The 57,671-nt window shown below is 57.2% G+C and carries 50 protein-coding genes, 1 other RNA gene and 1 riboswitch (2 of these 52 cut by a window edge); of the genes, 20 read left to right on the top strand and 31 right to left on the bottom strand.

Annotated features, from left to right (window positions below):
• Positions 1-409, top strand: partial view of a methyl-accepting chemotaxis protein gene (locus tag OUO13_RS16485; protein WP_283174986.1) — the end only. It extends 1,574 nt beyond the left edge of the window; 409 of the gene's 1,983 nt are visible here — the last part of the coding sequence; its start codon lies beyond the left edge, outside the window; its stop codon occupies positions 407-409.
• 252 nt (positions 410-661) lie between these two features.
• Positions 662-2,917, top strand: coding sequence for a DUF6351 family protein (locus OUO13_RS16480; protein ID WP_283174985.1), 2,256 nt, complete (start codon positions 662-664; stop codon positions 2,915-2,917).
• Between the two features lie 456 nt (positions 2,918-3,373).
• Here the strand turns inward: OUO13_RS16480 and atzF are convergent, their stop codons facing one another.
• The 4 genes from atzF to OUO13_RS16460 form a co-directional block, all read right to left on the bottom strand.
• The gene (gene atzF, locus OUO13_RS16475) at positions 3,374-5,203 is read right to left on the bottom strand and encodes an allophanate hydrolase (protein ID WP_283174984.1); all 1,830 of its coding nucleotides are present in this window, start codon (positions 5,201-5,203) and stop codon (positions 3,374-3,376) included.
• 5 nt (positions 5,204-5,208) lie between these two features.
• On the bottom strand, positions 5,209-8,883 hold the full coding sequence (gene uca / locus OUO13_RS16470; protein WP_283174983.1) for an urea carboxylase: 3,675 nt from the start codon (positions 8,881-8,883) through the stop codon (positions 5,209-5,211).
• Between the two features lie 117 nt (positions 8,884-9,000).
• Positions 9,001-9,639 carry an urea amidolyase associated protein UAAP2 gene (locus OUO13_RS16465; protein WP_283174982.1) on the bottom strand — a complete coding sequence of 213 codons (639 nt, stop codon included), beginning with the start codon at positions 9,637-9,639 and terminating at the stop codon, positions 9,001-9,003.
• Between the two features lie 6 nt (positions 9,640-9,645).
• Positions 9,646-10,425 (bottom strand): urea amidolyase associated protein UAAP1, encoded by a 780-nt coding sequence (locus OUO13_RS16460; RefSeq protein WP_283175047.1) that lies wholly within the window; start codon positions 10,423-10,425, stop codon positions 9,646-9,648.
• Positions 10,426-10,481: 56 nt separating this feature from the next.
• Positions 10,482-10,610, bottom strand: a riboswitch (guanidine-I (ykkC/yxkD leader).
• 643 nt (positions 10,611-11,253) lie between these two features.
• Between OUO13_RS16460 and OUO13_RS16455 the strand changes: the two genes are divergently transcribed.
• The 6 genes from OUO13_RS16455 to nikR all read left to right on the top strand — a co-directional run bounded on the left by OUO13_RS16455 (position 11,254) and on the right by nikR (position 17,111).
• Positions 11,254-12,225, top strand: coding sequence for an ABC transporter substrate-binding protein (locus OUO13_RS16455; protein ID WP_283174981.1), 972 nt, complete (start codon positions 11,254-11,256; stop codon positions 12,223-12,225).
• A gap of 158 nt (positions 12,226-12,383) precedes the next feature.
• Positions 12,384-13,334: an ABC transporter permease gene (locus OUO13_RS16450; RefSeq protein WP_283174980.1), complete on the top strand. Its 951-nt coding sequence runs from the start codon at positions 12,384-12,386 to the stop codon at positions 13,332-13,334.
• A 14-nt stretch (positions 13,335-13,348) separates the two neighbouring features.
• A complete protein-coding gene (locus tag OUO13_RS16445) occupies positions 13,349-14,263 on the top strand; it encodes an ABC transporter ATP-binding protein (protein WP_346429366.1) in 915 nt (304 codons plus the stop codon).
• Positions 14,263-15,036 carry a creatininase family protein gene (locus tag OUO13_RS16440; protein ID WP_283174979.1) on the top strand — a complete coding sequence of 258 codons (774 nt, stop codon included), beginning with the start codon at positions 14,263-14,265 and terminating at the stop codon, positions 15,034-15,036. Before OUO13_RS16445 ends, OUO13_RS16440 begins: the two co-directional genes overlap by 1 nt.
• A gap of 138 nt (positions 15,037-15,174) precedes the next feature.
• A complete protein-coding gene (gene glnT, locus OUO13_RS16435) occupies positions 15,175-16,545 on the top strand; it encodes a type III glutamate--ammonia ligase (RefSeq protein ID WP_283174978.1) in 1,371 nt (456 codons plus the stop codon).
• A 116-nt stretch (positions 16,546-16,661) separates the two neighbouring features.
• Entirely contained in the window at positions 16,662-17,111 is a 450-nt protein-coding gene (gene nikR, locus OUO13_RS16430) for a nickel-responsive transcriptional regulator NikR (RefSeq protein WP_283174977.1), read from the top strand.
• 19 nt (positions 17,112-17,130) lie between these two features.
• On the opposite strand, the gene OUO13_RS16425 is transcribed toward nikR, so the two are convergent.
• Positions 17,131-17,604, bottom strand: a complete 474-nt coding sequence (locus tag OUO13_RS16425) for a DUF4124 domain-containing protein (protein WP_283174976.1) — start codon at positions 17,602-17,604, stop codon at positions 17,131-17,133.
• Between the two features lie 279 nt (positions 17,605-17,883).
• Here OUO13_RS16425 and OUO13_RS16420 point away from each other — a divergent pair, with 279 nt between their 5' ends.
• Positions 17,884-18,054 (top strand): DUF3012 domain-containing protein, encoded by a 171-nt coding sequence (locus OUO13_RS16420; RefSeq protein ID WP_283174975.1) that lies wholly within the window; start codon positions 17,884-17,886, stop codon positions 18,052-18,054.
• 149 nt (positions 18,055-18,203) lie between these two features.
• Here the strand turns inward: OUO13_RS16420 and OUO13_RS16415 are convergent, their stop codons facing one another.
• Positions 18,204-18,521 carry a hypothetical protein gene (locus tag OUO13_RS16415; protein ID WP_283174974.1) on the bottom strand — a complete coding sequence of 106 codons (318 nt, stop codon included), beginning with the start codon at positions 18,519-18,521 and terminating at the stop codon, positions 18,204-18,206.
• 95 nt (positions 18,522-18,616) lie between these two features.
• On the opposite strand from OUO13_RS16415, the gene OUO13_RS16410 reads away from it, so the two are divergent.
• A complete protein-coding gene (locus OUO13_RS16410; RefSeq protein ID WP_283174973.1) occupies positions 18,617-18,796 on the top strand; it encodes an oxidoreductase-like domain-containing protein in 180 nt (59 codons plus the stop codon).
• 206 nt (positions 18,797-19,002) lie between these two features.
• Here the strand turns inward: OUO13_RS16410 and OUO13_RS16405 are convergent, their stop codons facing one another.
• Positions 19,003-19,836 carry a PhzF family phenazine biosynthesis protein gene (locus OUO13_RS16405; protein WP_283174972.1) on the bottom strand — a complete coding sequence of 278 codons (834 nt, stop codon included), beginning with the start codon at positions 19,834-19,836 and terminating at the stop codon, positions 19,003-19,005.
• Positions 19,837-20,058: 222 nt separating this feature from the next.
• Between OUO13_RS16405 and OUO13_RS16400 the strand changes: the two genes are divergently transcribed.
• Positions 20,059-21,501, top strand: coding sequence for an aminotransferase-like domain-containing protein (locus OUO13_RS16400; RefSeq protein WP_283174971.1), 1,443 nt, complete (start codon positions 20,059-20,061; stop codon positions 21,499-21,501).
• 136 nt (positions 21,502-21,637) lie between these two features.
• On the opposite strand, the gene OUO13_RS16395 is transcribed toward OUO13_RS16400, so the two are convergent.
• Positions 21,638-22,060, bottom strand: coding sequence for an HIT family protein (locus tag OUO13_RS16395; RefSeq protein WP_283174970.1), 423 nt, complete (start codon positions 22,058-22,060; stop codon positions 21,638-21,640).
• A 248-nt stretch (positions 22,061-22,308) separates the two neighbouring features.
• Between OUO13_RS16395 and OUO13_RS16390 the strand changes: the two genes are divergently transcribed.
• The 3 genes from OUO13_RS16390 (at position 22,309) to OUO13_RS16380 (ending at position 24,525) form a co-directional block, all read left to right on the top strand.
• A complete protein-coding gene (locus OUO13_RS16390; protein ID WP_283174969.1) occupies positions 22,309-22,797 on the top strand; it encodes a gamma-glutamylcyclotransferase family protein in 489 nt (162 codons plus the stop codon).
• Positions 22,798-22,801: 4 nt separating this feature from the next.
• The gene (locus OUO13_RS16385; protein ID WP_283174968.1) at positions 22,802-23,527 is read left to right on the top strand and encodes an AraC family transcriptional regulator; all 726 of its coding nucleotides are present in this window, start codon (positions 22,802-22,804) and stop codon (positions 23,525-23,527) included.
• A gap of 137 nt (positions 23,528-23,664) precedes the next feature.
• Complete coding sequence (locus OUO13_RS16380) at positions 23,665-24,525, top strand: DMT family transporter (protein ID WP_283174967.1); 861 nt, start codon at positions 23,665-23,667, stop codon at positions 24,523-24,525.
• 717 nt (positions 24,526-25,242) lie between these two features.
• On the opposite strand, the gene OUO13_RS16375 is transcribed toward OUO13_RS16380, so the two are convergent.
• From OUO13_RS16375 to ybfE, 14 genes are all read right to left on the bottom strand, one after another.
• A complete protein-coding gene (locus OUO13_RS16375) occupies positions 25,243-26,421 on the bottom strand; it encodes a vWA domain-containing protein (RefSeq protein ID WP_283174966.1) in 1,179 nt (392 codons plus the stop codon).
• 32 nt (positions 26,422-26,453) lie between these two features.
• Positions 26,454-27,296, bottom strand: coding sequence for an AAA family ATPase (locus OUO13_RS16370; RefSeq protein WP_283175046.1), 843 nt, complete (start codon positions 27,294-27,296; stop codon positions 26,454-26,456).
• A gap of 101 nt (positions 27,297-27,397) precedes the next feature.
• Positions 27,398-27,808 carry a GFA family protein gene (locus OUO13_RS16365; protein ID WP_283174965.1) on the bottom strand — a complete coding sequence of 137 codons (411 nt, stop codon included), beginning with the start codon at positions 27,806-27,808 and terminating at the stop codon, positions 27,398-27,400.
• Between the two features lie 167 nt (positions 27,809-27,975).
• A complete protein-coding gene (locus OUO13_RS16360) occupies positions 27,976-28,659 on the bottom strand; it encodes a leucine-rich repeat domain-containing protein (RefSeq protein ID WP_283174964.1) in 684 nt (227 codons plus the stop codon).
• Positions 28,660-28,829: 170 nt separating this feature from the next.
• A complete protein-coding gene (locus tag OUO13_RS16355; RefSeq protein ID WP_283174963.1) occupies positions 28,830-31,025 on the bottom strand; it encodes a VWA domain-containing protein in 2,196 nt (731 codons plus the stop codon).
• Between the two features lie 1,391 nt (positions 31,026-32,416).
• Positions 32,417-32,866 (bottom strand): hypothetical protein, encoded by a 450-nt coding sequence (locus OUO13_RS16350; RefSeq protein WP_283174962.1) that lies wholly within the window; start codon positions 32,864-32,866, stop codon positions 32,417-32,419.
• A gap of 52 nt (positions 32,867-32,918) precedes the next feature.
• Positions 32,919-33,359, bottom strand: coding sequence for a YcgN family cysteine cluster protein (locus OUO13_RS16345; RefSeq protein WP_283174961.1), 441 nt, complete (start codon positions 33,357-33,359; stop codon positions 32,919-32,921).
• The gene (locus OUO13_RS16340) at positions 33,356-33,640 is read right to left on the bottom strand and encodes a YcgL domain-containing protein (RefSeq protein ID WP_283174960.1); all 285 of its coding nucleotides are present in this window, start codon (positions 33,638-33,640) and stop codon (positions 33,356-33,358) included. Before OUO13_RS16340 ends, OUO13_RS16345 begins: the two co-directional genes overlap by 4 nt.
• Entirely contained in the window at positions 33,637-34,797 is a 1,161-nt protein-coding gene (gene rnd, locus OUO13_RS16335) for a ribonuclease D (RefSeq protein WP_283174959.1), read from the bottom strand. The genes OUO13_RS16340 and rnd overlap by 4 nt, the downstream gene beginning before the upstream one ends.
• Complete coding sequence (locus OUO13_RS16330) at positions 34,794-35,375, bottom strand: toprim domain-containing protein (protein ID WP_283174958.1); 582 nt, start codon at positions 35,373-35,375, stop codon at positions 34,794-34,796. The genes rnd and OUO13_RS16330 overlap by 4 nt, the downstream gene beginning before the upstream one ends.
• A gap of 22 nt (positions 35,376-35,397) precedes the next feature.
• A complete protein-coding gene (locus OUO13_RS16325) occupies positions 35,398-35,724 on the bottom strand; it encodes a YbaB/EbfC family nucleoid-associated protein (protein ID WP_283174957.1) in 327 nt (108 codons plus the stop codon).
• A gap of 46 nt (positions 35,725-35,770) precedes the next feature.
• Complete coding sequence (gene dnaX / locus OUO13_RS16320) at positions 35,771-37,999, bottom strand: DNA polymerase III subunit gamma/tau (RefSeq protein WP_283174956.1); 2,229 nt, start codon at positions 37,997-37,999, stop codon at positions 35,771-35,773.
• 76 nt (positions 38,000-38,075) lie between these two features.
• Positions 38,076-38,172, bottom strand: an RNA gene (gene ffs, locus OUO13_RS16315) — signal recognition particle sRNA small type.
• Between the two features lie 108 nt (positions 38,173-38,280).
• Positions 38,281-38,550 (bottom strand): LexA regulated protein, encoded by a 270-nt coding sequence (ybfE, locus tag OUO13_RS16310; protein ID WP_283174955.1) that lies wholly within the window; start codon positions 38,548-38,550, stop codon positions 38,281-38,283.
• Between the two features lie 166 nt (positions 38,551-38,716).
• Between ybfE and OUO13_RS16305 the strand changes: the two genes are divergently transcribed.
• Positions 38,717-41,098: a Lon protease family protein gene (locus tag OUO13_RS16305; protein ID WP_283174954.1), complete on the top strand. Its 2,382-nt coding sequence runs from the start codon at positions 38,717-38,719 to the stop codon at positions 41,096-41,098.
• A gap of 176 nt (positions 41,099-41,274) precedes the next feature.
• Here OUO13_RS16305 and OUO13_RS16300 read toward each other — a convergent pair whose 3' ends face one another.
• The gene (locus tag OUO13_RS16300) at positions 41,275-41,739 is read right to left on the bottom strand and encodes a DMP19 family protein (RefSeq protein WP_283174953.1); all 465 of its coding nucleotides are present in this window, start codon (positions 41,737-41,739) and stop codon (positions 41,275-41,277) included.
• A 103-nt stretch (positions 41,740-41,842) separates the two neighbouring features.
• Entirely contained in the window at positions 41,843-42,709 is an 867-nt protein-coding gene (locus tag OUO13_RS16295; protein WP_283174952.1) for an alpha/beta fold hydrolase, read from the bottom strand.
• 592 nt (positions 42,710-43,301) lie between these two features.
• Here OUO13_RS16295 and OUO13_RS16290 point away from each other — a divergent pair.
• Entirely contained in the window at positions 43,302-43,481 is a 180-nt protein-coding gene (locus OUO13_RS16290) for a hypothetical protein (RefSeq protein ID WP_283174951.1), read from the top strand.
• Between the two features lie 5 nt (positions 43,482-43,486).
• On the opposite strand, the gene OUO13_RS16285 is transcribed toward OUO13_RS16290, so the two are convergent.
• From OUO13_RS16285 to xni, 3 genes are all read right to left on the bottom strand, one after another.
• On the bottom strand, positions 43,487-44,113 hold the full coding sequence (locus OUO13_RS16285; protein ID WP_283174950.1) for a MiaE family protein: 627 nt from the start codon (positions 44,111-44,113) through the stop codon (positions 43,487-43,489).
• The gene (locus OUO13_RS16280; RefSeq protein ID WP_283174949.1) at positions 44,110-44,526 is read right to left on the bottom strand and encodes an acyl-CoA thioesterase; all 417 of its coding nucleotides are present in this window, start codon (positions 44,524-44,526) and stop codon (positions 44,110-44,112) included. The genes OUO13_RS16285 and OUO13_RS16280 overlap by 4 nt, the downstream gene beginning before the upstream one ends.
• Before the next feature lie 66 nt (positions 44,527-44,592).
• Entirely contained in the window at positions 44,593-45,384 is a 792-nt protein-coding gene (xni, locus tag OUO13_RS16275) for a flap endonuclease Xni (RefSeq protein WP_283174948.1), read from the bottom strand.
• A gap of 268 nt (positions 45,385-45,652) precedes the next feature.
• Here xni and OUO13_RS16270 point away from each other — a divergent pair, with 268 nt between their 5' ends.
• The 4 genes from OUO13_RS16270 to OUO13_RS16255 all read left to right on the top strand — a co-directional run bounded on the left by OUO13_RS16270 (position 45,653) and on the right by OUO13_RS16255 (position 50,092).
• Positions 45,653-47,263, top strand: a complete 1,611-nt coding sequence (locus OUO13_RS16270) for a methyl-accepting chemotaxis protein (RefSeq protein WP_283174947.1) — start codon at positions 45,653-45,655, stop codon at positions 47,261-47,263.
• 91 nt (positions 47,264-47,354) lie between these two features.
• The gene (locus OUO13_RS16265; protein WP_283174946.1) at positions 47,355-48,458 is read left to right on the top strand and encodes a DUF2817 domain-containing protein; all 1,104 of its coding nucleotides are present in this window, start codon (positions 47,355-47,357) and stop codon (positions 48,456-48,458) included.
• Between the two features lie 127 nt (positions 48,459-48,585).
• Positions 48,586-49,299, top strand: a complete 714-nt coding sequence (locus OUO13_RS16260; RefSeq protein WP_283174945.1) for a TorF family putative porin — start codon at positions 48,586-48,588, stop codon at positions 49,297-49,299.
• The gene (locus OUO13_RS16255) at positions 49,247-50,092 is read left to right on the top strand and encodes an alpha/beta fold hydrolase (protein ID WP_283174944.1); all 846 of its coding nucleotides are present in this window, start codon (positions 49,247-49,249) and stop codon (positions 50,090-50,092) included. The genes OUO13_RS16260 and OUO13_RS16255 overlap by 53 nt, the downstream gene beginning before the upstream one ends.
• 289 nt (positions 50,093-50,381) lie before the next feature.
• Here OUO13_RS16255 and hrpA read toward each other — a convergent pair whose 3' ends face one another.
• From hrpA to OUO13_RS16235, 4 genes are all read right to left on the bottom strand, one after another.
• A complete protein-coding gene (hrpA, locus tag OUO13_RS16250; protein ID WP_283174943.1) occupies positions 50,382-54,314 on the bottom strand; it encodes an ATP-dependent RNA helicase HrpA in 3,933 nt (1,310 codons plus the stop codon).
• Between the two features lie 197 nt (positions 54,315-54,511).
• Positions 54,512-55,843, bottom strand: coding sequence for a DUF5610 domain-containing protein (locus OUO13_RS16245; protein WP_283174942.1), 1,332 nt, complete (start codon positions 55,841-55,843; stop codon positions 54,512-54,514).
• Positions 55,844-56,046: 203 nt separating this feature from the next.
• Positions 56,047-56,943: a hypothetical protein gene (locus OUO13_RS16240; protein WP_283174941.1), complete on the bottom strand. Its 897-nt coding sequence runs from the start codon at positions 56,941-56,943 to the stop codon at positions 56,047-56,049.
• On the bottom strand, positions 56,940-57,671 hold the final stretch of the coding sequence (locus OUO13_RS16235) for a S8 family peptidase (RefSeq protein ID WP_283174940.1). It continues 2,244 nt past the right edge of the window; only the last 732 of its 2,976 coding nucleotides appear in the window; the start codon falls outside the window, past its right edge — the gene reads right to left on this strand; the stop codon is at positions 56,940-56,942. Before OUO13_RS16235 ends, OUO13_RS16240 begins: the two co-directional genes overlap by 4 nt.

Below are 57,671 nucleotides of genomic sequence, written 5' to 3'. Positions count from 1 at the left end.
TGCCGTAGTAGCCGACGAGGTCCGTTCACTGGCCAGCCGCACCAAACAGTCCACTGCCGAAATCCAGAACACCATCGAGCTTATGCAGAAACTCATCACCGCCGTGGTGAATGTGATGGCGGAAAGCTCGCGGATGAGTGAAAGCAGTATTTCGGTTGCTGGTGATGCCGAACGCGGACTGGGCAATATCAGCCAGTCGATTGGCGAGATCGTGAGCATGAATATCCAGATCGCCAGCGCCACGGAACAGCAAAGCCACACGGCTCGTGAAATCAGCCAGAGCGTTGTCGCCATCGCCAACGCTGCCGACAAAAATGCCGCAGGCGCCCAGCAAACCGCTCGTATTGGCGAAGAGCTACAACAACTGGCCAACAGCCAGAAACAACTGCTGCAGAAGTTCCGGGTGTAAAGCCCGGAAACCACACCCTCGCTTTTTCACATTTCTCTATTTCACAGCTGTCTCTTTCACAGCTTCGAGAACCACGTTTCCAGCCCACGTTTCCACGCTTCGGTGTGGAAACAACTTTCACTTCAAATCATTACCGATACCGGCATCACAGGACACCGGCAAACCCCATCATCCGGGTCTAGACTTCAGTAATAAAAGACAGGAAAGCCAAAATCGACCACCACCTGGCTGACTATCCTGCACGGGAGCCTCATGAAACCCTATCTGCTGTTTGCCGCGCTGATCGGAGCCGCTGTCAGTGGCGCTGGTTACACCACCTACCTGAACCTGCGCCATCAGGCCGGACTCGACTCCCCCTATCCAAACGTGGTTGGTATGCCACCCGATGCCCGCCGTTCCCTGGTGCCCGCTTACGCAGGGCCGCATCCACACCAGCTCAAACGCCCGGCTGAAACCTTTGAGTTTCCGATTGAATATGGCGCTACCGGGCCGGTCGAAAACCTGTTTGCAGGTCCACCACAATACCCGTTCCTGTGCCAGAGCCTCGAAGGTGGGCTGGGCCAGCCGCTGATCGACAATACCCAGGGTTGGGGGGTGCCGGTGTACGCCGAAGACCAACACGGCCATCGCTCCGGGCAGATTATTGGTTACAGCAAGGACTGCAGCCTGCCAACGCGGCTGCATTACATCTACTACGCGCCGGGCAGCAAGGAGCTGGTCGGCAAACGGGTCGACGACGATATTGGCAAAGTGCCCGACAACACCAGCCTGCTGGTGCGGGTCGAAACCGGCACCATCAACCGCTACATCTACACCATCATGATGCCGACCACCCACAACGATCAGCTGCAGGACCCGGACACCACGGTCTGGAACGGCAAGCTGATCTATTACTTTCGCGGCGGTATCAGCATTGGCTTCCAGCAAGGCAAGGTACGCATCGAACGTCTGGTGCGGGATGTAAAAGAAGCCCTGCAAATGGGCTACGCCGTGGTGTATTCCAGCGCCAATGAAACCGACAACACCTATAACATCTCGTTGCAGGAAGACACCGCGCTGCGGGTGAAACACCAGTTTGCGGCCCGTTACGGCACGCCCAAATTCACCATGGGCATCGGCGGCTCTGGCGGCGGTTTGCAGCAGTACCTGTTATCACAGAACCGTCCCGGCATTATCGACGGTGGTGTAGCACTGATCAGTTACCCGGATATGGTGACCCAGGTGCACTACGCCCTCGATTGTGAGTTGCTCGAATACTATTTCGATCACCTGAGTGCCGACCGCAAGTTCTGGGCCGACCCGTTCCACCGCGAAGCCGTAATGGGCCTGAGCGTCGCGGGTGCCCCCGCACCGGGCAAGGAACCCCGACTGCAATGGCTGCAGGACGCCGCCAGCCTGTTGCGGTACGAATGGCCGAGCAGCACACCTCCCGGTTCTGAATGTAATGCAGGCTGGCGCGGCTCAACGCCACTGGTGAACAACCCGACCTTTCACAGTGACTGGCAGCGCTTCAGCCCCAGCGTGTTTAACCGCACCTACTGGACCCACTGGCAAGACAACCGCGACATGTACGGCACCAATCGCCGTGGCCGCGCTCCGTCCCCGTGGAGCAACCTCGGCGTACAATACGGCCTGCAGGCCATGCGTAATCATGTGATTAACATCGACCAGTTTATCGACCTCAATCGCCGGATCGGTTCCTGGAAAAACGGTGAAAACATGACACCGGAGCATCTGTGGCACCTGAGCGGCGACTCCCGCCTGTATCGCCTGACGCCATATGGCGAACACAACATGACTCACAATGGTCAGGTGATGGACGTTGCACCGCGCTTCCACGGCAGCCTGCGCGCCGCCAGCGCCGCCTACTGGTCTGGCAACGTGTACCTGGGCCAGCTCGATATTCCGATTATGGATGTGCGCATGTATCTGGATGGCGAACAGAACATTCACCACACATGGGCCGCACTCTCTACGCGCGAACGTATTCGCAAAGCCGGTGGCGACAACAGCCTGAATCCACTGTGGATCACCACCAAACCGTACAACCCCATGTGGGACGCCATCAATACACTCGACCACTGGCTGACCCGTGAACGCGAACTGGCCGACGACCCCGACTTCCACGGCAACCAGCAACAACGCTGGGCCGCCGCCCGACCACTGGAAGCGGAAGACACCTGTTTTGGCAGCGAAGGTCAGGTCATCGCCCATGGCAACGACGTCTGGAATGGCGCCTGGAATGGCCAGGAAGACGGTCCTTGCACTCGCCTGATGCCATTCCACGAAAGCTCACGTCAGGTCGCTGGCGATGCCATCACCGGCTACACCTTCCAGTGCGCCCTGATTCCGGTGGAGCAAGCCATCAAAGCCGGGTTCTATGGTGACATCAACGTCAGCACCAAACTGGATGAATTACGGGAAATATTCCCGTACGGCGTATGCGACTACCGTCAGCAAGACCTCGCCCGCCCCGCCGCCCTGCCACTCTACAAACCGTTTGGGTAAACCTTTGTTGAAATCCAGATGAGATAGGGAGTCAATTGGAGCTCGCAGGAGCAGCTCAGCCAATAAATTCGCGCTCACAACCAGAGCCATAACATTCAGGGGACATCTATTTAATCCTGCACAGCTCTGCGCGAGTGTTGCCGGTTCTCAGAGCAAGACGGAGAACGCAGCGAAATGACGAGTCCTTTTCAAGTTCTCTAACGCAGCTATGTGAAGCGGCAACCCGCGCCCTTCGGGGGCTGCTGGATGATTCCGACTCTGTGTCGCCAGTTTTTGACTTGACCCGTCAGGCCTGCAAACTGGCTTCGTGATTCGTAACCATCCGGAAGCCCAGAGCGGGCACCGGATTAAATAGATGTCCCCTTCAGTTTATCCAGACCGTTTTGCCCATAACAAAGACCAGGCCCGGCAAAGCAAGCGGTTTTGCTGACATATCGAGACCGATAAGAGATCTCCTCACCGGCTGGCCAGCCAGGCTTTCCAGCTGCCGTGGTGGGTAATATCTTCCGCGCCAATTTGCCCTGAGGGCTCACAAATAAACCCGGTGACCATCGAACCATCGGCGATCTGCACTTTACCAATACCCAGTGGCCCCGGTATGGCGGCCACAAAGGTGCCGAACTGATCAGCTGGCATACTCCAGATTTCCACATCAATCGCCGCGCCATTGGATTCGTCACGAATCAGGCCGGGGCGTAACAGCGGGCCACCGGCGAGTGCGTACATGCGATACACCGCGGCGGTGGTGGTGACGGTTTTGAGGGTGGCGCCGCGTTCGGTCAGCTGCCAGTTGAGCGGCAAGCCGGTCAGGTGCGCACCACACACCAGTACGTCGATGCGTTTCTGGGAAGTTACCGGGTTTTGGGCACGGGCGGGTTGCGGCTGGCCAGTAGCACCTTGTGGCAGTTCAAAGATGCCTTGCAGGCGATTGGCAATCGACAGCAGCCAGCGGTCGGACATACAAGGCCCCACCAGAGTGATACCAAACGGCATGGTTTTGCCGTTGGCAGCACTGAACAGTCGGGTTGGCACGGCGACCGAGGCCATATCGAGCAGGTTCATGAAGTTGGTGTAATAACCGAGCTGGCTGTTGGCCTTGATGGGTTCGGCCAGCATCTCGGCGATGGTGAAATGACGTCCGGCGGTGGGCGTCAGCAGGGCGTCCACCGAGGCCAGAATGGCATCGCAGGTGCGCTTGAGTTCTCGCAGGCGATATTGGGCTTTGAACAGATCGGTAGCCGCTGGGTATTTGCCCTGCTCCACAATCGCCCGTACCACCGGGAAGATGGCATCGGGGTTGGTGTCGATTAACGGCTGGGTCGCCATATAACGTTCCGTGACCCACGGGCCTTCGTACAGCAAACGGGCGGCTTCCAGGAAGGGCTCAAAGTCGATTTCGGTGAGGGTAAAACCGGCCGCTTGCAGCTCACTCAGGGTATCGGCATATGCACTGGCATAACCTTCATCGCCGAAAAATTGCAGCTGTGATGGCGGAATCACCCCCAGACTCAGGTTACTGGCCGCCAGTCCGTAATGACGTTTGAGGTTCAGATACGGGTTATGGCGGCTGAAACCATCGGCCTCGTCGTATTGCGCAGCAACTTCCAGCACCTCGTTGGCGTCGTCGCTGTTGGTGGCAAAAATGCTGATGCAATCGAGGCTGCGGCAGGCATACACCAGCCCGCTGCCCGACAACAAGCCGATACTCGGTTTAAGGCCAATCAGGTTGTTAAAACAGGCCGGTACACGGCCGGAACCGGCGGTGTCGGTGCCGAGGCTGAAACTGGCCAGCCCGAGCGCCACCGATACCGCTGAGCCGGAGCTGGAACCGCCACTGACATAATCAAAATCGAAGCTGTTATGGCAGGCTCCAAACGGTGAACGGGTGCCGTTCAGGCCGGTGGCAAACTGATCGAGGTTGGCCTTGCCGACCGGAATGGCACCAGCATCCACCAGCTGCTGCACCACAAAGGCGTGTTGGCCTGGGGTATAGGCAAACTGCGGGCAACCGGCGGTGGTTGGCACACCGGCGAGGTCGATGTTGTCCTTGATCACAAACGGAATCCCCCACAGCGGGCTGCTGTCGGGGTTCTTGCTGGCAAGTCCGTCGATATAGGGCTGAATCCAGTCCAGCGCTGGGGCGGTGATCCAGATGTTGTGGTCGGTAAAACCGGCCGCCCGTTCGATAATCTGCTCAACCAGTTGTTGAGGGCTCAACTCACCACTGCGGTAAGCCTGTTTGAGGGCGGCAAAACTCAGGTTCAGGGTTTTGTTCGGAACAGTCATTGGGCTTACTCCACAGAGGACATCAGAATCAGGGCCTGGCCAGGGTTCACCCGGCCGCCTTCTTTCAGAACAATCTGGTCAACCACGCCATCACACGGGGCGTGGACGGTAATTTCCATCTTCATCGATTCCAGAATCATCAACACCTGACCGGCCTTGACGCTGGCGCCCACCTCGGTGCTGATTTGCCACACCGAGCCGGATACCGGGCTGTCGACCAGAATGGCGTCTTCCGGCCAGCAGATATCGGTGCTGTCGGCCTCAACTTCCTCAACGGAATAGTTGAACTGGCCATCACGGTGCCAGCGCTCCAGTTCGGCGGCAAAGGCCTGGTTACGCTGTTCGGTGAAGGCGCCAATGCTGGCGGCTTCGTCGCTGAGGAACTGCTGGTACTCGCCGAGGCTGAAATGACCTTGCTCGATCGTCAGCGGGTAACGCCCTTGCGGGAAATCACGGCGGATTTGCATCAGTTCGTTTTGGCTGACTTCGTAGAAACGGATCTGGTCAAAAAAGCGCAGCAGGTAAGGTTGGCTGAACTCATGGGTGCGGCGATAGCGGTTCCACATCTGCAGGGTACGGCCAACAAACTGGTAACCACCCGGCCCTTCCATGCCATACACACAAAGATAGGAACCACCAATCCCCACCGAGTTTTCAGCAGTCCAGGTACGCGCCGGGTTGTATTTGGTGGTCACCAGACGGTGGCGCGGATCAACCGGTGTGGCCACTGGCGCGCCCAGATAGACGTCGCCCAGCCCCATCACCAGATAAGACGCGTCGAAGACGATTTTCTTGACCGCATCAATGCTGTCGAGACCGTTAATACGGCGGATAAATTCGAGATTGCTGGGTGCCCACGGCGCATTTTTGCGCACCGACTGATCGTACTTCTGGATCGCCAGACGGCAGGCTTCGTCATCCCACGACAGTGGAATATGCACAATCCGCGATGGCACCGACAGTTCGTCCAGCTGGTTGGACAACGTGCGTTCGGCCTGTTGCAGATAGGCAATCAGTTGCTGCACTGGCAGCTGCTGGGAGTTGTAATGCACCTGCAGCGAACGGATACCCGGTGTCAGTTCGCGGATACCGGCCAATGGATGCTGCTGTAACCATTGCATCAAGGCGTGAGCACGGAAGCGCAGGCGCAGGTCGAGTTCCATGGCACCGTATTCCACCAGCAGGAAGTGGTCACCAGCGGCACGATAGACTACGTCATCGCCCATTTCGGCGGCACTGAGGCTAGCCAGAATCGGGGTTAACGGCTCTATCGCTTCGATGTTCACGGCCACGGCTTGCAGGGATTCAATCGATTGCTGGTTGGCGGCTTCCAGCGCCACGGCGGTTTCGAGGCTGACCGGCACAAAACGCACCTTGTCGCCCGCGCGCAGCTGACCCAGCTTCCACAGATCCGCCGTGATCACGGTTGCCGGGCACACAAAACCACCCAGCGATGGGCCATCTGGCCCCAGAATCACCGGCATGTCGCCGGTAAAGTCCACCGAGCCAAAGGCATAGGCGTTGTCATGCAGGTTGGACGGATGCAAACCGGCCTCACCACCATCGGCTCGCGCCCATTCGGGTTTGGGGCCAATCAGGCGCACCCCGGTGCGACTGGAGTTGTAGTGCACTTCCCAGGCGGTAGCAAAAAAGGTGTCGATATCCGGATGGGTGAAAAAATCCGGTGCACCGTGTGGGCCGTAAATCACATGCAGCAGCCAGGCATCACCGGCATCCGGCGTATCCAGTGAACAGATCGCCGGTTGCAGCTCGGTCGGCAATTCGGTCAGCGTTGGTTGTGGCAACAGGGCGCTGCCATCCAGATGCAGGACGTCACCGGCGCGAATGCCACGACCGTTGTGGCCACCAAACTGGCCGAGAGTAAAGGTCGATTTGGAACCCAGATAATCCGGGCATTGGATACCACCGGCCACCGCCAGATAGGCACGGGCACCAGCGGTTTTGGCAACCCGACCAAGGCTCAGGATCTGCCCGGCTTCAATGGTAATCACCTGCCAGTTGCGCACAGGAATACGTTCACCCTGCCCCGCTGTTTGCAGGCTGGCATCCATATCGGCACCACCAATCACCACCTGAGTGGTACGGCTGAACTGCAGAGTTGGGCCCTGAATGGTGATTTCCAGCCCGGCGGCGTTTTCCGGGTTCCCCAACAAACGGTTGGCCAAGCGGAACGAGTGGCTGTCGAACGGACCCGACGGCGGTACACCCACATCCCAATAACCACTGCGGCCCGGCACATCCTGAATGGTGGTCTGGGTGCCACCACTGATCACGTCGATACGGGCAGGCAAATAAGCAAAGTCGTTGAGGTAACGGGTGGTGATTTCACCGTCCAGCAGGCGCTGGTCACGGGTTAACACCCGCAGGTAATCGAGGTTGGTTTCGCAGCCATACAGTTGTGACTGATCGAGGGTTTTCTGCATCAGCGCCAGCGCGTCGTCACGGTTCTGGGCGTGCACAATCAGCTTGGCGATCATAGGGTCGAAATAGGGCGGAATCTCGATACCGGTTTCGACCCAGGTATCCACCCGTACCCGCTCCTGCTCGGCAGGCTGGTAAAATGCTACCTGACTGAGCAATCCGGCCGCTGGCTGGAAGTTGAGATATGGGTCTTCGGCGTAAATCCGCACCTGAATGGCATGCCCAGACGGCTTCAGTTGCTGGCGAATACTGTCGAGATCCGAGGTATTACCGGCCGCCAGACTCACCATCCACTGCACCAGATCAACGCCATACACTTCTTCGGTAACACCGTGCTCGACCTGCAGACGGGTGTTCACTTCCAGAAAGTAGAACGCGCCGGTGTCGGCATCGAGAATAAATTCCACCGTACCGGCATTGCGATACGCCACACTGGCCAGCAGGCGTTCAGCGGTGGCATACAACTGCTGACGAATGTCGTCTGACAGATTCGGTGCCGGGCACTCCTCCACCACTTTCTGGTTGCGGCGCTGGCTGGAGCAGTCACGCTCACCAATCGCCAGTGCCTTGCCCTGACCATCGCCAAACACCTGCACTTCAATATGGCGGGCGCGGGCGATGAATTTTTCGAGGAACACGCCGTCGTTGGCGAAGTTGTTGGCACCCAGACGTTTGACCGAGGCAAAGGCGTTATCCAGTTCGGTATCGTTGTGGCACAGCGACATACCAATGCCACCACCACCAGCGGTCGACTTTAACATCACCGGATATCCGATCCGCGCCGCTTCGGCCTTGGCCGCCGCCAGGTCGGTTAACAGGTCGGAACCCGGCAGCAATGGCACCTGGCTGTTTAACGCCAGTTCACGCGCCTGATGCTTGAGGCCAAAGGTGGTGATCTGCTCGGGCGTCGGGCCAATAAATTGCAGACCTTCGGCTTCACAGCGTGCCACAAAATCGGCGTTTTCACTGAGGAATCCGTAACCAGGGTGAATGGCGTGGGCACCGGTTTCGCGGGCGATTTGCAGAATGCGCTCAACGTTCAGGTAGGTATACGCCGCCTGGTTCTGCTCCGGGGTATCCGGGTTCAGGCACACGGCCTCATCGGCCAGCCGCACATGCAGGCTGTCGGCGTCGCAGTCGGCGTAAATCGCCACCGAGGCAATGCCCATCTGGTTGAGGGTGCGGATGATGCGGGTGGCAATGGCGCCCCGGTTCGCAATCAGTACTTTGCCAATCATCGGATACAGACTCCGTGTTTGTACTGCAGGTCGTCCTGCGAAAATTCAGTCACCCGGCCGGGTCGTCCCGGTGGGTCATGGTCGGGCGTTGAATGGCCAACGCCTGACCGGCGGCCGTCAGTTCCAGACCAGCACTTCAATCGGAGTCGGGTTGTAACCGTTGCACGGGTTGTTCAGCTGCGGGCAGTTGGAGATCAGGATCACCACGTCCATCAGGGCTTTTAACTCAACGTATTTGCCCGGTGCTGAAATGCCGTCTTCGAAGGTCAGGCCACCGGCTTCGGTGATGGGCACGTTCATAAAGAAGTTGATGTTGTGGGCGATATCGCGCTTGTTGAGGCGGTATTCCGGGTGTTCGTTGATGGCCAGCATCCAGCTGTCACGACAGGCATGCATGCAGCGTTTTTCGAGGTCGTAACGCACGGTGTTGCTTTCGGTGGCGCAGGCACCGCCGAGGGTATCGTGGCGACCGCAGGTATCGGCGACAATTTCCAGCATCGGATTATTAAGGTTGGAGCGCAGCACCGAACCACTGGTCAGGTAGACGTTCCCCTGTTCACGAATGGTATCGCTGGCGCTGTAACGCTCACTCGGGTTGGCGGCGCTGTAAAACAGGGTGTCGGCGGCCTGATTGCCTTCGAGATCCAGCAAACGCACGGTCTGCCCGGCCTTGATGGTCTTGATGTAGTAATCACCGGCCGCAACGGTATCACGAATAATCGCCTGTTCAGGCAGATAGGAACTGGTGGTCAGCATGATGGGTTACTCCTGATCCGGCTGCAGATTGGCCAGTGCAGCAGGCACCGGTTGTGGGTAATGGTGATCGGCACCGAGGTAATACAGGGCGTTGTTGGCAAAACCACGGCGGTTTTCATCACAGAGATTCAGGCACGGATCGTCTGCCGCCACCGGCAACGCCAGACCCAGTTCAATCCCCACGGCGCGAGCCGGATAGCTGTCCGCCGGATTGAGCGGATGTGGACAGGCGTGTAACAGCACCAGCGTGTCCATTTCAAAACGCAGGGTGACCTGGCTGCCCGCCGGGCTGGCACCGGGCACCAGGCGCATATTCCCTACCGCATCGGTGGCAACCTTGCTGAACCAGTTGAGGTTGGAAGCCAGATCGGCACGACCCAGACCGTACTTGGCCAGCTCGACCAGAAAGGCGTCGGTGCCGTTCTGGTGCCACTCGTTACGGGCGTTCTGATAATCGCGTTTGCCCCAACGGCTGGCGACCTGTTGGGCGTGGCTGTTGCCACAGACGCTGTCATGCCAGCCCATGCTGTCGTCGACGACCGAGGCAAAAATGCGCCCCATGTCGGAGTACAGGCAGTGGCCCTTGGTGATACGGAAGGTGTGCTGGCACTTGAGGGTGTCCGGGGCGTTGTAACGCTCCAGCAGGTTTTCCGGGTTGTAGAACAGCATGCCAACGTTGGCACCGCCGTCGAGATCGGTCAGACGCAGCACGGTGCCGCGTTTGAGACGCAAGGACCAGTGGCCGCCGGGAGACAATCGGGTCTGGTAGTCGATGGAATGGATCATGTGCTGCTTCTCAGTTGCTCGGTTCACATGGAGTACCCCTGGCCTTTGCCAAACGAGTCTCCCGGGCTTTTATCCCGCCGTGTAACCTGGTGATCTGCCGGGCAGCAGATCCCTGAGAGGTCGAGTGCTCTCGGACCAGTCACCTGTGCCATTGGCAACAGGTCGGAACCCTAGCGCTCTATTCCACCAAATTGTGTCAGCCCAGAGGCTGGTCCGTTTTGAATCGTTTCATGCGAAACGCGTCAAGGGGTACGGACGTTTCAGTTGCGCGCCAATCAGTTGCGCTCGAACGGATCGGGCGCGGTCTGAATGTGTTCAACGTTTTTTCAACTTTTTTACTAAAGCAAACCCGGTGCCACTCCGTCAACCCGGCCGTTTTGGGCAATTGACCAGCGGCCGGTAAAACGCTGATGCGGTGTTTGCCAGCGTCCGCTGGCGCATACCGTCCGTCTTTGGCGCATATCCGCCTCAAAACATGGCAACAACCGGCCAATATTGCACCAATACAAGGCAAAGATGGCCGAGTGTTCTCTGGTGCGCGGTGGCTCTCATGCTTGACCTGACAACTTTGTCAGATTTGACCACTTGTTCACCCCACTCACGACTCCCGCTTTTCCATTTGCGTCTACCGGCCTGCAAGCCCGATGGCCAATGGCGGCGCGCGGAATTTTCGGGCACCTGGCACGGCTATCCACGAGGCTGTCATCGCCCGCTCGCACACTGGAAATGGCATAGGCGGTGCTAGACCAGTATTACGAATTTATGTTCTGGTAATACTCAAAGCCTGATCCGAATCCCTGAATCGACACCCGTTACTGGAGTTACCCGATGAAGAAAACCCTGCTGTCTGCCCTGTTTGCCGGTCTTGCCTTAACCCAGTCGGTATCCGCCGAACCGTTAAAAATCGGTTACAGCGACTGGCCGGGCTGGGTCGCCTGGGAAATCGCCGTCGAGAAAAAAATGTTTGAAAAAGAAGGCGTTGAGGTGCAATTCGAGTGGTTCGACTACGTCGCCAGTATGGAAGCCTTTGCGGCTGGCCAGCTCGATGCGGTCACCATGACCAACGGTGATGCGCTGGTGACCGGCTCCAGCGGTGCCCCCAACGTGATGATTCTGATCAACGACTACTCCAACGGTAACGACATGGTGGTGGGTGCTCCCGGCATCAAAAGCCTGAAGGACCTGAAGGGCAAAAAGATCGGCGTCGAAATCGGCTTTGTTGAACACCTGCTGCTGCTCAACGGCCTGAAAAAATACGGTATGACCGAAAAAGATGTTGAGCTGGTCAACGTGCCAACCAACGAAACCCCGCAGGTGCTGGCCTCTGGTCAGGTTGATGCCATTGTCGCCTGGCAACCAAACTCCGGTCAGGCCCTGAATCTGGTGCCGGGTTCTGGCCGCGTGTACTCCTCGGCGGATGAGCCGGGCCTGATTTACGACGTACTGGCGGTATCACCGACCAGCCTGGCCCAACACCGCGGCGACTGGCAGAAAGTGGTGAAAGTCTGGGACGACGTGGTGGCGTATCTGAACGACCCGGCGACCCATAACGAAGCAGTGGCCATTATGGCAGCCCGAGTGGGTGTTACACCGGCGGAGTATCAGGCTTTCCTTGATGGCACCCGTATCCTGTCGATTCGTGAAGCCATGCCGTTTACCAAAAAGGCCGACGGTTTTGCCTCACTGTATGGCTCCAGCAAGATTGCTGACGAGTTCAACGTGAACAACAAGGTCTACGAGCAACCTCAAAACGTCGACAGCTACATCGATACCTCACTGATGAGCGCTGTCCACAAATAACCATCGGCCCATGCCTCACCCACTTGCTGCGGATGTTTCCGGGCAAGTGGGAAAAGGGGCCAATTTCCCTTCCCTCGCACGATGACCGCACAGCCGTATGACCGCGCTGCAGGTCAGGGGGAAGTTGCACCCTGCAAACCCGTTACAGGAAGCCGCTTATGTCGCTTTTTGCTGTCAACAAACCACTGCCACCGCGCACCCGCTCACTGGTGACGGTGCTGAGTTTTGTGTTGCCACTGGTGATCTGGAGTCTGGTCAGTTATGTGCCCTTTATCTGGCACCCGCAAACCCTGATCAGCGAGCCAGGCTCCGTGAGTTACTTCAAAGCCGACATGCTGATCGACAACGCGATTTTCGAAACCGAACTGGCCAAGGCCCGAGATGCGGGCACCGCCCTGCCACAAGGTAGCCCGGCCAACCCCGGTTATTTACCCGCACCCCATGAGGTGGTGACGGCGCTCTACACTGCCTTTACCACCGAGCCCACCCGCAGCAGCGAAAAATGGCTGCACGAAAGCCTGTGGAGCAGTATCGAGGTGATTTTCTGGGGCTTTGTGCTGTCGTCGATTATTGGTATCCCGCTGGGGATCATGGCCGGCACCTTTGACTTCTTCTCACGCCTGTTCGAGCCATTTATCGAGTTTTTCCGCTACCTGCCTGCACCGGCGTTTGGTGCCCTGGCGGTGGCGATTCTGGGGATTTACCAGGCCCCGAAAATTGCGATTATTTTTATCGGCACCTTCTTTCAACAGGTGCTGGTGGTGGCCAATACCACCCGCAAACTGGACCCGGCCCTGCTGGAAGCAGGACAGACGCTGGGAGCCAGTAACCGCTCGCTGATTTTCCGCATCGTAATTCCGGGCATTCTGCCCGACCTGTATCGCGATACCCGCATCCTGCTCGGCTGGGCCTGGACCTACCTGATTGTGGCGGAACTGATCGGCACCAGCTCCGGTATCACCTGGTTTATCACCCAACAGGCGCGCTACAAGAATTTCGACAACGTGTTTGCCGCCATCATCATCATCGGCATTCTCGGGCTCACCATTGACCTGCTGCTGGCCTGGCTCGGACGTCGTCTGTTTCCGTGGCAACGTGTGAATCACTGATCTGGAGAACCACCATGACTGATCTTGAATTGCCAGATTACCGCCACCAGAGTGATACCGTTCGCGACCGTTTCGAGCGTCTGAAACAGCGTCCGGTGACCATGGAAGTAAAAAACCTGACCAAGGAATTCAGCACCCGTACCGGCAGCGTCACCGCCCTCAAGGACATCAACCTGACCATCCACAAGCGCGAATTTGTGTGTGTGATCGGGCCATCCGGCTGCGGCAAATCGACCCTGATCCGCATTCTGGCCGGGCTTGAATCGGCGACCTCCGGGCAGGTGCTGCTGAACGGCAAGGAAGTGACCAAACCCGGCCCTGAGCGCGGCATGGTGTTTCAGGGGTACACCCTGTTCCCCTGGTTAACGGTGAAAGAAAACATCATGTTTGGCCTCATCGAAAGTGGTCAGGACCGTGGCAGTGCCGAAGCGGATGCCCGCCAGTGGATTGATCTGATTGGTCTGGCGCGGTTTGAAAACCATTATCCGAACCAGTTATCCGGCGGTATGAAACAACGCGTTGCCATTGCCCGCGCCCTCGCCAATCAGCCGAAAATCCTGCTGATGGATGAGCCGTTCGGGGCGCTGGATGCCCAGACCCGCGCCAAAATGCAGGCGTACCTGATGGAGATCTGGAAGAACATCGACATCACCATCTTTTTTATCACCCACGATCTCGACGAGGCCGTGTATCTGGCCGACCGCATTCTGGTGTTAAAAGCCCATCCCGGTGAAGTGCAGGAAATTGTTGAAGTGCCGGTGCCACAGCCGCGCCATCCGGGGCAGTTCCTGAGCCCGGAATTCCTCGCCACCAAACGCCATATCGAACAGCTGATTCATCCTCCGGCCGCCCATGGTGACGACGACGATGACAAGCTCAACATGGTGCGCATGGTGAACGTTAATGACGATGTCGGGAGTGTGTTCTGATGTATGACCTTCACCATATGACCTGGGAAGACGTCGCCAGCGCCGTACAGGCTGGCGTGCAAACCGCGATTCTGCCGATTGGTGCCACCGAACAGCATGGCCCGCATATGGGCTGTGGAATGGACACCGCCATTGCCCACACCCTGTGCACCGATGTAGCGGCACAAGTGCCGGTGATTCTGCTGCCCACCCTGCCCTATGGCTGCTCGATTGGCCATTCACGGCGCTGGCCCGGCACCCTGGCACTGAATCCGAAAACCCTGATTGATGTGATCAGCGATATTGGTGACTGGGTGTGGTCGGCCGGTATCCGCCGTCTGGTGCTGGTTAACGGCCACGTTACCAATGAAGCGCCGTTGCGCTGTGGTCTGGAGATGCTGCGTGCCCGTCACGACGGTTTTATGGTGGCGCTGGTGCACACCGCCCGTCTGTCTCCGCGCGTGCGCGACGCCCACTTCCAGGATGCCGATGACTGGCACGCCAACGATGCCGAAACCGCACTGATGATGGCCCTGCACCCGGACATGGTGCGGATGGACAAACTCAGCGACGCCGATGATCCCGACCGTACCGATGGTTGTGTGTTCAGCCATCCGGTGAACCGTACCAGCCTGAATGGTGTGACCGGACGCCCGTCAGATGCCACCGCCGAGAAGGGCAGCCAGCTGTACGAATGGATGCTCACCGATCTGACGGCCCTGCTGCAGAAAGCCATTCATGAAGAACCACCGTTAGAACAACCCTATTACCAGTCGGTGCTGACCACGACCTGAGTAAAAAACCAGAGTAAAAACCGACGCAAGACTGCTCCACTCCCGGTACGGAGTCCGTACCCAACCCCGGCGAAAATTCAGGCTAGCCGCCCTAACGGCTCAGCCGGGTCAATATCATTACGAAACAAGGTAAATGACATGATTGAGACCAAATCAGATGCCCAGATCACCGAGATCCAGAACGATCTGATCAGCAGAGGTGTGAAGTACTGCATGGGCACCTACGTGGATATCCACGGTATTCCGAAAGGCAAGGTTGTGCCGATCAGCCATCTGCATCACATGGCACACGGCTCCGAGCTGTACACCGGCTATGCGCTGGACGGCCTCGGCCAGGCTCCGAACGATGACGAAATTGCCTCGGTGCCCGACCTCGACCACATCATCCAGCTGCCATGGCAACCGGAAGTGGCGTGGATGCCCGCCGACAACACCCTGTACGGTGAACCCTACGAACTGAATACCCGGGTACTGCTGAAAAAGGTTCTGAAACAGGCCAACGCCATGGGGTTTGGTATGAACCTGGGCATTGAAGCCGAGGTGTATCTGCTCAAGAAAAATGCCGATGGCACCCTGTCGGCACCGGACCCGGACGACAAGCTGAAAAAGCCCTGTTACGACATCCGCAGCTTCCTCAGTAACTTTGGCTGGCTCGACCGTATGGCCACCAGCATCAATGATCTCGGCTGGGGCCTGTATTCGTTCGACCATGAAGACGCCAACGGCCAGTTTGAATTCGACTTCAACTACGCCGATGCCATCACCAGCTGTGACCGTTTTACCTTCCTGAAAATGATGGCCAAGGAATACGCCAAACAGGATGGCCTGCTGGCGACCTTTATGCCAAAACCCTTCGCCAACAAAACCGGTACCGGCGCGCACTTCAATATGTCGCTGTACGATCTGGAAACCGGCAAAAACCTGTTCCAGTGCAAACCATCCGAAGACCCACATGGCCTCGGTCTGACCCGTCTGGGTTACCAGTTTATCGCCGGTATTCTGAAACACGGCCCGGCGCTGTGTGCGGTGTTTGCACCAACCGTTAACTCCTACAAGCGTCTGGTGCGTCAGGGTGATATGCCGTACTTCACCTGGGCGCCGGTGTTTAACTCATTTGGCTCCAACAACCGTACCAACTCGGTTCGGGTGCCAATGGGTGGTGGTCGTTGTGAATCCCGTAATGCCGACGGTGCAGTCAACCCGTATCTGGCGGCGGCACTGGCACTGGCGGCCGGTCTGGAAGGGATTCGTGAGAACCTTGATCCGGGTCTGCCACAGGAAAGTAACCTGTACGAACTCACCGAAGCACAACGGGAAGAACTGGGTATCCAGTTCCTGCCACGTACCTTGCAGGAAGCCATTCAGGCCTTTGATTCTGACCCCTTTGTAGAGCAAGTGCTGGGCAAGGAGTTAAAAGCGGAATTTATTCGCTACAAACAGGATGAATGGAACCAGTATCATCTGCACGTCAGTCAGTGGGAAATCGAGCGTTACTCCCATCTGTTCTGATCCGCCTGATGTCTGCAGCCTGCCCTGATCCGGCAGGCTCTTCACCGCTGCTGTTTTGACACCAGCAGCGATGTGCAGCCTCTATCGAAGGAAGCCTGTATCGAAGGAAGCCTGTTATGTCCAAAGACAAGATCAGCCGCATCAGTATTTCCCTGCCGGAAACCCTGCTGGAAGGACTGGACCAGATGGTGGCCGAACGTGGCTTTGAAAGCCGCTCCCAAGCCATTTGTGACATGATCAACCTGCAACTGAACGATCACCGCTCCCGTCAGGGCAGCCAGGTGATGACCGGCACCGTTAATCTGGTGTACGACCATTCGGTGCAAGGCTTGCAGAAAAAACTACACGATCTGCAGTTTGAATACATCGACGAGGTGATCTCCAGCCTCAACGTTAACCTCACCCATACCAATACGCTGTCGATTATTCTGGTACAGGGCCCGGCCGATTTGCTGAACGAAATCGCCGACAAGATGATCACCCTGCGGGGTGTGGTTTACGGCCGCCTGTTACTGAACGCCTACACCATTCCGCCGATTCACCCGCTGCCACCGAAACAGGTGTAAACGCCTCAGAAAATCTGCTTCAGGACCTGGCGTAACCGGCGCATTGCTTGTCGAACTTCTGCTGAAGGCTGTTCTGGCGGGAGTTCACTTCGGCCGTATCCAGATACACACGTTTGCCGCTGGCATCATAGTCATAAAAACGATTGCTACGACTGATATCGGTGAGTTTGCCCAGCATCACACGGCAAGCGTTATTACGCGCTTCGGCCACTTTTGCTTCCTGGGCTTTTTGTGCCTGCAGCTGTTTGCGTTCGGCTTCACGCAGTTGCAGCCAGTCTTGCTGGCGCTGCAGACGATCGCGCGCCATCACATCAACATCTACTTGAGTAGGGGGAATCAGCGCAGGGCTGGCAACCCGCCGTTCAGAAGGGGGGAGATCGCTGAAATGCAGAACGCCTTGCTCATCGCGCCATTGCCACACCTCGGCCAGTGCGGGCTGCACAACACCACCGCAGAACAATATTAACAGCAGAGAAATTGAGTGCCGTTGCATGGATACCTCCGTTTATCCTGGTGCTGGCGTAGGCAAGCGGCCTGATGCAGCCCAATTGCATTTTCTTTACTCATTTTGCCGATAGTGAACAGTATTTCACATTTTCTGTCCAACAAAACTGCTCTCAGTTAGTCGGAATATTTGTTTGATCCGTCAACTGTAAAAAGTTTATTCCGCTATTCCCCATCTGTCGAAGTCGCACACCGTAGCACTGAATCATTCCAGACAGATGGTTATCATAGAAAAAATTGCCAACGATTTGTTATTAAAGGAATTCCAATGAAACGCTTCAGCACTACCCTGCTCATGTTGACCCTGGCAACCCTGCTGGGCGGCTGTGCCGCCGAAGTAGGTAGCGATGAGTGGTGTGCGGATATGAAAGAAAAGCCAAAAGGCGACTGGACGATGAACGAAGCAAAAGACTTCGCTCGCCACTGCATTCTGAAATAATTCCCCGACAAGGCTTTTAACGACTCAAACAAACACGCCGGAGCCACTGCAAAATTGCAGTCACTCCGGCGCGATTATTTGATCAGGAATAGTGGCTATGTAACTGTTTCTGCCGCTGAAACGACGACAGCCTGGCAACAGACGCTGGATCAGTGCTTGTGATTGCGGATCACAACGGGCATCAACATCGGAGAGCCAGCATAAATATCACCAGACACAGCGCTCGGATCAGATGAGGTAGTATCGTCAGTCGGTGCAACGCGGAAAAATCCGGTAAAACCGATAAACAGAAAAGCCCATACGGCTACAATGGCAAACAGGTTTTCAGAAATAAATTCGGCCATCAGACACTCTCCAGCGGAACACGCAAAATCGTCAGACAATGAGATTGTTTTAGCACGTCCGTATGCAGAGACCAGCCCATGATGCAGCAATCGCGAACAAATTAGCATTTGTGCCAGCAGCATGGCCTGATGCGTCGTATTATTGACTCCAATCAACCATTAACGATCGATAATTGATCTATCGATTACCGATCCAGACTCCCAGATGAGAAACCATCATGATCGAAAAACCCCTTCCTCCCGGTGACTACGAATGCTGCGAAAGCGGTTGTGATCGCTGCGTCTGGGACATTTACCGAGAAGACCTGCAAGAGTGGGAAGCCGCGCAGAAAGCTGCCAACGCTAACCCGGAACCTCCTCAGGCTACTCCAACCATCAGTGAGCAAAAGAATAGCTGATGCTCTGAACCTGACTGGCTGCTGACAGGTTAGACAACCTGTCATATGAGACTGACGATAAACGGTATGCCGCTAAAATGCCAAACATTTACGAGGTTATCAGTAACGTCAACCAATCCAGGTCATGAAACGACTGAGTGGCGAGATATCGCCACTCAGTTGGACCGGCACCCGAACCTGAAAAACCCTCCAGACCGGTTACAAGATTAACCCGGCACAACGGCGCGTAACTGCCCTGCCACCACGGTATTGGCCTGCCCGGCCAGCAATACCCGCTCGCTCTGCACCACCACCTCAACCACACCACCACGTGCCGACGCCTGATAGCCGCGCATACTCAAACGATCAAGCCGCCCACACCAGTAATCCGCCAGCGCACAATGGGCCGAACCAGTGACCGGATCTTCATTAATCCCTACGGCCGGAGCAAAAAAGCGCGACGTAAAATCAGCGCCCTCACGTCCGCCTCGTGCGGTCACAATCAGCCCCCGATAAGGCAACTCGTGCAGGGCGAGAAAGTCAGGTTGCAAGGTCTCGACCCACTCAGCGTCATCCAGTTCAATCAGCCAGTCCGGGCCAGCGCTGGCCTGCGAATACGCCACCAGCTGCTCTGGAGTAACTCCCAGCACCTTTGCCATCGTCTCTGGTGCCACCGATTCGCCTGTGATGGTTCTGACTCGTGGAAAATCCAGCTCGATCAGGTCTTCGCGGCGCTTGGCCCGCAATTCACCACTGCGGCTATGAAAGACCAGCTCATCACCACTGACACCGGCTTCAGCCCATAACACATGAGCACTGGCCAGCGTTGCGTGGCCACACAAATCCACTTCCACCGCCGGCGTAAACCAGCGCAACTGCCAGCTGCCATCGGCACGGGGCACCAGAAACGCGGTTTCCGACAGATTCATCTCAGCGGCCACGGACTGCAAAAAACTGTCTGCAATTTCGTCATGACCAACCGGCAACAGACATACCGCCGCCGGATTGCCCGCAAATGGGCGATCCGCAAAGGCATCAACAATAAACAGGGGTACAGCCATGAAGTCCTCCAGACAATCTCGATTCAGCCTCCAGTCTAGTGGCTGCTTCCTTGCCGTAACAGTTGCAGGTGCGGCAAATTGTATCGGTACAGAGTGCGACAAGACCCAATCTGTACTGGTTAAAATCCATTGAACTGTATCGGGATACCCCGGCCGCAAGGCTCTACCATAAAAACGCTTACCCGATTCCCGCATACCAGCCGTTTCTGACGGAGTTAACGCATGACCAGTCTGTACGAACAGATTGCTGACGATATCAGCACCAACATCATGAATGGCCTCTATCGGCCCGGCGAACGCCTGCCGGGCGTTCGACAGCTTGCCCAGGCACGTGGTGTCAGCATTGCCACCGTGATGGCGGCGTATCGCAATCTGGAGAACCGTACACTGGTCGAAGCCCGTGACCGCTCCGGGTTTTATGTCTGTGGTCATAGCCAGAAACGCCTGCCTGAACCCGCTGTGGCGGCCTTTACCCCGGCACCAGCACCGGTAACCGGCCAGGAGCTGGTAGCGGCCATGGCACGCGCGGCCAGTGCCCCTGCGACCATTCAGTTAGGGGCGGCTGTGCCCGATTCGAGCTTTGTACCCATGCGCCAATTACAGGCCAGTATGGCGACCATGGCGCGACATCATGGTCTCGAAGCCATGACTTACCAGTTCCCACCGGGGCTGGCGGAGTTACGCCGCCAGATTGCACGGCGCATGGTCAATCGTGGTTGTGTGGTCAGTGCCGATGACGTGGTAATCACTAACGGCTGTCAGGAAGCTCTGATCATTGCCCTGCAAGCCACCACCAGCCCCGGTGATCTGGTGGCGCTGGAATCACCGGCCTATTACGGCCTGCTGCAGGTGCTGGAGTCCTTACAGCTGAAAGCGCTGGAGATTCCGGTACACCCTTCCACCGGTTTGTCACTGGAGGCTCTGGAGCTAGCGCTTAGCCGCTGGCCAATCAAAGCCTGTGTGGTCGTCCCCAATTTCAACAATCCGCTCGGCTTCTGCATGCCCGACGAGCACAAACAACGTCTGGTTGATCTGTTAAACCAGCACGAAGTGGCGCTTATTGAAGACGATGTTTACGGTGATCTGGGTTATCACCGCGAGCGTCCAAAGAGTTGTAAGGGCATGTTGCGAGCGGGCATGGCCGACCGTATCTACTACTGCAGTTCGTTCTCCAAAACCCTGGCACCGGGGCTACGAATCGGCTGGCTGTCGGCCCCAACCAGTCAACGGGCTCGAGTCGAACACCTCAAGTATGTGCAGAACATGGGCGTGAACAGCCTGGCCCAGCGAGTGGTGGCCGATTTCCTCGAAAACGGTGGATACGACCGCCATTTGCGCCAGCTGACATCGGCGCTGGCGCTGGCGACATCCCGCATGGCCAGTGCAATCCAGCAGTATTTCCCGGCGGGCACACGGGTTTCCCGCCCTGAAGGTGGTTATGTGTTGTGGCTGGAGTTACCAGAGGGAGTAGACGCTATTCGCCTGACCCAACAGGCTCTGCAGCGCGGTATCAGCATCGCCCCAGGCCCGCTGTTTTCGGCCAGCGGACGTTTTGGCAATTGTATTCGCCTGTCCTGTGCGTGCCGCTGGAATCCGGCACTGGAGCAAGGCTTACAGACCCTCGCCAGCCTGATTGAAGTGCAAATGAACGAGGCCTCTCACTGATTGTCCACAGGGCAATCGGGCCTCATTCATTATCCACAACTTCTGTGGATAACCCTCGGAATAACACTGGCGTTGGCCGATTCCTGCTTGGCTCGTACAAATTGATCATTTTTTGATCAATTAATGCATTTGTGCCTTACAGGAAAGAACGCACACGGGCAGCCAGTATTTCCAGCTCGGCCAGATCGGCCATTTCCGCAGCGTGGCCCTTTAACGCCTTGCTCTGCAGGAACGCCCCCGGCAGCACATGGAAGTGCACATGTGGCACTGTTTGCCCGGCCTCCGTGCCGTTCAGCTGGAACAGGCTGGTGCCGTTAAAACCGAACGCCTGTTCAAGTGCTTTGCCAACCTTTTTGGCCGTGCGCAGACACGCCGCCATCGACTCATCGGACAATTCGTAAATGGTGACGGCCGGTTCCTTGGGAATCACCAACGCGTGGCCCGGCAGCTGCGGCATGATGTCCATAAAAGACAGAGTCTGATCATCCTCGTACAGACGGATACAAGGCAGCTCACCGCGCAGAATGCGGGCAAAAATATTATTCGGATCGTATGCCATGCTGGCCTCCCTGAGACGGATCGAATGCCCGGTAACCACCGGATCTCTTGATCATGCAGAAGGCTGTCATAGCTGTAAATCCATGATTTCACTACTCATCTGTTCAGTAATGGGGCCAGCCATCGACTCAACCATCCAGACAGCCCCCTCCTTCTCTGCTCTTCGCATCTGGGCAAGCCTTGATTCCGGGCTGGACAGCCTCGTCTGAAGCTCTGACAATCGCCGTTTTTTCATTGCAGGGTCGTGTTATGTCTGAACCCCGTTTTCTGCTGGTATACGGAAGCCTGATGAGCCACAAAGGCTTGCGCACCAGTCTGCCCCAACAACAGAACAGCGCCATGCACCGTTTGCTGTTGCGCCACGCGCGCAGCGTCGGAACCCTGCAGGTGCCGGGCAAACTCTGGTTGCGCCACGGGTATCCGGTGCTGGTGCCCGACGCCCACAGCCCATCGCGCGTTCAGGCTGAACTCTATGAGTTGCTGCGCCCGGCGCAGCTATTGCCCGAGCTGGACGCCTACGAACTCAGCAATGCCAATCATCGTTTTCCACGGGAATACCAGCGCAGCCGCCTGCGCGTCACTCACCCACAAACCGGTCATACGGTAGAGACCTGGGTGTACAGCAATGGCCAGAGTCTGGCGCGTTGCCAGCCGATTCATCATGGCGACTGGCAGCGTTTCTGCCGCGAACGCGCGGTCAGCCATCCGCGTCCGCTGAACCCGGCTGCCTGGTGCTGAACCCGTGAACAGCCTCAGCATTCGCTCCTACCAACCACTCACCGAAACCCATATCCATGACTGGCACCAGCTGGTATTACCCCTGCAGGGCAGCATTCATATTGAACTGGAAGGTTATCGAGGGCTGGTCGGTGTGGGCGAATGTGTGGTGATACGCAGCGGTCAGCGCCACGATTTTGGGGCCAACGAAGCGGCCCGTTTTGTGGTGGCCGACCTTGATGAGTTGCCTGCGCCTCTGGCCGATACCCCACACTGTCTGTTCAGCATCAATCCGCCACTGCGCAGCTTTCTGCTGTTTGTTGAGCAACAGCTGGAGTACCGGGTCGATCCCCAGGTAGAAGCCAGCATGGTGCAGTTATTCGGCCAACTACTGAGCCAGCAGCATATGGCACCACCCCAGGACCGCCTGATCAGCGCGATTCAGCACTGGATCACTGAACAGCTGCATACCAGCCTCGGCATTAACGAGCTGGCGCGTCAGGCCGGGCTCGGAACAACCCAATTCAAAAAGCGTTTTCGCGAGCAACTCGGCATCAGCCCGATGCAATACATCACCCGCGAGCGTATGGAAAAAGCCCGCGCCCTGCTCAGCCACACCGACCTCAGTGTCCAGCAGATCGCCGAGCAGACCGGTTATTCCGATGTTTCAGCCTTCAGCCGTCGTTTCAGCCAGCACTTTGGTTTACCACCGCGAGTATTTGCACAGGGTCAGAACCACAACGGCGTCTGATCAGCACAATCTGGTGTCTGATCAACACTTCCGGCCAAACCGCTACCGATTACCATGGCTTCCAGTTGATAACGAACCGTTAATCGAGTTGAACCATGCCCCCTGCTCACTCATATAACACACGTCAGAACGGTGTAATGGCCATTCTGCTGGCTTCCTTCCTGTGGGGAACCACCGGCACCGCCGCCAGCTTTGCACCACTGGCCAGCCCCATGGCGATTGGAGCCTTCGCCATGGGAATCGGTGGCCTGCTGCAGGCTCTGCTGGCATACCGCCATCTATGGCATGACTGGCCAGGTTTACGCGCCAATCCTGCGCTGGTACTGACCGGCGCGCTGGCGGTTGCCATCTACCCACTGGCCTTCTACAGCTCCATGCGGTTCGCCGGAGTAGCCACCGGCACGGTGGTTACCATCGCTTCCGCCCCGCTGCTGACCGCCGTTATCGAACGCCTGTTTGGCAACCATAACCCCATGGACCGGCGCTGGTTTGTCAGCCTGATGTTGGGAATATCGGGGATTCTGTTACTGGCTCATCCAGGTGATCAGGAGCAACTGCCGAGTACCGACAGCCAACACAGGTTCGGAATCATCCTCGGACTGGTCGCCGGTTTTACCTACGCCCTGTATTCATGGATCGCCGTGCGCCTGATTCAACGAGGTGTACGCTCCCAGTCCGCCATGGCCGGATTGTTTGTACCCGCCAGCCTGATACTACTCGGCTCCCTCTGCCTCACCGGCAACCAGCTGTTCGCCACCCCCACAGGCAGCGCCGCCGTGTGGTACATCAGCTTGATACCCATGTTTATCGGCTACGTATTATTCGGCTACGGCCTGCGCCATATCGACGCCAGCCGCGCCACCCTCCTCACCCTGTTTGAACCCGTCGTCGCCGCCTTTATGGCCGTGTTTGTCGTCGGCGAAACCATCACCTGGTACGGCTGGCTCGGCGCAGGATTGATAGGCGTATGCCTGTTGATACAGACGCAGAAGGCATGAGGTCGAGTCGGGCGTCTGGCGAGCAGCATTCATCAACACACCGCTTTAACCCAGCGCAGCTGGCTGCCGTTAACTGCCCATCTGGGCGAGCCGGGATTCACCGCAACGGCCGACCCGGCCGGGGCATGGATGCCCCGCCAGGCCCGTTGGCACAGGGATGTGCCATCGGGCCGGGGTCGAAACGCCGTTGTCGGGGAAAACCGGGTAAACGAGCCCAGTCGGGCAAAAGCAGGGGGAGGCCCGCCCGGCCGGGGGACAAGATCCCCCAAGAGGGCAAACAGCTTCGCCAATTAACAAGCCGAGTAGCCGCCAGAGGTCGGACGTCGGACGTCGGACGTCGGACGTCGGACGTCGGACGTCGGACGTCGGACGTCGGACGTCGGACGTCGGACGTCGGACAAACAGTATCCATCAACACCGCTTTAACCCAGCGCAGCTGGCTGCCAAATGCCCATCTGGGCGAGCCGGGATTCACCGCAACGGCCGACCCGGCCGGGGCATGGATGCCCCGCAAGGCCCGTTGGCACAGGGATGTGCCATCGGGCCGGGGTCGAAACGCCGTTGTCGGTGAAAACCGGGTAAACGAGCCCAGTCGGGCAAAAGCAGGGGGAGGCCCGCCCGGCCGGGGGACAAGGTCCCCCAAGAGGGCAAACGGCCAGGCCAATTAACAAGCCGCAAAGCGCCTGGGCCCGGCCAGCAGCCAGCCGCCAACCAAACCTACCCCAGCTCCTGAATCGCCGCGGTAATCCCCTCCACAGTCAGCGGAAACATCCGGTTCTCCATCAACTTGCGGATCATCCCCATCGAACCATGATCCACCCACCAGCGCTCCGGCGTCGGATTCAGCCACACCACATGTGGATAATGCTCCGTCACCCGCTGCAGCCACACAGCTCCCGCTTCCTCGTTGTTGTGCTCAACACTGCCACCCGCATGGCTGACTTCCCACGGCGCCATACTGGCGTCGCCCACAAAGATCACCTTGTAGTCCGGGCCATAGGTGTTGAGCATGTCACGAGTCAGCAGGCGCTCGCTGTAACGCCGACTGTTATGACGCCAGACAAACTCGTACAGACAGTTGTGGAAGTAATAACTTTCGAGGTGTTTGAACTCGGCACGCGCGGCAGAAAACAGCTCCTCACAGGCCCGCACGTGCATATCCATCGAGCCGCCGATATCCAGCAGCAACAGCACTTTTACGGCGTTGTGCCGTTCCGGCACCAGCTTGAGGTCGAGAAACCCGGCATTGCGCGCGGTCGCACGAATGGTGTCATCAAGATCCAGCTGATTGGCCGCGCCATGACGGGCGAACTGGCGCAGCCGCCGCAAAGCCACCTTGAGGTTACGCACACCCAGCTCAACCTTGTCGTCGAGGTCACGGTAGTTACGCTGATCCCAGACTTTTACGGCGCGGTTATGGCGGTTTTCGTGCTGACCAATACGGATGCCTTCCGGGTTGTAGCCGTAGGCACCAAACGGCGACGTCCCCGCCGTGCCGATATTCTTGCTGCCACCCTGATGGCGCTCTTTCTGGTTTTCCAGACGCTCACGCAGCGCCTCCATCAAGGCATCCAGACTGCCCTTGCCCGCCACCCCGGCTTTTTCAGCATCGCTCAGAATGCGTTCAACTTCCTTGCGCAACCAGTCCTCGGGCAGGTTCAGCTCTTCCAACACACTATCGAACGCCCGTAAGCCTTCGAAATAGTCACCAAATGCCCGATCAAAACGGTCGTAGTATTTTTCGTCCTTGACCAGACACAAGCGCGCCAACTGGTAAAACTCATCAAGATCGGCAAACGCCAGCCCCTGCTGCAAGGCCCGCAGCAGGTCGAGATATTCACGAATGGAAGCCGGAACACCGGCGGCCCGCACTACCTGAAAAAAGTCGATCAGCATCGGACTCCCCTCTTTGCCAATACCGGCTGGTATCAGCTGCGACGGCGACTCATAAACGCCAGTTTTTCCAGCAGCATCACATCCTGCTCGTTCTTGATAAGCGCGCCGTGTAACGGCGGAATCGCCTGGGTGCCCTGCTTGTTCTGCAACGCATCCAGACCAATATCATCCGCCAGCAGCAGTTTCAGCCAGTCGATCAGCTCAGAGGTGGTCGGCTTTTTCTTGAGACCGGGCACGGTGCGCAAATCAAAAAACACATCCAGCGCGGTTTGCACCAGCTCCGGTTTCAGCGCACCAAAGTGCACATCCACAATCTGCTGCATGGTATGGCGATCAGGAAAATCGATGTAATGGAAGAAACAACGCCGCAGGAAGGCATCCGGCAGTTCTTTTTCGTTGTTACTGGTAATCAGCACAATCGGGCGCTGACGGGCGACCACCCGTTCCTGGGTTTCGTAAACAAAGAACTCCATCTTGTCGAGTTCCAGCAGCAGGTCGTTGGGAAACTCGATATCGGCCTTGTCGATCTCGTCGATCAGCAACACCACCGGCTTGTCAGCCTCAAACGCCTGCCAGAGCTTGCCCTTGACGATGTAATTGCGAATATCGTGCACCCGGTCGGAACCCAGCTGCGAGTCACGCAGACGGCTCACCGCATCGTATTCATACAGGCCCTGCTGGGCGCGGGTGGTACTTTTGATATGCCACTGGATCAGCTCAGTACCCAGCGCCGCCGCCAACTGCTCCGCCAGCATGGTTTTACCCGTGCCTGGCTCGCCTTTTAACAGCAAGGGTTTTTGCAGAGTGATGGCAGCGTTAACCGCCATCGTCAATTGTGGCGTCGCCACATAATCGGCAGTACCGGTGAATTTCAGGCGCACAGGCTGGGTCATAACAGGTCTCCAGAGCGTAATCAGGCCAGTGTAACACTGGCCTGATTCGCCTCAACCAGTTGGGAATTCATCCTTCGCCAGTGTCACCACTCCATCATTTCATCACTGCCACCGAAGCTGGCCGGGAAGGCTTTGTAATGTGGCAGCTGGTCGGCCAATGGATGGACGGCGTCCTGACATTGCACATGAAATTGCGGCTGGAAGGCACCGTCTGGCAGGGCGTAGGCGTTGACGCTGCGCAGGTTGATGGCGCTGAGTTCAGAATACATATGCATGCCGCACTGGGCGCAGCGCAGGCGCGGGGTGCGTTCGAGGATAAATTCGACCAGTTCGCCGCAGATCTGGCGGACAGCCGCCGCCGGGTAAATCGACGACGATACATAAGCCGCGCCGTGGGCGCGCTGGCAATCCTTGCAGTGGCAATGGACCTGTACGAGGGATTCGGTATGGATTTCCAGCACCACCGATTGGCAATGGCAGACGGCTTTGATCATGGGGCACCTGTGGGTTAAGGAGTGAGGTCTGAGTCGCGGGATGAATATAAGTGGGCATAAATGCCCACGCTACGACAGAGATGCTCTGGGCAGGAGATGTTCTGGGCGGGAGATGTTCTGGGCAAGTGGGCAGAAATGCCCACTCGACATCCGGCGGAGCCAGTCTTTCAAGGGTTTCTACAGTGGTAACCGGCGGACTTCGCTTGCATAAATTCACCCCGGCTGCCCTGGCAAGCATGGGAATCATGCCCTGAAAACGTCACCTCCTTGATACAAGCGTGGTACAGCACTTTATAAACATCCGAGCAGTACATCTTCTCGAGGTTCGGCAGTCGCAGGGTTTGGATATTATGGAGGTCCCACAACGGGTACAAATCCCGCACCGGGTTATCACCCAGCCACAATGATTTCAGGTTCGTCAGGGAGCGCAGCGGCGATACATCTATAATATGGTTGCGAGTCAACACCAGGGTTTTCAAACCGGTAACGTTCTGGATACCCGCCAGTGATTCAATTTTTCTGTATTCGCAACGAAGCTCGGTCAGATTTTCCAGATGACCACCCTGCAGTTCCGGTGGTACGTAGCGGCCAGACATCCCAAAATCCAGACTGTCTTTGATGCAGTCTTTTAATCCCGGGTCGGCAATCCGGAAACGCTCCAGAGTTGCCAGCAACGCTGCCTCGTGTTGTTGCTGCGCCTGCTGACGAGCATCATCCTGGGCATCGAGCATGGCGTTCTGCTGCTCTTCGAGTAACGCGACACGGGGGACTTGAGAACATTTAAGCAGCGCAAATGCCGCCACAATACCGAGTAGCAAATACGCAAGAGGATGGGTTCGGCTGGAATCCATACATAAACATCCATGTTGATGAGTTCAATATCACCCCGTCACTCCGACGGGCATAAACTGCCAGCATTCGCATGACAGATCATGACGATTTCTGACACTCATGATTGTAACCATAGATGCCTTGCAGGCCAACCTTCGATTGGCTGGCGCCAATCTATCCTCACTGACGTTTATTTGTTCTTGCCGTCCTCTTCGTCGATATCAAATTCACCCCAGTCCTGATCATCCAGACCTTCCGCCAGCGCTTCATCGGCTCCACTGGCCGGTTCTGACAAGGGGTTGATATTGGTATCACCGCCCAGGGTGTCCGGGCGTTTTTCTTCGCCGCTGGCCGGAATCTGTTCTTCACCGGCGGACATAAAGGCTTCGAAGTCGTCCATCTCCTGAATGTTGTCACCCGGTTCCAATTCAGCGGCTTCGGCCATAATGCCGGAGCCAACGGCCACCGCAGTACCGGCTGCCTGTGTATTGGTATTGTCGGCGGCGGGTTCAGCCTTGGCTTTTTTGCGTTTACGCAGGAACAGGAACACCCCGACCAAAATCAGCAGGAACACCAATACACCACCACCCACCATGGCCATGAACATCCAGTCGAGCGGTTCTTCGGTTGCGGTTGTGGCGTCGTCCGGTGCCGGAGTGGTTGCCAGTTCAGTGGATTGCGGTGCCGCTGGCACCGCGGTGGCTTCCGTGGTCACCGGTGTTTTTTGATCGCCGTCGGTCTGGGCTTCGTCGGTTTTGCTGGTCACTTCAGCGGCCGGAGCTGCGGCCGGTTTTTCGGCGACCTTGTTGGTGGCAACCGTTTCACGCAGCGGGAATTCCGCCACGATGGTTTCTGGCTGACTGCGGAAACTCTTGCCACCCACGCTGACGCCCCGAATGTTCAGCTCGTACTGGTATTCACCATCGCCCTGAGTCGCCATGGCGTCGTAGTTCCAGCTGCGAGTACCCTGATCAAAATCCATGGTCTGGATCACCGAGCTGCCATCCGGGTTGGTGACTTTGACCAGCACCCGGCTCAAGCCGGTGTCGATGCCATCGGAATCGGCGCTGACCCGGATCTGCAGCTGCTGGCCCGCTACATCGCGCTGCTCACTGATGGTGAACGGCTCGCTGAGGTTGGCGGTAATCACCCGCTGGCGGTTAAAGGTACGGCCCTGAGCCTGAATCTCGAAGCGGTATTCACCCGGCTGTGCCAGACGCTCAAGGGTATGTAGGAAGATGCCATCGGCGGGCAGTTTTTCGGGGTCCGACAACAGCTGACTGACGGTATGGCCATCAGGGCTGGTGATCGACAGGGTAAAGTCGGTCAGCTGCAGCAGCGCCTTTTCCTGAACCACCCGGTTTTCATTAAACAGGGCAATGCTGATCTTGACCGGATCACCACTGAACAGCGTGGCGGCGATGCCGTCTACGCCAAGACTGAGGTCGGACAGAATACGCACCCGGTTGTCCGGATCAACATCGGCGTTTACCTGCCACTCCCCCGGCTCGGGATTGCTGATGGTGACCAGATCAAAGTTGACTTCGTTGTGCCAGCGCAGGTCAGATTTGCTATCAGCAGAGGCCTGATCGTAGGTTTTGCCGGACGGGCTGATCAGCTGGCTGGCCTTGCCACCGGGTTTACGAAACACCAGCGCGGTAAATTCCTTGATGCTGTTGTCGATGGTAAAGCGGTTGTTTTTAAGCCCGACCTCTTCCGCCGGGGCGGCACGTTCAAAGGCTTTCAGGAAACTCTTGCTCAGTGCTTCGGCGGTGTCGGCCTCCAGATACAAGCCGTCGGTTTCCATGGCGATTTGTTGTAACAGCTTACGGTCGGCAGCATCCGACAGCGCCAACGTATGGATTTTTACCCCGGCGGCTTTATAAGCGGGCAAAACGGTTTTGAACAAACGCTCACGTGAAGCCTGATTCGGGCCTTCACCGGCACTGGCAGGTGCCATATCGATACGGCCGTCGGTCAGCAGGATCACACTCTGGTCATAACCGGACATCGCCTTGGTGCCAACCGCGGCCTTTTCGAGCGCCTCGGTCAGGTTAGTGCGTTGACCACTGGAATTGATCGACTTTCCCGCCGCACGGGCCCGGGTTCGCCAACCATCGTTCACCTGCCCGACCGGCAATGGGTTGTTCACCCCCTGCGCAAAAGTCCAGACACCGCCACGAGAACCATCAGGCAGTAGTTCAACCACCAGATTCAACGCCGGAACCCGCAGGTTATTGGGATCGGTCTGCTTCATACTGCCGGAAATGTCGATCACCACCCGCACGTCGGCCGGTTGCTGGGCAGCATGCACACATGCCATCACCAGCCACAACAGGCCAGCCCACAACAGTCGGGTGAGAGGATTTTCTACGGGCTTTTTCATGCGATCTCTCCGCCAGCGCGACACCCGGACGCCATCCAGGTATGCAGTCGCCCCCAAACACGTGGGGCTTTCCCTTAACGCTAGCAAAGATCAGGCTTTCGGCCAGATTTGGGCATGAATCTGGCTAGAATCCGCCAGAGTTTTGTTCAATGAGGCCTGTGTTGGGTGTCGGGTGTCGGGTGTCGGGTGTCGGGTGTCGGGCGTCGGGCGTCGGGCGTCGGGCGTCGGGCGTCGGGCGTCGGGCGTCGGGCAAACAGCATCCACCAACACACCAATTTCACCCAGCGCAGCTGGCCACCGTTAATTGCCCATCTGGGCGAGCCGGGATTCACCGCAACGGCCGACCCAGCCGGGGCATGGATGCCCCGCAAGGCCCTATTTTTACCGATAGACAGGGCACAAGGACGTGCCATCGGGCCGGGGTCGAAAAGCCGTTGTCGGGGAATACCGGAGACACAAGCCCAGTCGGGCTAAGCAGGGGGAGGCCCGCCCGGCCGGGGGACAAGGCCCCCCAAGAGGGCAAGCGGCCTGGCCAATTAACAAGCCGAGTAGCCGCCAGCAGCCGTCGGACGTACATCATCCAGACCCAAACCACCAGCACAACATCCGCAACATCAACATCGGCTTCACCCAGCGCAGCTGGCTACTGAATGCCCATCTGGGCGAGCCGGGATTCACCGCAACGGCCGACCCAGCCGGGGCATGGATGCCCCGCAAGGCCCGTTGGCACAGGGACGTGCCATCGGGCCGGGGTCGAACAGCCGTTGTCGGGGAATACCGGAAAAACGAGCCCAGTCGGGCAAAAGCAGGGGGAGGCCCGCCCGGCCGGGGGACAAGGTCCCCCAAGAGGGCAAGCGGCCTGGCCAATTAACAAGCCGAGTAGCCGCGAAGCGTCAGGCGTCGGGCGTCGGGCGTCGGGCGTCGGACGTCCGACGTCGGACGTCGGACGTCGGAAGAATGGTGTCAATCAACACCGATCTGGCCCAGCGCAGCTGGCTGCTGAATGCCCATCTGGGCGAGCCGGGATTCACCGCAACGGCCGACCCGGCCGGGGCATGGATGCCCCGCAAGGCCCGTTGGCACAGGGACGTGCCATCGGGCCGGGGTCGAAACGCCGTTGTCGGGGAATACCGGAAAAACGAGCCCAGCGGGCAAAAGCAGGGGGAGGCCCGCCCGGCCGGGGGACAAGGTCCCCCATGAGGGCAATCAGCCAGGCCAATTAACAAGCCGAGTAGCCGGACGAACAGCATCCAGACCCAAAACACCAGCACAACATTCCCACGCAGGAGCGTGGGAACGAGATAAAGTAAAAACCGCAGCATACCCACGCAGGAGCATGGGTACGAGATAAAAGCCGCGAAGCGCAAGAGCCGCGGCCCGGCCATGCCCGATTACATACTCGGATCGATACGGGTTGCCTGTGGACGCTGACGTGGTACCGGAGCTGGCTCCATTTCTTCTTCGTGCACATCACCGGCCAGTGCAGTTTTCGGACGCAACATGCGAGTGACCAGCACCATAAGTGCCCCACCCACCAGACCCACACACCACCAGGTCAGTAAACCCGGCTCCTTGACGTTACCGGCATTCATCAGGGTAAAGGCGCTGACCATAAAGGCTGGCGCATACTGGTTGCCAATATCCACGGCAGGCGCCGGGGTCAACAGCAACACCGCACCGGCAGCACGAGCGATATCACGAGCCAGCGTGCCACGCGGCAACCAGAAAAAGACCTGGCTCCAGCACCACACACCTACCAGACCGGCCACGATGTACATGGTCCACATCAGGGTGGTGTTGCCGGTGTAGGCCATTTGGCCCAGCAGATTCAAGAGTTCCAAGGTTCGCTCCTTGCCTCAGTTAAACAGGGTCAGACGGTTGATCGATGCCTGCTCAGGCTTTCCAGATGATGTGGTCTTCCCACTCTTCTTCTGGCACCTGGTCATCCGGGTAGCCTTTGCCCGACAGCGAAATACCGGCATGGTGCACGGAGTCCGGGTCGCCGGTCAGCAGCGGATGCCACTCCGGCAGCGGTTTGCCTTCCGCCAGCAAACGGTATGCACAGGTATCGGGCAACCAGAAAAAGCTTTCGGCCTGATCGGGTGTCAGCCACACACAATGCGGCACTTTTTTCTGACGATCTTCATAGTTGCTGCAACGACAATCCGGTTGTTGCAGGTAACGACAGTGAACATCGGTGTAATAAACATCACCGCTGTCCTCATCCTCCAGTTTGTGCAGGCAGCACCGGGCACAGCCGTCGCAGAGTGATTCCCACTCTTCACGGGTCATGTCACGCAGCGATTTGCGCATCCAGAAGACGGTCTGACTCATGACTTATCCAGTTTGCAGAACAGGTCAAGACGATCAATGTCTTTTGGTGGTGGCATCTGCAGATAAAAACCGTTGGTTGCCATTTGCTCCAGCACTTTTGGCGCCTCGGCACGGGCCAGTTTTTTCTCCGGGGTGATGATCATGGTCATCGCCAGCACCGGTGCACCGAACTGCTCCATCAGGGCTTCCGGTACACGGCTAAGGCCATCGGCACGGGTAACGTACAGATAGGTTTCGTCTTTTTTACGACTCTTGTAAACGTCGCAGAGGGTTTTGCTCATGATTCACTTTCCACATAGGGCTGTTTCGACAGCTCAGCCAGCAATACCAGCAAGGGTTCCCCGATTTGCTCCTGACGCCAGCCTGCCAGACTTTCCGGCAGACACCACTGGCCGTTATCACCAGAGCGGATCAGGGCTTCCAGGGCCTTTTTGCGGGCCAGAATTTCCGGCGGTATGTTAAGCGCAGTCGCGCGTGAGGCAACTACTTCTTTGGTTTGTTTCAGCCATAGTCCGGCTTCTGGCGACAGCGGAGTATCGAGGATACGAGGCCATTGATCGGCCGGTGCTGCCAGCGCATTACGGATGATTTTCAGCAACTCCGGGGCATCATGACGCAGCACTTCGTGGCGCAGACCGGCACGCGCCAGCTGTTCACGATTGGAAGGCTTGTAGCGCGCCATGTTCCAGAGGCTGTTGTCGTCGATCACCTTGCTGCGCGGCACATCACGCTCACGGGCTTGCTGTTCACGCCAGATCGCCACCTGTTGCAGCACGTATTGCTCTTGCGGGCGCAGACGCCACGCCAGTTTGACGCGGCGATAATAGTCAGCCGGATTATCGGTCTGGCCAAAATCGGCCAGCAGACGCTGGCAGTCTTCGGTCAACCAGTGACGACGCCCCATGTCGGTGAGGGCCTTGTCGAGCAGCGGGTACAGCTGGTGCAGATAAAACACGTCGGCGACGGCGTAACGCACCTGCTCATCACTGAGCGGACGTTGCAGCCAGTTGGAGCGGGTTTCTTCCTTGGCCAGTTCAATCCCCAGCAGCAGGCCAACCAGTTTCTGGAAACCCAGAGAGCCGCCCATACCCGCCAGTGATGCGGCCATCTGGCTGTCCACCAGCGGCTCGGGTAATTCACCGGTCAGGCGTCGGCAGACTTCGAGATCTTCCGCACAGGCATGAAACACCTTGATGACGTCGGTGCAACGGAAAACCTGCGCCAGCGGCTGCCAGTCGGTAATTAATAACGGATCAATCAGGTAGCAGGAATGGCTGTCGGCCACCTGCAGCAAACCGGCTTGCGGATAAAAGGTACTGACCCGGACAAACTCGGTATCCAGAGCCAACCAGGGCTCGGACAGCCAACCCTGGCAATGCTGACGCAGCGTTTCGTTGCTGCAAACCCAAACGGGTTCCGGGACGTGGGGTACGCTCACGACTTCTCCTCGGGGTCCGGCAAGCTGCCCGCAGCTTGCTCCAGCCATACATCCCAACCCGGTGCCTGACAGTCAACGTCGGCACGGCGAGCCAGGGTGCTCAGATAATGGGCAGTAGTGCGCCCTTCAACACTGCTGTCGAGGGCAACGATCAGGGCAGCGGGCGGCTGCTCGGCACGCAGGAGTTCATCCAGCCGGTCGAGCCCTAACTGTAACGGGCCCTGCCCGTCCAGCGGCGATAACAGACCATGCAGGACAAACGCTGTTCCACTCCAGCCAGCGTCCAGCGCTTGCTGCAAGTGCTCCGGTTGCTCAACCACCAGACAGCGAGTCTGGCGATTGTCCAGCGTTTGCCAGTGCTGGCAAAACGCACATTCGGAGTTAACGGTATACGAACGACAATCAGCACACAGCGCCACATCGGTGAGTGCACCTTGCAGCGCCTGTACCAGCCCCTCTCCTTCGCCCCGATGGGCCAGAAGATGGCGGGCAAAACGCATCGCCGCTCGTGGCCCAACACCGGGCAGGCCGTCGAATGCGGCGGCAACTGCGCGGATCTGGGCGGGAATCAGGCGCACCAACGGAGATGCAGTCCGATTCTCAGAACGGCAGTTTCATACCGGCAGGCAGACCCATACCGGCTGTCATCTTGGACATCTGTTCCTGGGAGTTGGATTCGATCTTGCGAACCGCGTCGTTCACGGCGGCTGCCAGCAGGTCTTCCAGCAGTTCCTTGTCTTCGCTCATCAGGGAGTCGTCCAGCTCTACACGCTTGACGTCGTGACGACCATTCATGGTGACTTTCACCAGACCAGCGCCGGATTCACCGGTCACTTCGGCTTCAGCCAGTTGCGCCTGCATTTTTTGCATCTGTTCCTGCATGCGCTGGGCCTGTTTCATCAGATTGCCCATACCACCTTTGATCATGATGTATCTCCTGTAGGTTAACCGGCGCGAGTATCCGCCACGCGGTTCAAGAATTCAGTGGGCGAATGCTGTCGGGCAGCACCACCGCATTAAAACTGCTGAGTATATGGCGAACCCGCTGATCCGTCTCGATGGCTTGCTGGGCCAGATAACCGGCTTCGGCAACCAGACGCTGACGACGTTGTTCCGGGGTTTCACCACGGGTGACCTGCAATTGCATGTTGATGCGAATACCCGGCACACGGGCTTGCAGTATCTGTTCAATTTTCTGGGCATGAGTGGCGTTGAACAAGGCCCCCTGCTGGGGATCGACGTCAAAATCCAGCTGACCATTGTCCACCCGCACCAGTGCACTGTTACGTGCAATCGCCAGTGTCAGACCACCCAGCCCCAGAGTTTCGACCCATTGCCACCAGGTATGCGGAGCAAGTTCCGGCAGAGTGGCCGGATCAATCACTTCGACAGGACGGGACTCAGGTGCCGGAATCGTGCGGGCAACCGGGGCCGGGGCCAACGCTGATGGCTCAACGAGCAATGGTGCATCCAGCAGGCTGGCAAGCCCACTTCCCGGCCGCACAGAAATCGGCGCAGGCGCGGGTTCGTCGTCATCATCGTCGTCTTCGTCCAGCCACACCGGTGGTTCCGGCGCAAACATTGGCGGTTCGTTATCGTCTACCCATGGCGGTGTTTCGGCAACCGGTGCCGGAACAGCGGGCTCAAAAGCGATCGCAGGAGTTTCCGGTACTGACGGTTCTGGAGCAGGTGCCGGAATAACAGTCGGTGCAGGTGCAATCGGGTTTGCCGGTGCAGCGGCGCTAACCATCGGATCAGGATCCCACGGCGGCGGCAGCTCAGGTTCTTGAGCAGGCGCAGGCGTCGCTGCCAGAGATTCCGGGGCAATATCAACGGGAGCAGGATCAGCAGAAACATGATCAACGGGAGTAACCACAACTGGAGCATGAGGCTCGACAGGCGTTGCCAGAGGCTCGACTGCAACAGCAGCAGGCATAACAGGCACAGCCGCCGTTACAACCGGATCGATACCAGAAACGTCAGAAACAGGCGCAGCCGCTGGCTGGCTGGCAACGGCAGGCGACGGCTCAGTCGCCGTCAGTGGCTTTTTTTTTTCGCTGGTTTGCTGTTCCAGTGCTGATACCAGATCCAGATTGGCCAGCTCAGCATTGGCTTCCGGCATCGGGCGGAACGCTAGCATACGCAGGATCAGCATCTCGAAGCCCTGACGCGGGTCCGGGGCCAACGCCAGATCCTTACGACCGGTCAGACCGATCTGGTAATAGAGCTGCAGATCTTCCGGGTTCATGGCCTGGGCCAGCGCCAGAATGGCAGCACGGTCGCCCTGGGTATTGTCGATCGCATCGGCCATCACCTGGGCAATCGCCGCGCGGTGCCAGAGATTCAGCAAGCCCTGCACCACTTCGTCGTAGTCTGGCGCGTGTTCGGCCATTTCGGCGACTTCGGTCAGGATTTCCGACGCATTGGCGCGTGCCATCACTTCCGCCAGACGGAACAGACGGCCACGGTCCATGGTGCCCAGCATGCTGGTCACCTGCAGTTCCTGCACACTGCCCTCACCGAAGGCAATCGCCTGATCGGTCAGGCTGAGTGCATCACGCATACTGCCCTGGGCAGCGCGGCCCAGTTGCCACAGTGCCGGAATCTCAAACGGCACCTGTTCAGCAGTCAGTACGGTTTCGAGGTAACCAACAATGCTTTCCGGGGTCATGTTCTTGAGGCTGAACTGCAAGCAGCGCGACAGGATAGTCACCGGCAGCTTTTGCGGATCGGTAGTGGCCAGCAGGAACTTGACGTGAGCCGGAGGCTCTTCGAGGGTTTTTAACAGCGCGTTAAAGCTGTGGGTCGACAACATGTGCACCTCGTCGATGAGGTACACCTTGAAACGGCCACGAGTTGGCGCGTACTGGACGTTGTCGAGTAATTCACGGGTGTCTTCCACGCGGGTGCGGGACGCGGCGTCGACTTCAATCAGGTCAACAAAGCGGCCTTCGGCGATTTCGCGACAGGAAGAACATTCACCACAAGGCCGGGCACTGATGCCCTGCTCGCAGTTGAGGCACTTGGCCAGAATTCGGGCAATGGTGGTTTTGCCAACACCGCGGGTGCCAGTGAACAGATAGGCGTGATGCAGACGCTGTTCATTAAGGGCATTGATAAGGGCGCGGAGAACGTGTTCCTGGCCAACCATCTCGTCGAAGAACCGGGGACGCCATTTACGGGCAAGTACCTGATAACTCATGAGAATCGAAGGCTCTGGATGGCAAGTGATGAGGCATAATAGCCTCTGGCGGCGCAGTTGTCAGTCTGGAGATGACCCCCACCAGCCACACCCCGGCACACGAGTTCACTACTACCGTTGCTCCCTTCCGGGCCTGGCGGGGTTTGTAGTGTATCGTTGCGAGGGGACCAGCAGGGGCCACCATAACAAAAGCTGCCTTGCGACAGGAGGACGCATCCTAATACAGAAAAACCCGAGAGATCAAGCAGATATTGCAAAATTTTGTGCGCCACGCACAAATTTCACATATGCAACCAGTGACGAAGGGCCAGATTAACCGCTTCGGTACGAGTTATACCCAAGTCCGCGCACACTTCATCCAGGCGCGTGATCACCGCTGCCTCGACCTTGACCTCAAGACGTTGCAGGCCCTGCTCCTTGTCACGCTGACGCTGGAACCGTTTGTTAAAACGACTCTGCACCCGGCGATCGTAAGGGTTGCTGCGTGGGCGTCCCCGACGCGGCGTCGAGAACATATCGATAGTAGTGCGATCTTCGGGTTGTACTGACATCGGGAATACCAACAAACAAACGGCGGGAATTATGCCGTGCAAAACCCTGAATGCAAGACCGACAACACATGCCGAGGCTTTCTGTATCGCTTGCGAATCACTTGCCAAGGCTGCATCCGGGCAATTACTGTTGTTGAATCTCAACTGACATGTCTGTGATAGCCCAGTGACCGCGACGCGCCTTTCTTCCGAACAGCTGACTCAGGCTGTTGATCTGAACACCCTTACCTTTGTGACTACTGATGAACTGGAGAGCTTCCAGGGCGTGCTTGGCCAGGATCGGGCGGTTAACGCCATCCAGTTCGGGGTTGCCATGCAACGCCCCGGTTACAATATTTTTGTTATGGGTGATACCGGCACCGGCCGTTCTTCTTATGTACGGGATTACCTGAAGAGTGAAGCCAAACGTCAGGCCACTCCCAGTATCTGGTGTTACGTTAACAATTTTGCCAATCCGCGCGAACCACGTTCGGTTGCCCTCGACCCGGCCGAAGCCGACCTGCTGCGCAGCAGTATGCGCGAGCTGATCGACCAGCTGCTGGCAACCTTCCCGGCCGTGTTCGAGAACCCGGCTTACCAGCAAAAAAAGTCAGCGATCGAATACCTGTTCAATCGCCGTTACGACCGCGCCATCGAACAGGTGGAAAAAGAAGCCCACAAACAAGGCGTAGCGGTTTATCGCGACTCCATGGCCATCAGCTTCACCCCGATGCGTGATGGCAAGGCGCTGGACGAAACCGAATTTGCCCAGCTGCCGGAAGACGAACGCGAAGACTTCCACGAAACCATTGCCGAGCTGGAGCAGATGCTGGGTGACCAGCTGGCCGAATTGCCGCAATGGAAACGTGAAAGCAGCGACCAGCAACGTGAGCTGAACCAGCTGGCGATCCAGCAGGCCATCCTGCCATTGCTGGAACCGATTCGTGAGCGCTTCACTCACCACGACCGCCTCAAGACCCACATCGACGAGCTGGAAGAATACCTACCACGTCTGGTGCTGGAGGAGCTGGTCGACGAACGCCTGCTGGAGATTCGCGAGGAATACGTCAAACGCAATCGCCTCGAGGAATTCCTGCTGCCAAACGTGGTGACCCATCACAGCGACCAGAGTGGCGCCCCGGTAGTCTACGAACCACATCCGAGTTACACCAACCTGTTCGGCCGTATTGAATACAGCTCCGAACAGGGCGCACTGGTGACCAACTATCAGCGCATCTGTGCCGGTGCCCTGCATCGCGCCAACGGTGGCTACCTGATTCTGGACGCCGAAAAAGTGCTGGGCGAACCGATGGTCTGGGATGCGCTGAAACGCGCCATTCAGTCCCGCCTGCTGAAAATGGAATCGCCGTACAGCGAGATGGGCTGGGTTAACACCACCAGCTTGCTACCAGAAGTCATTCCTCTGTCGGTCAAACTGGTGCTGATCGGCTCCCGTCAGGTCTATTACCTCCTGCAGGAATACGATGAAGACTTCAAACGCCTGTTCCGCGCCGTGGTGGACTTCGACAATGACCTGCCACTGAACAGCGACTCACTGGAAGCCTACGCCCGCCTGCTGAAAAGCCGTGTGGTTGAACAGGGGTATGCGCATCTGAGCCGTGCCGCCGTCGAACGTATGGTGCGTTTCAGCGCCCGTCTGGCGGAGCAGCAGGACACGCTCAGCGCACACCTGGGTGAACAGTTTGATCTGCTGGCCGAAGCCGACTTCCTGCGCCGCCTGGCCAAGGACGAGCTGATCGAGCCCGCACATATCGACCGCGCCCTGCAGGCCAAACAGGAACGCACCGGACGGGTGTACGATCGCCTGTTCGAGCAAATGCTCGACGGCACGGTGCTGCTGGAAAGCAGCGGCAAGGCGGTTGGCAAGATCAACGGCCTGACGGTGATGTCACTGGGAGACACCAGTTTTGGCTCCCCTGCCCGCATCACGGCAACCGTGTATCCGGGCAGCAAGGGTGTGGTGGATATCGAACGTGAAGCCAGCCTCGGTCAGGCCATTCACTCCAAGGGTGTGATGATCCTGAGCGGCTTTATGGGCAACCGTTACGCTCAACAGTTCCCGCTGGCGATTTCTGCTCACCTGGCGATGGAACAGAGCTATGGCTACATCGATGGCGACAGTGCTTCACTGGCCGAACTGGTGTGCCTGATTTCAGCTCTGATCCAGCATCCGGTTAACCAGAACTTTGCCGTGACCGGCTCCATGAACCAGCACGGCGAAGTGCAAGCGATTGGTGGTGTGAACGAAAAGATCGAAGGCTTCTTCCGCCTGTGTGCCGCCCGCGGCCTTACCGGCGAACAGGGCGTGATTATTCCGGCATCCAACCGTCGCAACCTGATCCTGCACGATGACGTGGTCGCGGCGGCCGCGGCTGGCAAGTTCCACATCCATTGTGTAACCCATGTGGATCAGGCCATCGAACTGCTGATGCAACATCCGGCCGGCGAACTGAACGACCAGGGTGAATTCCCGGAAGACAGCATCAATGGTCGAATCATTGCCCGCCTGAAGGCGATTGCCAATCTCAGCAAGAAACACGAAGACTGATAACACTGCTGCGGTTTCAGCCACTGCCACGGGGCAACCCGCTGGCAGTGGCAGCGCCCGTCCGGGGCGCAGAAAACGTCCGTCTGCACAAGACATCAGTTCGCAGAAGCTATCCACGCCGAGCACAGAAACACAAAAGCCACCCGAAGGTGGCTTTTTTGTTGGTAATCAGCAACTCAATGGAAGTCGCGCAGATTGCGAGATACAAACTTGAGAGTCAGACCGACCAGATTTTCACTGCAGTCGTAGAAACGATCATCGATCTCGGCGATGTCGTCAGCGTATTCACTCTCGATCTGATCGAAGCGTGCGATACGCTCGTCTTCATCCTGAGGAACATGGCGATCATCAAAAAATGCTACCAGACGATCCAGCAAGGTGTGGGTTTCCTTGGCTTTGATGCGCTCCAGAGCTTCCAGCGTATCTTCCGCATGGGCTCCCACTTCGTGGTGGAAGAACTGTACAAAACCACCGTTCTCCATTTCCCGCAACAACCCATCTACGCAGAACACGGTCTTTTCGGCGTCAGTAAGCGCGTCATATCCGAGCTCCGCTTCCTTGTCGTAAATCACGTCCGTAATCTGAAGAAATGAATCAGTCTCATCAGCAACGTCCAGCGCTGCCTGAATCTCCATGTTCATACGTCTTACTCAGTACTCTCAATTAGTTGACCATGAAGGCTCACGATAGCCGAATGATATTAGTTTGACAAAGGTTTTACCGTCACAAGGTTGTAATTCCCTGTCACCCGATACAGCTTTGCAATATTTTTGCGGTTTCGTCCGGCTTTTCCATCGGGAAACAGTGACTACCATCCACCTCGTACATATTAATCCGGCTATTAAGCTGGCACGCACGTTCAGCACCCGGTCGAATAAAGCCAAAGCCCTCACTGGCAATCAGCATATCAACCGGTATCGACAGCGCTTTCACATCCCGCCACAAGGCACCAGGGTGTGATGCAAATATTGCCGCCTCCCAGCTCGGTTGACACGCCAGCTCAACATGCCCGCCAACCTGTTTCAGGCCAGTAGCCATAAACCCCTTCAAAGCCCGCTCATGCCATTCTGAGTAGAGCGCCCTACTACGCAGATAAACCTCAGCCTCACGCATGGCAGGCCACTGGCAGCGCCGCGCCCGGGCGCGCTTTGGTAGCGGCAGGCGCCCGGCCATACCCGTCAGCTGCAACATGCGTTGAGCCCCCAGCATCGCTGGTGGAAACAGCACCGGGTCGAGCAGTACCAGCTGGCTGAACAGTTGCGGATAACGAGCCGCCATACGCAGACTCAGTACACCGCCCATCGAATGGCCAACACCTATCACCGGACCATTAATTCGCCCCTTCAGACTATGAGCAATCTGATCGGCCAGATGAGTCCAGTCCGGATTGTCCGGATTATCATTTTCCGAACCTCCATGCCCCGGTATGTCAGTTGCCAGCAATGTCCACTCAATTGGCAGTGCGTCGGCCAGGGCTAACAGGGATAAAGCTGAAAAACCATTACCATGCAACAGGTGTAAGACAGGATTGTCAGGCCGACCTTGGCGCAAATAGCTACAAATCGGGCCGCGTTGTTCAATTTTCCAACTTTCGATACAACAAGTTTTCATATTGTTTTGCATAATTCCGGCCATCCGGGGAAAAGCTATATTGACCTGTCAATCAGGGCAAGCCGCAAATGCCAGACTGCGACCATTACAAAGTGGGCATTGATCAATATTGAAGCCCGCAAATCGCAGTAAACTGTAAGCACGTCAGACTAATGGGTGATAGAAATTCGCAAATCGCCTCTAGGGACACTCTGAATAACTCTGCACAGCTCTGCGCGAGCGCTGCAGCGCGTGTGAGCAAGGCGACGAACGCAGCGAAATGACAAGTCCTTTTCAAGTTCGTCAACACCGCTCAAATGCACTGCAGCCCGCGCCCTTCGGGGCTTTCGGGATGTTGATGACTCGTGCTCCGTTTTTGACGTAGCCCCCTTGGAGTTATGCAAGAGGGCCATCAAACCGGCTTCGTGATTCATCACCATCCCGATAAGCCAGAGCGGGCACCGAGTTATTCAGAGGGTCCCTAGCGGAAGCGGAAAGCAGTTTTGACTTTCAGGAACAGGCGAACCGGAATTCTGTCGCTACACTTGCTGTCTCAAGAAGCGACCAAACAAAAAACGCCAAGCAGCGACGCACACAAAAGGGAAAACACAATATGTCCACAATCGCCGTCAAGAACGCACTCGAAGCCAACCGTCGTTTTACCGACCTGAAAGACGCCGAAGCACGCCTGAGTCAGGCGCGCCGCGACCTCGATGCCAAAGTAATCGACGAAGACGAATACGAAACCATCACTGACGTGTGTCTGAAAATCATCCGCGCCTGCCGCGACTGATTGAATCAGGCGGCGATCGGAGTTCCGCTGTGAAAGCGGAATTCCGGATCCGGATCCAGAATCAGTGATGTTTCCAAGGCCCGGAAAGTTTCCACTCGTTCATCAATAGGCCCACCTGCGTACTGGCGTGCCAGTCCCAGGTAGTCCTGATAATGACGGCCTTCCGACCTTAACAACGAGCGGTAGAACTTTTCCAGCTGTGGGTCCAGATGGGGTGCCAGACGAGCAAAACGTTCACACGAACGCGCCTCGATAAACGCACCCACAATCAATATATCGACCAGTTCATCCACGCCATTGTGGCCGCCTTTACGCACCTGCTCGCGCAGTGCAGAGGCATAACGACTGGATGACACATGACGATAACGGATACCGCGATCGTTCATGATGTTGACCACCTGTTCAAAGTGCAGCAGCTCTTCACGGGCCAGCTGACTCATCTTCTTCAGCAGATCATCACGATCAATGTGTCGGTACAGCAGGTTCATGGCCGTTGTTGCCGCTTTCTTTTCGCAGTTGGCGTGATCAATCAGCATCAGCTCCTGCTGCTGCAAGGCCACCTCGATCCAGGCGTCCGGGGTTTCACATCCCAGGAACTCACCAATCTCGGCCATTACTTCGTCGAGGGTCATAGACCTTCCTCAATCATGTTTTCCAGTACTTCACGAACGGGTCCGGCAATCGGCACGGACTGTTGGGTTTTGCTGTCGAGCAGGCAGAAGGTCACCATGGCCTCGGCCACCAGCTCTGTTGGTTGATCATTGTCGACCAGCCATACCTTCTGGATCATGCGGGCACTCTTGTTACCCAGACCATCCAGTTTTGAGGTCACACGCAAAAGTTCGCCATTGTACGCTGGTCGGCGGTAACTGATGTTGATATTGGCAACGACGAAGGCCAGACTCTGGCTCTCAAACAGATCTACAAAGGCGTGACGATCAAAGTAATCCCAACGCCCCTCTTCCAGAAACTCCAGATAACGGCTGTTGTTGACGTGATGGTAGATGTCGAGGTGATAACCGCGAACCCGAATATCGATGGACATAACGCCTCCCGGGCGCTTGCCCGACTGCTCAGAAAGCGGTCAGTCTAATCAAACGATCGTTTAAATTCAAACCACCGGACTATTGCGCCGCGCGCCCTGTGGCTGCCAGCGTAATTCGTGCAGATTGATGCCCAACGGCACATCCGTCCGCAACTTGACCAGCTCACGGGTCAATAACGCCTGCTGCCACTGTTCACGCAACGCCTTGCCCTGCCGTTCAGGCAACTGATCCAGCGATAACAAACAACGATCAAGTGTACCGTACTGATCGAGCAAGGCCGACGCTGCCTTGGGACCAATACCGGCCACGCCAGGCAGATGATTGGTGGTATCACCCGTCATGCCCCAGAAGTCCACCAGCTGATGTATCTGCAGCCCATAACGGGCTTCAACGGCGGCCTGATCCAGCACTACCCGATCAAAGTGGTTACACAGACGCAGGCGCGGATTCACCAGCTGGCAGAAACCCTTGTCGGTGGAAAGAATCACCACCGGCACCGAATTGAATACCGCCTTGTCGGCCAGACTGGCGATCACGTCATCAGCTTCCCACGGCGTGATTTCGATACAACACAAACCAGCCAGTTCCAGTTGGTGGCGCAAGCCTGCCAGGCCTTTGGCCAATTCTTCCGGCATAGGCGGCCGACCTTTTTTATAGTCCGGCCAGATCTCGTGACGCCAGGTTTGCTGTTGACGTTCAAACACCACCACCACATGGGTACAGCCAAGCTGTTCGGCTGCAGTACCGATAATGGCCAGCGATCGACTGGCGGTGGCTTCCAGACTGGCGGCCCGATCCGCCACGGCAGCGTACACCCGGCGAATCAGATTCATGGCATCAACCAGTAGTAATTGCACGGGTATGTTTCTCCTTGATTTGATCAGGCTCAGAACATTCGCAACTGCAAACCTGAGCAAAGCGCATCATCACAGATACACGCGGCCTAGGGACCCTCTGAATAACTCGGTGCGCAGAGCTGTGCAGAGTTATTCAGAGTGTCCCTGGTTTCATAACCCAGACCTGATTTTTATAAAATTCACAATAAATCAGTCGGTCACTGGCGAGAACACAAAGCCTGCACCAGACTTCTGAAGAGAGGTCGTAACATTCCATTTGAGGCAACCAATGAAAATCATTCATAGACTCACTCTGTTGATTGTGGTGGGATTACTGGGCGCAGTCATTATCACTAGCGTTGGCTACAGTCGACTGGTAGAGCTTAATGCGAATATGCGCTACATCATGGACAATACGTTGCCAAGCCTGAACACGCTCAATACCGCCAACGCCGAATTTCTACGACTGAGGGTGCTCATCAGAGCCCACATCCTGACCACCTCGGATGCAGAAATGCAAACCCTCGACAGGCGTATCGCCGATACTCGAACCCATCTTGACAGCGAAATCACAGAATATCAGCAGCTGTTTTCAGATGAGAAGGACCGCCAGCTGTTCACAACCGCCCAAAATGGCGTCAACCAGTATATGGTATTGGCTGACAAGGCACTGGAGCTGTCTCGTGCCAACAAGAATCAGGAAGCCACGGCGGCGCTTTCGCAACTTATCGAAATCGCTGAAAAAGTGTCGACTGATCTGACCGCCAATATCACTTACAACGAAGAGTTGGCCGCCGCTGCGGACAAGATCGGGCAGGCAAATTTTGAAAACGCAGTCTGGGTTTTGGTTTCCGTCGCCGTGACTACCGCACTGATTCTGATCGGCATCGGCTTGATGATTTACACCCAGGTGCACAACGGTCTGACATCAGCGCAAAACACCATAGGTCGAATCCGGGAAACTCTCAACTTCACCCTGCGAGCCGAAGCCAAAGGCAACGACGAGATTGCTGAAATGCTGCGTGCATTTAATGGGCTGGTGCAACACCTGCAAAGCAGCCTGCGCGACATACTGACAGGAGTTGATACGGTCTATACCACCGCCAATCAGCTGCAAAATGCGGCCGAAAGAGTGTCCGAAGGATCAAACTCACAAAGTTCCTCCTCGGCGCACATGGCCGCATCGGTCGAAGAAATGACGGTCAGCATCAACCATGTCGCTGACCAGGCCAGAACCACCAGCGAACAGTCAAATGAAGTGGGTCGGAAGGCCAGTGCAGGCCAGGACGTCATCGCCAAAACAGTTAACAATATTCACGCTATCGCCGATGCCGTAGAAAGTGCCGCCAGCGATATTCGTCAGCTGGATGCCAAAGGACGTGAGATTGAAAGCGTTATCAACATCATCAGCTCCGTCGCCGAACAAACCAACCTCTTGGCACTGAACGCCGCGATTGAAGCTGCTCGTGCCGGAGAACAGGGTCGTGGCTTTGCGGTAGTCGCCGACGAAGTGAGAAGTCTGGCTGCCCGTACAGCCACTTCCACCAAGGAAATCAGCGATATCATCACTGCCATCCAGGGCGTATCGCGCTCAGCCGTCAAACGCATGGAAGAAGCCATTACCAAGGTTGAACAGGGAGTCGAAGGGGCCGGTGCAGCCAATGACACCATGGCCGAAATCTGCCGGGTGGCATCTGAAAGCGTATCGCTCGTTGAAGACATTTCCAACGCCATTCGCGAGCAAGGTGCAGCCACCAACTCGATTGCCCAGCAAGTCGAAAGCGTGGCGCAGATGGTAGAAGAAAACAGCAAGGCAGCATCCGAGACATCCCGTCAAGCCAATGAACTGACCAAGGTATCCGACTCAATGAAACGTATCGTCAATGCCTACCACCTATAGTGTCACCTGACGGTCCATCGAGGCGGCTGCGGCCGCCTCATTTTTTGGCAACCAATGACCGTCGCCGATCATCAGACAGGAGAAGCCAGGTATGACCACCAGACGCCACGCTGTTCGTCAGGCACTGCCAGAGTTACTGGAGCTTGAGGACATTATCCGCGAGGGGCAAGAGCTACTACGGGTGTCGGTGCCGGTTCATGTCAGCCACGCAGGTCAGCAATTACCAGTGTATGCCCTTGAGCTTGGCTCACGTGCGCCACAGGCACCAACTCTGGCTCTGATCGGTGGCGTTCACGGCGTCGAGCGTATTGGCACCCAGGTATTGCTGGCCTGGCTGAGAATGCTGATCCGCCGTCGCGAATGGGACCCGACCTACGCCAGTCAGCTGGATAACCTGCGCATCATCATGATCCCGCTGGTCAACCCGGGTGGTATGTGGACCAACAGCCGTTGCAACCCGAATGGCGTCGACCTGATGCGTAACGCCCCCGTCGACAGCGAGGAACGCACACCGTTTCTGGTCGGCGGCCAACGCATCAGTCACCACCTGCCCTGGTATCGAGGCAAAAAAGGCTCTCCTATGGAGCCTGAAAACCAGGCGCTGACCGATGTCATCAGCAAGACCCTGTTTAACCAGAAGCTATGCCTGTCTCTCGATTGCCACTCAGGTTTTGGCACTCGTGATCGTATCTGGTTTCCGTATGCGCGCAGTTTTCAGCCGTGGCCAGCCATTGGTGAGGCATGGGCACTGACCACCCTGTTTGAGCACACCTACCCACATCACAACCAGTATCTGTTTGAGCCGCAGGCGCACAGTTATACCACCAGCGGTGACGTCTGGGATTACCTGTACGATGGTTATCATCAGCAACAACCCGACGGCGTATTTCTGCCCATGACACTGGAGATGGGCTCATGGTTGTGGGTGCGCAAGAACCCGACGCACCTGTTTCATTACCACAGTTTATTTAACCCGGTTCTGCCACATCGGCATCAGCGAATCCTGCGCCGTCACACCATTTTGCTGGATTTCCTGATGTCAGCCCTTCTCAACGCTGAAAACTGGCTGCCCCAGACCGAGACCGGGCGGGCACAGGCACAAATGGAAGCGCTGAATCGCTGGTATCCGCATCTGGAAAGCACAGAACCCAAACCCATCATGGTCAGCAACAAAAGCACTCTACTGGGAGGCTGACACAATCAGGACAACACTGAACGCGGAAATCCGCTATGATACCGGCCGATTTCATCCGGTCGGCAACTTGTAACGCCCACACCGGTCTGACATGTTCCGTTAACCCGTACAGAGAAAGAATCGCCTCATGCTTCCCGTTCGTACCCTGGCAATCCTTGCAGCCTCTGCTCCTGCACTGCTGGCAAGCTCGGCCAGCCTGGCTGGCGGTCAGGCCAATATCGGTCTGGTGTCCGAGTATATGCGTGACGGTATCAGCTACACCGCCGGTGAATACGCATTCCAGGCCGGTGCTGATTACACGCACTCATCCGGTCTTTACGGCGGTATTGCCGCTTCTGAAGTCAAACACCAGTATGAAACCGGTCATTACGAACGGGACCTGTTCGCCGGCTGGTATATCCCGCTGACCGACGACATTGCAGTGGATGCCGGTGTTACCCGCTACACCTTCCAGGGTGATCGCTACGGCAATGAAAAGGACTACTCCGAAACCTTCGCCCGCGCCCTCTATAACGATCGACTGACACTGGGCTGGCGCCAAAGCGCCAAATATCTGGGCAGCGATTTTGCCAAACGCACCGTTGAAGTGGCCTACACCCTGCCATTGAACACGTTTGGTATCGAGTTCTATACCGCCCAGCATCGTTACCTCGAAGTTAACGATGACTACAACTTTGGCGGTAACAATCGTTCGACATACTGGCACTTCCGTATTGCAGGCGAACGCACTTATAACAAGTATGATTACCGCCTGAGTCTTGAACGCACCAATCTCACAAGCGAGTACGATGCCGGTACCATTATCCAGTTCGGAATCCACCGTTACTTCGATCTGTTCTGAGCAACAGACCACTAACGTCCGCGGGCGCACCTGGGTGCTGCTGCGCGGACTGTTGCGCAGCCGTTTTCACTGGCATAAATTCCCCCACCTGCTGGCCCAGCAACCCTGGGTTGATCGCATCCTGCAGCCTGAACTGGCAGGGAACGGCGAACGCAGCCACGACATAACCCCAAATGGCATCACCGCCATGATGGAAGATTTGCGCGCACAGGTATTACCGCAGCTGGCGCAGGACCAGAAGGTGCATCTGCTGGCGATCTCCATGGGCGCCATGATCGCCACCGAATGGGCACGGCTGTACCCGCACGAAATCGCCGAAATGCATCTGATCAACACCAGTTTCGGACGTTACAGCAGCCCTTGGGAACGTATGCGACCACTGGCATTGTACGAACTGCTGAAAGTCGCCATCACCACCCGCCTCAACCCCGCAGCGCTGGAGGCCGCCATTCTGGCAGCCACCGTAAATCAGCGTATTCCGGCCGATGTTCTTGGAGAGTGGATTCGCTTCGCCTGGCAACACCCACAAGGCTGGCGCAACACCCTGACGCAAATCTGGTCAGCCAGTCGTTATCAGGGGCTCGAACAGGCACCGATCAAACGCACGTTTATCTACACCTGCCAGCACGACCGGCTGGTGTCATCACGAGCAAGCGAACGCATCGCCGATCACTGGCGTAAACCGCTGCACTGCCATACCACCGCAGGACACGACCTGCCATTGGAAGACCCGGCATGGCTGCTGGAGCGCATCGCACAATCAACCGCCAACTCGGATACCAGAATAGTATAAAGTCTGAGCGCTCCAGAATCAGATACCGCACCATGACAGGCAGTTTATACCCAACACAACATCGCCAGTTTTTGGGTTCATTTCTTCAGGCAAACTACCCCGTCTCAAGAAGTTTTGCCAAAGGTTCCTTTGCATAACCCGGCGCCGACCTGAAATGCCAACAAATCGCGAAGCCGGTTTGATGAGCCTCATAACTACCCCCTGGGGCTACGTCAAAAACCGGCGACACCGAGTCACCACCCTCTCGGAAGCCCAGAGAGGCATCATCTGGACATCCTTCCCAAGGATCTCAACGCACCTGGCCGATAATCTCGCCCCAGCGTTTTTCCAGACGCTTGAGTGATACCGGTTCCTGAGTCCCGAGCGGTTGGGCGAACAGCGATACCCGCCATTCTTCCAGCAGCCAGCGGAAATCGGTGAGGTCAGACGGTTCATCGAGCGGTTTGTCTTTGGTATAGGCCACAAACGGCTCGTACACCGAAGCAAACTCCACCATACCGAGGCGGTCGCGCGGCAGGTTGCCCTGCAGTTTGTCGATACGGTATTCCATGGCTTTCAGGTAACGCATAAAACACTTCAAACGATCCCAGCTGGCATCCAGCATAAAGCCGGTTTTGAGCAGACGTTCGAGGTTGGCCTTGATGTCGCTGTAGGCCATGGCGCGGTCGAGGCTGACCTTGCCGCCCATATCCTTGAGGATTTTGTGGCGCAGGGTTACCCACTGACTGAACTGCTCCAGCAGCTGTTCACCAAACGGCACTACCTGGCTGCGCAGCTCCAGACGTTTCTGGAACTCCGCTTCTTCGTATGGCAACGGCTGATCCAGCGGCACAAACACGTGCTGGAACATGGCCTCCAGCAGTTCTTCGGTCAGGGTTTGCTGGGTGCCCATACCTTTGGCTTGCAGCCACTTGGCACCCATCTTTTTCTGGATCAGGTTCTTGAGCACCCGCTCCTGCTCGAACAGGGTTTTGCGGTACAACAGCACCAGACCCCGACGGTGGTTCTGACGGGCGACCGCGGCATCGGCTTCGACCGTTACTTCCAGATCATGGCCTTTGCGCTTCAGGCACGGGAATGCCCGCACCGGCAGGCCGTTCACTTCCGACTGGGTGACTTCTGGCAGGTCGCCGAAGTCCCAGCGCAATACTTCGTCGCGCTGCAGCTTGTGGCGCACCATACCCTGGATACTGGCCTGACTGAGTTCACTGAACTCGGCTTTCAGGGTGTCCAGATGACGACTTTGTGCCAGCAGCTTGTTGCCGTCGAGCACGCGGATATTCATCAGGAAATACGGGGTTAACTCGGTTTCGCGCAGCTGCTCAATGGTGATCACCTGCGGACGGGCGATGCGGTTCAGATAGGCCAGCAGCTGGGTGTACAGGCCGCCTTTGTCCGGGCTGGCACCGCGCAGGAAGTCATCCACGGTGTTGGGCACCGGCACAAACAGCTTGCGCACCACCTTTGGCAGGCCCTTGATAATGGCCGCCAGTTTTTCACCCACAAAGCCTGGCACCAGCCATTCAACCTGATCAGCCGGTACTTGCTGCAACATGGCCACCGGCACACTGAGACTGACGCCGTCGTCTTCCTCGCCTGGGGCAAAGCGGTAACTGAGCGGAAACGCCAGCCCCTGCCACTCCAGCTCAGACGGATAATCGGCGTCACGAATACCGGCTGCGGCGCTGCTGAGCAACTCTTCGCGAGTGAGTTTCAGAGCATCTTTCTGGGCTTTGGTAGCCGCCTTGTACCAGCTTTCCAGATGGCGGGTGCTGAGAATATCGGCAGGCAGGTGTTTTTCGTAAAACGCCACCAGATAGTTGTCGTCGATCACCAGATCGCGGCGACGGGACTTCTCTTCGTATTCGGTTACTTCCTCGATCAGATCGCGGTTGTAACGCAAAAACTCGACCTTGGTGTCCATCTGCTGCGCCACCAGACCATCCTGGATCAGCAGCTTGCGGGCTTCTTCCGGATGGGTCAGGGCGTAGTTGACACGTTTGCGCGGATTCACGATCAGTCCGTACAGCGTGCTCTGTTCAAACGCCACCACCTGACCGCGCTTGCGATCCCAGTGCGGTTCAAAGTACTGGTATTTGAGCAGCGGTCGGCCGATTTCCTCGATCCACTCAGGCTCGATTTTGGCGACCATACGGGCGAACAGACGGCTGGTTTCCACCAGCTCGGCGGCCATCATCCACTTCGGTTTTTTCTTGTACTGGCTGGAGGCCGGGAACAGGTGCAGGGTGCGGTTGCGCGCGCCCAGATATTCCATCCCTTCGCCTTTAAAACCGATGTGGCTGAGCATACCGGCCAGCAGCGATTTATGAATGGCTTCGAAACCTGCTCCCGCTTCGTTTTCGGTCAGGCCCAGTTCCTTGCACAACAAATGCAGCTGGCGGTGAATATCGCGCCATTCACGCATCCGCATGTAATTGAGGAAGTGTTTGGTACACCACTTGCGCAACTGGCTCTGGGATTCTTCCTGACGGGTTTCTTCCCAGGCATTCCAGAGGTTAATCAGCGCGGCAAAATCCGAGTCTTCATCGGCCCAGAGGCGATGCTTCTCGTCGGCCTGCTGCTGTTTCTCCGGCGGACGTTCACGCGGATCCTGCACCGTCAACGCAGCAGCAATGATCAGCACTTCTTTCAGCGCGCCCTGTTTCTGGGCTTCGAGCATCATACGCGCCAGACGCGGGTCGACCGGCAAACGTGCCATCTGCCGACCAATCTGGGTCATTTTCTGTTTGTTATCGACCGCTTCCAGTTCTTGCAGAAGGGTAAAACCGTCTTTGATAAAACGCTCGTCGGGCGCATCCACAAACGGGAAATCCTGCAGGCGGCCAAGGCCGAGATGCAGCATCTGCAGAATCACCGCCGCGAGGTTGGTACGGCGGATTTCCGGATCGGTAAATTCGTCACGGGACTGGAAGTCAGATTCTTCATACAGACGAATACAAACACCCGGCGCGGTACGGCCGCATCGACCGGCCCGCTGGTTGGCGCTGGCCTGGGAAATCGCTTCCACCGGCAACCGCTGGACCTTGCTGCGATAGCTGTAACGGCTGATACGCGCGACACCGGAATCCACCACATAACGGATGCCCGGCACGGTTAACGAGGTTTCAGCGACGTTGGTAGCCAACACAACCCGTCGACCACCGGTTGGTTTGAAGATTTTCTGCTGATCACCGGCGCTCAAACGCGCATACAACGGCAGCACTTCGGTCGACGGCAAACCGGCACGGCGCAGATATTCCGCACATTCGCGAATTTCGCGCTCACCCGGCAAAAACACCAGCACGTCACCCGGCATACCGGATGATTTATCTTCGGCGCGCAGTTCACTGAGGGCATCGTAAATGCCTTCGAACAGGCTGCGGTCTTCTTCCTCTTCCGAGGTACGCACCAGCGCGCGGTAACGCACCTCCACCGGGAAGGTACGGCCAGACACCTGAATCACCGGGGCGTTATCGAAGTGTTGCGAGAAACGTTCAACGTCGATGGTGGCCGAGGTGATCACCAGTTTGAGATCCGGGCGTTTCGGCAGCAGTTGCTTCAGATAACCGAGCAGGAAGTCGATGTTGAGGCTGCGTTCGTGCGCTTCGTCGATGATGATAACGTCGTATTCATTCAGGAAACGGTCGTGCTGGGTCTGCGCCAGCAGGATACCGTCGGTCATGAGTTTGACGCGGGTGTTCTCGGCACTCTGATCGGTGAATCGAACCTGATACCCCACCGCCGTACCCAGCTCTACCTGCAGTTCGTCGGCAATACGCTGAGCCACCGCTCGTGCGGCCAGCCGTCGTGGCTGGGTGTGGCCAATGCGACCATAACGCCCGAAACCGGCTTCGATACAGATTTTGGGCAGCTGGGTGGTTTTACCAGAACCGGTTTCACCGGCCACCACCACCACCTGATGTTTTTTCAGGGCTTCAAGAATTTCGTCCTTGCGCTCGGACACCGGCAAATCCGGATACAACAGGCGCAACGGCTCACTGCGCAGTTTGACCTGCTGCTGGCTTTGTTCGATACGGGCCAGCAATTTGGTCAATGACTCAGCCAGTGGTTTCTGTTGCTTGTGCAACTCCACCAGATCACTCACCTGCCGACGCAGACGATGACGATCCTTGATCAGGCAGTGATCAATAGCCCGGTGCAGGGCCTGGCGGTCGAGTTCAGGAGACGGCGCGGAAGCGGTGGAAGCTACATCAGAATGCAAGGAGAAATCCTTCGATCAGGGAATACAGCCAAACAAAGGGCGACAGTGTAAGGGTTTCGGCGGCGGGAAGAAAATCCGGACGCGACAGCACACGCCCGGAATGGCGGGATTACCCGTTGCAAACGCCAGCCTGAACAGAGTCTTTTGTCCGTGACCGGCCGGTTACTGGACTACTACTGACCTGTTACTGGCCGCTGTTACTGGCCGATGTTGTTAGTACCTGCCGTCGTTGTTGGCTGGAGCTGGCTCGCCAGTTGCTGGCGCAGTGCCTGGTTAAAATCGCGGAACACCGGCATGCGGCTGTCGTCGCTGCCCATCAGCTGTTCGACCATGTCGTCCAGTAAGCTGGCGCTGTCGGCAATCGGGCCGGTATTAAACTTTTCCAGCGCCGACAGATAACTGTCGAGGTAATTCAGCAGCGGAGATTTCTGGTTTTGCAGTTCCGTTGTTGGCAGCTCCACCGGTTGTGGTTGATAAAAACGGCTGCGTTGGGCGAAGGTACTCTGACGTAATTCGAGGCTGAATGACGCCAGTTCAGTGGCGTCGTAATCGAGATTCATGGCCTGCTCAAGTGCCCGCCCGAGATCACCCCCAAAAAACTGGCTGGCCAGATTACCGGCCTGCTCAAACAGGCTGTTGAGTGCATCACGCTCACCGGAATCCAGCTGCCCTTCCACACTGAGCTGGTAACTCTGCCCCTGCATGGCGGCGAAGCTGAAACTGCTGCTGTTTCCGTTGCGGGTCTGGTCACTCATCATGGCGGACTGCTGGCCGAAATAAACGGTTACCCGGTCGCCGTCGCGGGTCATGACTTCCATCGACATGCGGTTGTCCTGCGCCAGCACTGATTGCTGACGACTGTAACCGCCCTGCTGGCTGTTATTCACTGAGGTCTGCGACAGGCTGGCCGAGCTGCTGCTCGAATAGCTGCTCGAATAACGACTGGAATAGCTGCTGGTATAACGGCTGCCACTGACCGGATTCGCAGAAGAATTGGCTGCAGAAGAATTGGTAGCAGCCGAGCCAGTCGCAGACGTCCCGGCAGCCAGTGCATCGGCCTGCGCCTGTTGCAACAGCGCCGCGCGATTATCCAGCGAGGTCAGGTCTTCGAGGCTTTTGTCCACCAGCGCCCGTGAAGCAGCGATATCCGCCTTGAGGCCGTCATCCAGCATGCCCATGGCCTTGAGCATATCGGTGGCCTGATCGTATCCCTTGGCAACCCCTTCGCGCGCTGCCTGCAGACGCTGCTCCAGACGACTATCGGACGCGCCCTGCGAGCGCAACTGATCAATACCGCTGGCGACAAAATCGAGAATCCGGCTGGCGGTTGTTGCCGCGTCCTGACGTTCACCGCTGGGCACCAGCCCACCAATCGAACTGGTATCGGCGATACCGGCTGCGGTGCCCGACGCCCCGGCAGACGTATTGGAAGTATTAGCCGACGAGTTCACGGCCGAACCGTTGCCAACGGTATTGGCCGTGCGCGAAGGATTTAACAGACTGGAGTAGCCGCTGGGAAAGTTGATCATGGCGTCACCTCGTTATGCAGCAAAACTGCTTCTGGCGGTGCAAGGCCGTAGCCCGATCCTGTTCTTAACGGCGGTAGTTCATGATTCTTGAGATGTCGAGCCGACCAACGGTGGTCGGCTGATGCTCTGCGGCTGTCAGGCCATCCGCCAAACCGCCAGCAGAGCCGCCTGAACAGCGCAGAGTCTATGGATTACAGCAGGGATTACTGCAGAGGTGGCAGCATGGGCAGATCATCCGCCGACAAACGATTTTCGCTATCCGCCGCATTCTGGTTCACTTCATCCAGATGGCTGACCAGCGTAGCGCGGGTGTTTTCGGGCAGCCGCCGCGCAACGGCCAGTGCGCGCTCGGAAATCCGCGTCAGGCTTTGCTCACGCATGGGCACAGTACTCACGCCGGTACTAACAGCAGTCAGTTGCTGCTCGATGGTTTCAGCATCACTGCCGTACACACTGGCTACAGCGGCGGCCAGCAACTGGTTTTGCAGGCCAGCGGTATCATCGCTGGTCAACACATCCAGCACAGGCAGATGAGCCGGCGATACCATCAAACCGAGCTGTTCCTGCACGGCGGCATACTGGGCAGCCAGCGTGCTGGCGCTGGGAGCACTACTGTACTGGCTGGCGATGGCGTGGGTAACGGGGTTAATGCTGATGGCCGTTTCATTACCACTCCAGACCAGCCAAGCGGTCATACGAAAGCTGCTATCGACGTTGACCCACTCACCGACATCCACCAGACCATTATCGTTGAGGTCGTCATTGCTGCTATCGGCATACACACCACAACTGGCGAGGTCACATTGCACCCGGGTTGAGCCGTCTTCGGCACCACGCAATTCCAACCACACCATGGAGGTGAGATCCGCCTCGGCCGGAGCAAGTGCAAACGAGCCATCGTCGGCGGTTGTGGTGGTGGCGATCACCGTCCCCACCGCGCCATTCACAACCCGATACAGTTTGACCACGCCGTTTTGCACAATACCTTTGCTGCCAAAACCGGACAGGGTTTTGACGGTTGAGGAGCCAGAACTCTTCGGGCCTTTGTCACAACCGGCCAGCACACAACAACACATCAGAATCGTCAGTAACGTTTTCATTTGCTCACCCAGAATCCCTGGCCTGCGCTGATAGAAGTCAGCACGCCATAACCGGAGTTTTGCAAACGGGTCAGCAGGTCGGCATCGGGCGACCAGCCCTTGAATACGCCATCCTGGAACACCCATACAAACCGTACATCGCCAAAGAAACTGGCAAGGTTGGTAATGTCAGTCGAGGCTCCGACCAGATGAGTGCCCGCCGCCAGCGCGCCGATCTCGTCGGAGGTGTTCACAATAGTGGTCAGACCAACCGCTTCCGGATCATCCAGAATCGCCTGTCGGGCAGCAGCGGCAGCCTCCGCGGCCGCCGCCGCACTGTTGGCTTCAGCATCGGCCTGACTGATCAGTCCGTAGTCTTGCGGATTACTGGTTACTGCTGTCAGCGTTGCGGCGGCAGTTGCAGTTTCGGCGGCGGCTACCGCATCAGTCTGGCTTTGCTCCGCTTCTGCCTGGGTAATCAGTCCGTATTCATCCGGTGCCGCGAGAATATCCTCCATGGCGGTATTCCGAGCTTCATCAATCAGTGCCATCTCAAGATCGGACAAGGCCAGAATCGACAGACTGGTGCTGGCCATGCTGTAGGATGATTCGTAGGTCACACGCCCAACCAGGGTGTAAACACCGGCTTCTGAATAGGTGTAGGTAAAGGGTGTGTCACTGCTGTAGGCGCGATAACCACTGCCATCCCCCATATCCACTTCCAGCACGGTTCCGTCCGGATTCGTCGC

It is taken from the genome of Parathalassolituus penaei (assembly GCF_026626885.1).
GTDB lineage: Bacteria > Pseudomonadota > Gammaproteobacteria > Pseudomonadales > Oceanobacteraceae > Oceanobacter > Oceanobacter penaei.
Note: the sequence above shows the minus strand (reverse complement) of the source record. Positions and strands in the feature narration are given on the sequence as shown.

What these genes read in the sequence shown, in the direction of transcription:
- OUO13_RS16365 (WP_283174965.1), bottom strand. Translation starts at nt 27,808, where the DNA reads ATGATCAAAGCCGTCTGCCATTGCCAATCGGTGGTGCTGGAAATCCAT.
- ybfE (WP_283174955.1), bottom strand. Translation starts at nt 38,550, where the DNA reads ATGTCAGTACAACCCGAAGATCGCACTACTATCGATATGTTCTCGACG.
- uca (WP_283174983.1), bottom strand. Translation starts at nt 8,883, where the DNA reads ATGATTGGCAAAGTACTGATTGCGAACCGGGGCGCCATTGCCACCCGC.
- OUO13_RS16465 (WP_283174982.1), bottom strand. Translation starts at nt 9,639, where the DNA reads ATGCTGACCACCAGTTCCTATCTGCCTGAACAGGCGATTATTCGTGAT.
- OUO13_RS16295 (WP_283174952.1), bottom strand. Translation starts at nt 42,709, where the DNA reads ATGAAAACTTGTTGTATCGAAAGTTGGAAAATTGAACAACGCGGCCCG.
- OUO13_RS16395 (WP_283174970.1), bottom strand. Translation starts at nt 22,060, where the DNA reads ATGGCATACGATCCGAATAATATTTTTGCCCGCATTCTGCGCGGTGAG.
- nikR (WP_283174977.1), top strand. Translation starts at nt 16,662, where the DNA reads ATGTCCAAAGACAAGATCAGCCGCATCAGTATTTCCCTGCCGGAAACC.
- OUO13_RS16325 (WP_283174957.1), bottom strand. Translation starts at nt 35,724, where the DNA reads ATGATCAAAGGTGGTATGGGCAATCTGATGAAACAGGCCCAGCGCATG.
- OUO13_RS16265 (WP_283174946.1), top strand. Translation starts at nt 47,355, where the DNA reads ATGACCACCAGACGCCACGCTGTTCGTCAGGCACTGCCAGAGTTACTG.
- OUO13_RS16340 (WP_283174960.1), bottom strand. Translation starts at nt 33,640, where the DNA reads ATGAGCAAAACCCTCTGCGACGTTTACAAGAGTCGTAAAAAAGACGAA.
- OUO13_RS16450 (WP_283174980.1), top strand. Translation starts at nt 12,384, where the DNA reads ATGTCGCTTTTTGCTGTCAACAAACCACTGCCACCGCGCACCCGCTCA.
- OUO13_RS16440 (WP_283174979.1), top strand. Translation starts at nt 14,263, where the DNA reads ATGTATGACCTTCACCATATGACCTGGGAAGACGTCGCCAGCGCCGTA.
- OUO13_RS16425 (WP_283174976.1), bottom strand. Translation starts at nt 17,604, where the DNA reads ATGCAACGGCACTCAATTTCTCTGCTGTTAATATTGTTCTGCGGTGGT.
- OUO13_RS16260 (WP_283174945.1), top strand. Translation starts at nt 48,586, where the DNA reads ATGCTTCCCGTTCGTACCCTGGCAATCCTTGCAGCCTCTGCTCCTGCA.
- OUO13_RS16380 (WP_283174967.1), top strand. Translation starts at nt 23,665, where the DNA reads ATGGCCATTCTGCTGGCTTCCTTCCTGTGGGGAACCACCGGCACCGCC.
- OUO13_RS16390 (WP_283174969.1), top strand. Translation starts at nt 22,309, where the DNA reads ATGTCTGAACCCCGTTTTCTGCTGGTATACGGAAGCCTGATGAGCCAC.
- OUO13_RS16420 (WP_283174975.1), top strand. Translation starts at nt 17,884, where the DNA reads ATGAAACGCTTCAGCACTACCCTGCTCATGTTGACCCTGGCAACCCTG.
- OUO13_RS16455 (WP_283174981.1), top strand. Translation starts at nt 11,254, where the DNA reads ATGAAGAAAACCCTGCTGTCTGCCCTGTTTGCCGGTCTTGCCTTAACC.
- glnT (WP_283174978.1), top strand. Translation starts at nt 15,175, where the DNA reads ATGATTGAGACCAAATCAGATGCCCAGATCACCGAGATCCAGAACGAT.
- OUO13_RS16405 (WP_283174972.1), bottom strand. Translation starts at nt 19,836, where the DNA reads ATGGCTGTACCCCTGTTTATTGTTGATGCCTTTGCGGATCGCCCATTT.
- OUO13_RS16400 (WP_283174971.1), top strand. Translation starts at nt 20,059, where the DNA reads ATGACCAGTCTGTACGAACAGATTGCTGACGATATCAGCACCAACATC.
- OUO13_RS16410 (WP_283174973.1), top strand. Translation starts at nt 18,617, where the DNA reads ATGATCGAAAAACCCCTTCCTCCCGGTGACTACGAATGCTGCGAAAGC.
- OUO13_RS16255 (WP_283174944.1), top strand. Translation starts at nt 49,247, where the DNA reads ATGCCGGTACCATTATCCAGTTCGGAATCCACCGTTACTTCGATCTGT.
- OUO13_RS16445 (WP_346429366.1), top strand. Translation starts at nt 13,349, where the DNA reads ATGACTGATCTTGAATTGCCAGATTACCGCCACCAGAGTGATACCGTT.
- OUO13_RS16245 (WP_283174942.1), bottom strand. Translation starts at nt 55,843, where the DNA reads ATGATCAACTTTCCCAGCGGCTACTCCAGTCTGTTAAATCCTTCGCGC.
- OUO13_RS16460 (WP_283175047.1), bottom strand. Translation starts at nt 10,425, where the DNA reads ATGATCCATTCCATCGACTACCAGACCCGATTGTCTCCCGGCGGCCAC.
- OUO13_RS16355 (WP_283174963.1), bottom strand. Translation starts at nt 31,025, where the DNA reads ATGAAAAAGCCCGTAGAAAATCCTCTCACCCGACTGTTGTGGGCTGGC.
- OUO13_RS16415 (WP_283174974.1), bottom strand. Translation starts at nt 18,521, where the DNA reads ATGCTGCTGGCACAAATGCTAATTTGTTCGCGATTGCTGCATCATGGG.
- OUO13_RS16375 (WP_283174966.1), bottom strand. Translation starts at nt 26,421, where the DNA reads ATGCTGATCGACTTTTTTCAGGTAGTGCGGGCCGCCGGTGTTCCGGCT.
- OUO13_RS16345 (WP_283174961.1), bottom strand. Translation starts at nt 33,359, where the DNA reads ATGAGTCAGACCGTCTTCTGGATGCGCAAATCGCTGCGTGACATGACC.
- OUO13_RS16280 (WP_283174949.1), bottom strand. Translation starts at nt 44,526, where the DNA reads ATGTCCATCGATATTCGGGTTCGCGGTTATCACCTCGACATCTACCAT.
- OUO13_RS16300 (WP_283174953.1), bottom strand. Translation starts at nt 41,739, where the DNA reads ATGAACATGGAGATTCAGGCAGCGCTGGACGTTGCTGATGAGACTGAT.
- OUO13_RS16240 (WP_283174941.1), bottom strand. Translation starts at nt 56,943, where the DNA reads ATGAAAACGTTACTGACGATTCTGATGTGTTGTTGTGTGCTGGCCGGT.
- atzF (WP_283174984.1), bottom strand. Translation starts at nt 5,203, where the DNA reads ATGACTGTTCCGAACAAAACCCTGAACCTGAGTTTTGCCGCCCTCAAA.
- dnaX (WP_283174956.1), bottom strand. Translation starts at nt 37,999, where the DNA reads ATGAGTTATCAGGTACTTGCCCGTAAATGGCGTCCCCGGTTCTTCGAC.
- OUO13_RS16270 (WP_283174947.1), top strand. Translation starts at nt 45,653, where the DNA reads ATGAAAATCATTCATAGACTCACTCTGTTGATTGTGGTGGGATTACTG.
- OUO13_RS16285 (WP_283174950.1), bottom strand. Translation starts at nt 44,113, where the DNA reads ATGACCCTCGACGAAGTAATGGCCGAGATTGGTGAGTTCCTGGGATGT.
- OUO13_RS16290 (WP_283174951.1), top strand. Translation starts at nt 43,302, where the DNA reads ATGTCCACAATCGCCGTCAAGAACGCACTCGAAGCCAACCGTCGTTTT.
- OUO13_RS16360 (WP_283174964.1), bottom strand. Translation starts at nt 28,659, where the DNA reads ATGGATTCCAGCCGAACCCATCCTCTTGCGTATTTGCTACTCGGTATT.
- OUO13_RS16480 (WP_283174985.1), top strand. Translation starts at nt 662, where the DNA reads ATGAAACCCTATCTGCTGTTTGCCGCGCTGATCGGAGCCGCTGTCAGT.